Annotated in this window: 57 protein-coding genes, 2 pseudogenes and 1 riboswitch; of the genes and pseudogenes, 26 read left to right on the forward strand and 33 right to left on the reverse strand. The window is 69.1% G+C overall.

Annotated elements, in window-relative coordinates:
* Nucleotides 1–117 precede the first annotated feature (117 nt).
* The 4 genes from CRT60_RS32930 to CRT60_RS32945 all read right to left on the reverse strand — a co-directional run bounded on the left by CRT60_RS32930 (nt 118) and on the right by CRT60_RS32945 (nt 3,275).
* Nucleotides 118–546, reverse strand: a complete 429-nt coding sequence (locus CRT60_RS32930; protein ID WP_098740579.1) for a DUF1489 family protein — start codon at nt 544–546, stop codon at nt 118–120.
* 116 nt (nt 547–662) lie between these two features.
* Nucleotides 663–1,688, reverse strand: a complete 1,026-nt coding sequence (locus CRT60_RS32935) for an ion channel (protein ID WP_098740580.1) — start codon at nt 1,686–1,688, stop codon at nt 663–665.
* 134 nt (nt 1,689–1,822) lie between these two features.
* On the reverse strand, nt 1,823–2,437 hold the full coding sequence (locus CRT60_RS32940) for a 2-hydroxychromene-2-carboxylate isomerase (protein ID WP_098740581.1): 615 nt from the start codon (nt 2,435–2,437) through the stop codon (nt 1,823–1,825).
* 124 nt (nt 2,438–2,561) lie between these two features.
* Nucleotides 2,562–3,275, reverse strand: a complete 714-nt coding sequence (locus tag CRT60_RS32945; protein WP_098740582.1) for a response regulator — start codon at nt 3,273–3,275, stop codon at nt 2,562–2,564.
* A 248-nt stretch (nt 3,276–3,523) separates the two neighbouring features.
* On the opposite strand from CRT60_RS32945, the gene CRT60_RS32950 reads away from it, so the two are divergent.
* From CRT60_RS32950 to CRT60_RS32960, 3 genes are all read left to right on the forward strand, one after another.
* Nucleotides 3,524–3,709, forward strand: a complete 186-nt coding sequence (locus CRT60_RS32950; RefSeq protein ID WP_098741156.1) for a hypothetical protein — start codon at nt 3,524–3,526, stop codon at nt 3,707–3,709.
* Nucleotides 3,710–3,759: 50 nt separating this feature from the next.
* Entirely contained in the window at nt 3,760–3,999 is a 240-nt protein-coding gene (locus CRT60_RS32955; RefSeq protein ID WP_098740583.1) for a hypothetical protein, read from the forward strand.
* Between the two features lie 114 nt (nt 4,000–4,113).
* Nucleotides 4,114–6,285, forward strand: a complete 2,172-nt coding sequence (locus CRT60_RS32960) for a hypothetical protein (RefSeq protein WP_098740584.1) — start codon at nt 4,114–4,116, stop codon at nt 6,283–6,285.
* Between the two features lie 45 nt (nt 6,286–6,330).
* Here the strand turns inward: CRT60_RS32960 and CRT60_RS32965 are convergent, their stop codons facing one another.
* From CRT60_RS32965 to thiO, 5 genes are all read right to left on the reverse strand, one after another.
* A complete protein-coding gene (locus tag CRT60_RS32965) occupies nt 6,331–6,795 on the reverse strand; it encodes a hypothetical protein (protein ID WP_244592882.1) in 465 nt (154 codons plus the stop codon).
* A 29-nt stretch (nt 6,796–6,824) separates the two neighbouring features.
* On the reverse strand, nt 6,825–7,268 hold the full coding sequence (locus CRT60_RS32970; RefSeq protein WP_098740586.1) for a PaaI family thioesterase: 444 nt from the start codon (nt 7,266–7,268) through the stop codon (nt 6,825–6,827).
* 144 nt (nt 7,269–7,412) lie between these two features.
* Nucleotides 7,413–8,213, reverse strand: coding sequence for a thiazole synthase (gene thiG, locus CRT60_RS32975; protein ID WP_098740587.1), 801 nt, complete (start codon nt 8,211–8,213; stop codon nt 7,413–7,415).
* A gap of 183 nt (nt 8,214–8,396) precedes the next feature.
* Nucleotides 8,397–8,618 carry a sulfur carrier protein ThiS gene (thiS, locus tag CRT60_RS32980; protein WP_098740588.1) on the reverse strand — a complete coding sequence of 74 codons (222 nt, stop codon included), beginning with the start codon at nt 8,616–8,618 and terminating at the stop codon, nt 8,397–8,399.
* Nucleotides 8,615–9,811, reverse strand: a complete 1,197-nt coding sequence (thiO, locus tag CRT60_RS32985; RefSeq protein WP_193548473.1) for a glycine oxidase ThiO — start codon at nt 9,809–9,811, stop codon at nt 8,615–8,617. Before thiO ends, thiS begins: the two co-directional genes overlap by 4 nt.
* Nucleotides 9,803–9,902: riboswitch (TPP riboswitch) on the reverse strand. It overlaps the preceding gene by 9 nt.
* Before the next feature lie 236 nt (nt 9,903–10,138).
* Here thiO and CRT60_RS37850 point away from each other — a divergent pair.
* Nucleotides 10,139–11,377: pseudogene (locus tag CRT60_RS37850) on the forward strand (FIST signal transduction protein); the annotation flags it as partial.
* 393 nt (nt 11,378–11,770) lie between these two features.
* A pseudogene (locus tag CRT60_RS37855) lies at nt 11,771–12,202 on the forward strand (methyl-accepting chemotaxis protein); the annotation flags it as partial.
* A 20-nt stretch (nt 12,203–12,222) separates the two neighbouring features.
* Here the strand turns inward: CRT60_RS37855 and CRT60_RS32995 are convergent.
* Nucleotides 12,223–13,773: a Y-family DNA polymerase gene (locus CRT60_RS32995; protein WP_167421851.1), complete on the reverse strand. Its 1,551-nt coding sequence runs from the start codon at nt 13,771–13,773 to the stop codon at nt 12,223–12,225.
* A gap of 121 nt (nt 13,774–13,894) precedes the next feature.
* Between CRT60_RS32995 and CRT60_RS33000 the strand changes: the two genes are divergently transcribed.
* The 6 genes from CRT60_RS33000 (at nt 13,895) to CRT60_RS33025 (ending at nt 19,538) form a co-directional block, all read left to right on the forward strand.
* Nucleotides 13,895–14,446 carry a hypothetical protein gene (locus CRT60_RS33000; protein WP_098740590.1) on the forward strand — a complete coding sequence of 184 codons (552 nt, stop codon included), beginning with the start codon at nt 13,895–13,897 and terminating at the stop codon, nt 14,444–14,446.
* A gap of 118 nt (nt 14,447–14,564) precedes the next feature.
* Nucleotides 14,565–15,059, forward strand: a complete 495-nt coding sequence (locus CRT60_RS33005) for a HupE/UreJ family protein (RefSeq protein ID WP_098740591.1) — start codon at nt 14,565–14,567, stop codon at nt 15,057–15,059.
* 248 nt (nt 15,060–15,307) lie between these two features.
* Complete coding sequence (locus CRT60_RS33010) at nt 15,308–16,444, forward strand: TAXI family TRAP transporter solute-binding subunit (RefSeq protein ID WP_244592883.1); 1,137 nt, start codon at nt 15,308–15,310, stop codon at nt 16,442–16,444.
* Nucleotides 16,445–16,561: 117 nt separating this feature from the next.
* Nucleotides 16,562–17,023, forward strand: coding sequence for a GNAT family N-acetyltransferase (locus tag CRT60_RS33015; protein ID WP_098740593.1), 462 nt, complete (start codon nt 16,562–16,564; stop codon nt 17,021–17,023).
* A 114-nt stretch (nt 17,024–17,137) separates the two neighbouring features.
* A complete protein-coding gene (locus CRT60_RS33020) occupies nt 17,138–17,806 on the forward strand; it encodes a glutathione S-transferase family protein (RefSeq protein WP_098740594.1) in 669 nt (222 codons plus the stop codon).
* A 94-nt stretch (nt 17,807–17,900) separates the two neighbouring features.
* Nucleotides 17,901–19,538 carry a hypothetical protein gene (locus CRT60_RS33025; protein WP_098740595.1) on the forward strand — a complete coding sequence of 546 codons (1,638 nt, stop codon included), beginning with the start codon at nt 17,901–17,903 and terminating at the stop codon, nt 19,536–19,538.
* Between the two features lie 34 nt (nt 19,539–19,572).
* On the opposite strand, the gene CRT60_RS33030 is transcribed toward CRT60_RS33025, so the two are convergent.
* On the reverse strand, nt 19,573–20,271 hold the full coding sequence (locus CRT60_RS33030; RefSeq protein WP_098741159.1) for a TetR/AcrR family transcriptional regulator C-terminal domain-containing protein: 699 nt from the start codon (nt 20,269–20,271) through the stop codon (nt 19,573–19,575).
* A gap of 112 nt (nt 20,272–20,383) precedes the next feature.
* On the opposite strand from CRT60_RS33030, the gene CRT60_RS33035 reads away from it, so the two are divergent.
* Nucleotides 20,384–21,028 carry an MSMEG_1061 family FMN-dependent PPOX-type flavoprotein gene (locus CRT60_RS33035; protein ID WP_098740596.1) on the forward strand — a complete coding sequence of 215 codons (645 nt, stop codon included), beginning with the start codon at nt 20,384–20,386 and terminating at the stop codon, nt 21,026–21,028.
* 187 nt (nt 21,029–21,215) lie between these two features.
* Nucleotides 21,216–23,096 (forward strand): molecular chaperone HtpG, encoded by a 1,881-nt coding sequence (gene htpG, locus CRT60_RS33040; RefSeq protein ID WP_098740597.1) that lies wholly within the window; start codon nt 21,216–21,218, stop codon nt 23,094–23,096.
* 175 nt (nt 23,097–23,271) lie between these two features.
* Here htpG and CRT60_RS33045 read toward each other — a convergent pair whose 3' ends face one another.
* Nucleotides 23,272–24,429: a sensor histidine kinase gene (locus tag CRT60_RS33045; protein ID WP_098740598.1), complete on the reverse strand. Its 1,158-nt coding sequence runs from the start codon at nt 24,427–24,429 to the stop codon at nt 23,272–23,274.
* Nucleotides 24,430–24,889: 460 nt separating this feature from the next.
* Between CRT60_RS33045 and CRT60_RS33050 the strand changes: the two genes are divergently transcribed.
* From CRT60_RS33050 to CRT60_RS33065, 4 genes are all read left to right on the forward strand, one after another.
* Nucleotides 24,890–25,321, forward strand: coding sequence for a Fur family transcriptional regulator (locus CRT60_RS33050; RefSeq protein ID WP_042701979.1), 432 nt, complete (start codon nt 24,890–24,892; stop codon nt 25,319–25,321).
* A gap of 199 nt (nt 25,322–25,520) precedes the next feature.
* Nucleotides 25,521–25,904 (forward strand): hypothetical protein, encoded by a 384-nt coding sequence (locus CRT60_RS33055; protein ID WP_193548474.1) that lies wholly within the window; start codon nt 25,521–25,523, stop codon nt 25,902–25,904.
* A gap of 100 nt (nt 25,905–26,004) precedes the next feature.
* Nucleotides 26,005–26,751, forward strand: coding sequence for an HAD family hydrolase (locus CRT60_RS33060; RefSeq protein ID WP_098740599.1), 747 nt, complete (start codon nt 26,005–26,007; stop codon nt 26,749–26,751).
* 76 nt (nt 26,752–26,827) lie between these two features.
* A complete protein-coding gene (locus CRT60_RS33065; protein WP_098740600.1) occupies nt 26,828–27,202 on the forward strand; it encodes a response regulator in 375 nt (124 codons plus the stop codon).
* On the opposite strand, the gene sigJ is transcribed toward CRT60_RS33065, so the two are convergent.
* The 10 genes from sigJ to CRT60_RS33115 form a co-directional block, all read right to left on the reverse strand.
* Nucleotides 27,199–28,104: an RNA polymerase sigma factor SigJ gene (sigJ, locus tag CRT60_RS33070; RefSeq protein ID WP_098740601.1), complete on the reverse strand. Its 906-nt coding sequence runs from the start codon at nt 28,102–28,104 to the stop codon at nt 27,199–27,201. The genes CRT60_RS33065 and sigJ overlap by 4 nt on opposite strands.
* Nucleotides 28,101–28,553, reverse strand: a complete 453-nt coding sequence (locus CRT60_RS33075; RefSeq protein ID WP_098741160.1) for a carboxymuconolactone decarboxylase family protein — start codon at nt 28,551–28,553, stop codon at nt 28,101–28,103. Before CRT60_RS33075 ends, sigJ begins: the two co-directional genes overlap by 4 nt.
* Before the next feature lie 98 nt (nt 28,554–28,651).
* The gene (locus CRT60_RS33080; protein WP_098740602.1) at nt 28,652–28,909 is read right to left on the reverse strand and encodes a hypothetical protein; all 258 of its coding nucleotides are present in this window, start codon (nt 28,907–28,909) and stop codon (nt 28,652–28,654) included.
* A gap of 16 nt (nt 28,910–28,925) precedes the next feature.
* On the reverse strand, nt 28,926–29,426 hold the full coding sequence (locus CRT60_RS33085) for a DsrE family protein (protein WP_193548484.1): 501 nt from the start codon (nt 29,424–29,426) through the stop codon (nt 28,926–28,928).
* Nucleotides 29,427–29,483: 57 nt separating this feature from the next.
* A complete protein-coding gene (locus CRT60_RS33090; RefSeq protein WP_161958142.1) occupies nt 29,484–30,272 on the reverse strand; it encodes a HesA/MoeB/ThiF family protein in 789 nt (262 codons plus the stop codon).
* Between the two features lie 98 nt (nt 30,273–30,370).
* Complete coding sequence (locus CRT60_RS33095) at nt 30,371–31,165, reverse strand: hypothetical protein (RefSeq protein ID WP_098740605.1); 795 nt, start codon at nt 31,163–31,165, stop codon at nt 30,371–30,373.
* 166 nt (nt 31,166–31,331) lie between these two features.
* Entirely contained in the window at nt 31,332–32,291 is a 960-nt protein-coding gene (cysK, locus tag CRT60_RS33100) for a cysteine synthase A (RefSeq protein ID WP_098740606.1), read from the reverse strand.
* A 110-nt stretch (nt 32,292–32,401) separates the two neighbouring features.
* Nucleotides 32,402–32,857, reverse strand: coding sequence for an RrF2 family transcriptional regulator (locus CRT60_RS33105; RefSeq protein WP_012972993.1), 456 nt, complete (start codon nt 32,855–32,857; stop codon nt 32,402–32,404).
* Nucleotides 32,858–33,070: 213 nt separating this feature from the next.
* Nucleotides 33,071–33,364: a DUF2218 domain-containing protein gene (locus tag CRT60_RS33110; protein WP_098740607.1), complete on the reverse strand. Its 294-nt coding sequence runs from the start codon at nt 33,362–33,364 to the stop codon at nt 33,071–33,073.
* Nucleotides 33,365–33,384: 20 nt separating this feature from the next.
* Nucleotides 33,385–34,011: a PadR family transcriptional regulator gene (locus tag CRT60_RS33115; protein ID WP_098740608.1), complete on the reverse strand. Its 627-nt coding sequence runs from the start codon at nt 34,009–34,011 to the stop codon at nt 33,385–33,387.
* A gap of 206 nt (nt 34,012–34,217) precedes the next feature.
* Between CRT60_RS33115 and CRT60_RS33120 the strand changes: the two genes are divergently transcribed.
* From CRT60_RS33120 to CRT60_RS33145, 6 genes are all read left to right on the forward strand, one after another.
* The gene (locus CRT60_RS33120) at nt 34,218–36,158 is read left to right on the forward strand and encodes a hypothetical protein (protein ID WP_098740609.1); all 1,941 of its coding nucleotides are present in this window, start codon (nt 34,218–34,220) and stop codon (nt 36,156–36,158) included.
* A 50-nt stretch (nt 36,159–36,208) separates the two neighbouring features.
* Nucleotides 36,209–37,213, forward strand: a complete 1,005-nt coding sequence (gene trxB / locus CRT60_RS33125; protein WP_098740610.1) for a thioredoxin-disulfide reductase — start codon at nt 36,209–36,211, stop codon at nt 37,211–37,213.
* A gap of 121 nt (nt 37,214–37,334) precedes the next feature.
* Nucleotides 37,335–38,345: an ABC transporter permease gene (locus CRT60_RS33130; protein ID WP_098740611.1), complete on the forward strand. Its 1,011-nt coding sequence runs from the start codon at nt 37,335–37,337 to the stop codon at nt 38,343–38,345.
* Nucleotides 38,342–39,274: a nickel transporter permease gene (gene nikC / locus CRT60_RS33135; protein ID WP_098740612.1), complete on the forward strand. Its 933-nt coding sequence runs from the start codon at nt 38,342–38,344 to the stop codon at nt 39,272–39,274. The genes CRT60_RS33130 and nikC overlap by 4 nt, the downstream gene beginning before the upstream one ends.
* 4 nt (nt 39,275–39,278) lie before the next feature.
* The gene (locus CRT60_RS33140; RefSeq protein WP_098740613.1) at nt 39,279–40,139 is read left to right on the forward strand and encodes an ABC transporter ATP-binding protein; all 861 of its coding nucleotides are present in this window, start codon (nt 39,279–39,281) and stop codon (nt 40,137–40,139) included.
* 5 nt (nt 40,140–40,144) lie between these two features.
* Nucleotides 40,145–40,921 carry an ABC transporter ATP-binding protein gene (locus tag CRT60_RS33145; RefSeq protein WP_098740614.1) on the forward strand — a complete coding sequence of 259 codons (777 nt, stop codon included), beginning with the start codon at nt 40,145–40,147 and terminating at the stop codon, nt 40,919–40,921.
* Between the two features lie 22 nt (nt 40,922–40,943).
* On the opposite strand, the gene CRT60_RS33150 is transcribed toward CRT60_RS33145, so the two are convergent.
* From CRT60_RS33150 to CRT60_RS33160, 3 genes are all read right to left on the reverse strand, one after another.
* Entirely contained in the window at nt 40,944–41,189 is a 246-nt protein-coding gene (locus CRT60_RS33150; RefSeq protein WP_098740615.1) for a helix-turn-helix domain-containing protein, read from the reverse strand.
* Nucleotides 41,190–41,285: 96 nt separating this feature from the next.
* On the reverse strand, nt 41,286–41,495 hold the full coding sequence (locus CRT60_RS33155) for a BrnT family toxin (RefSeq protein ID WP_244592884.1): 210 nt from the start codon (nt 41,493–41,495) through the stop codon (nt 41,286–41,288).
* A gap of 50 nt (nt 41,496–41,545) precedes the next feature.
* Nucleotides 41,546–43,414 carry a GGDEF domain-containing protein gene (locus CRT60_RS33160; RefSeq protein ID WP_098740616.1) on the reverse strand — a complete coding sequence of 623 codons (1,869 nt, stop codon included), beginning with the start codon at nt 43,412–43,414 and terminating at the stop codon, nt 41,546–41,548.
* A 624-nt stretch (nt 43,415–44,038) separates the two neighbouring features.
* Between CRT60_RS33160 and CRT60_RS33165 the strand changes: the two genes are divergently transcribed.
* Entirely contained in the window at nt 44,039–45,601 is a 1,563-nt protein-coding gene (locus CRT60_RS33165) for an ATP-binding protein (RefSeq protein WP_098740617.1), read from the forward strand.
* Nucleotides 45,602–45,623: 22 nt separating this feature from the next.
* Here the strand turns inward: CRT60_RS33165 and CRT60_RS33170 are convergent, their stop codons facing one another.
* Nucleotides 45,624–46,160 carry a type 2 periplasmic-binding domain-containing protein gene (locus tag CRT60_RS33170; RefSeq protein WP_098740618.1) on the reverse strand — a complete coding sequence of 179 codons (537 nt, stop codon included), beginning with the start codon at nt 46,158–46,160 and terminating at the stop codon, nt 45,624–45,626.
* A gap of 197 nt (nt 46,161–46,357) precedes the next feature.
* Between CRT60_RS33170 and CRT60_RS33175 the strand changes: the two genes are divergently transcribed.
* Entirely contained in the window at nt 46,358–47,251 is an 894-nt protein-coding gene (locus CRT60_RS33175) for a LysR substrate-binding domain-containing protein (RefSeq protein ID WP_098740619.1), read from the forward strand.
* 23 nt (nt 47,252–47,274) lie between these two features.
* On the opposite strand, the gene CRT60_RS33180 is transcribed toward CRT60_RS33175, so the two are convergent.
* Nucleotides 47,275–48,300 (reverse strand): zinc-binding alcohol dehydrogenase family protein, encoded by a 1,026-nt coding sequence (locus tag CRT60_RS33180; RefSeq protein WP_098741161.1) that lies wholly within the window; start codon nt 48,298–48,300, stop codon nt 47,275–47,277.
* A 254-nt stretch (nt 48,301–48,554) separates the two neighbouring features.
* On the opposite strand from CRT60_RS33180, the gene CRT60_RS36575 reads away from it, so the two are divergent.
* On the forward strand, nt 48,555–48,824 hold the full coding sequence (locus CRT60_RS36575; RefSeq protein WP_098740620.1) for a hypothetical protein: 270 nt from the start codon (nt 48,555–48,557) through the stop codon (nt 48,822–48,824).
* Between the two features lie 20 nt (nt 48,825–48,844).
* Here the strand turns inward: CRT60_RS36575 and CRT60_RS33190 are convergent, their stop codons facing one another.
* The 6 genes from CRT60_RS33190 to groES all read right to left on the reverse strand — a co-directional run bounded on the left by CRT60_RS33190 (nt 48,845) and on the right by groES (nt 54,853).
* Nucleotides 48,845–50,011 (reverse strand): hypothetical protein, encoded by a 1,167-nt coding sequence (locus CRT60_RS33190; RefSeq protein WP_098740621.1) that lies wholly within the window; start codon nt 50,009–50,011, stop codon nt 48,845–48,847.
* 174 nt (nt 50,012–50,185) lie between these two features.
* The gene (locus tag CRT60_RS33195; protein WP_098740622.1) at nt 50,186–50,893 is read right to left on the reverse strand and encodes a response regulator transcription factor; all 708 of its coding nucleotides are present in this window, start codon (nt 50,891–50,893) and stop codon (nt 50,186–50,188) included.
* A 422-nt stretch (nt 50,894–51,315) separates the two neighbouring features.
* Nucleotides 51,316–52,233 (reverse strand): DMT family transporter, encoded by a 918-nt coding sequence (locus CRT60_RS33200; RefSeq protein ID WP_098740623.1) that lies wholly within the window; start codon nt 52,231–52,233, stop codon nt 51,316–51,318.
* Between the two features lie 17 nt (nt 52,234–52,250).
* Nucleotides 52,251–52,613, reverse strand: coding sequence for a hypothetical protein (locus CRT60_RS33205; protein ID WP_098740624.1), 363 nt, complete (start codon nt 52,611–52,613; stop codon nt 52,251–52,253).
* Between the two features lie 256 nt (nt 52,614–52,869).
* Nucleotides 52,870–54,513 (reverse strand): chaperonin GroEL, encoded by a 1,644-nt coding sequence (gene groL / locus CRT60_RS33210; protein ID WP_098740625.1) that lies wholly within the window; start codon nt 54,511–54,513, stop codon nt 52,870–52,872.
* A gap of 49 nt (nt 54,514–54,562) precedes the next feature.
* Nucleotides 54,563–54,853 (reverse strand): co-chaperone GroES, encoded by a 291-nt coding sequence (gene groES / locus CRT60_RS33215; protein ID WP_042702035.1) that lies wholly within the window; start codon nt 54,851–54,853, stop codon nt 54,563–54,565.
* Between the last annotated feature and the right edge of the window lie 340 nt (nt 54,854–55,193).

Raw genomic sequence — 55,193 nt, forward strand, 5'->3', positions numbered from 1 at the left:
CTCAATCAGCGCCCCGCCGTCGGTGGAGCGGTTTATAGGCGCCCTCCCCCAAACCGCGCAAGCGCTTTTTTCATCGCCTTCTGCTTTTTATGTTCGCTGAACCGACGGATGTTTTCTTTAGAGCAGACCGAGTTCACGCAGTTCCGCCGCCATGTCGGCCGGCAGTTCGTCCCCTGCCCCGCCGGCGGCGGAGAGATCCTGGGGGGCGGCTTCGGCGGTCAGATAGCGCCAGCCCTGGAAAGGTCGATGCGCGGTCGGCACCGTCTGCACCCGGTCGGAAGCGAGGTGCAGGGTGCAATAGCTCTCGCCTTCCTCGTCGGTATCGGTGTCGATGGCGAGAATGGGCTGGCGCACCAGGACGCTGCCCTTGATCACCCAATAGATCGATCCGCCGGCCAGCAGCTCGTCGCCGCGCTTGGGCAGGCGGCGGGTGTAGACGGGGATGCGGGTCTGGCCGCCGGCGGTTACGGCGCGGCGGTCCTGAAGCTCCGCCAGATGGTCGAGGTCACGGACGCCGACGGCGAGCTTGATCAGATGGAGAGGCATGGAGGCTGCAAGGTCTCTGACAGGAGGGACGGAACCGCGCCCAGCATAGCGCGCCTCCTGACATAGTGCGTTATGCCGGATTGTCCCGCAGTCCGGAGCGCGGGACGGATCTGTCCTCAGAGCGGATCGTTGCGGTCCGACCGGCCGCTCGGGCGGGCATGGCCGATGATGGCGCTGAAGCCGAACAGCAAAAGCAGCACGCCCATGACGATCTCGATGCCGCAGATCAGGCGGACCACCCCGGACACCGGGTGGATGTCGCCATAGCCGACGGTGGCGAAGGTCACGATGGAGAAATAGATCCCTTCGGCGAAGGTGATGTCGCGCCGGACGCCCTCGATCACGAAGTTCGGCTCCGCCATGAAGCGGTCCATGATGGTGTAGATGGCGCCGAACAGGATGATGCAGAGCGAATAGAAGGTCAGGAAGGCGAAGGCCGGCAGCACCAGACGGGCCGATTGCTGGAAGAAGCCTTCGAACAGCAGGCCGGCGTCGAGCAGGAAGATGGCGATGTCGCGTGACACCAGGGCGACGATGACGGCGATGGCCGACATGGCCAGCAGGAAGATCGCGCCGATGGCCTGGGTGTCCATGTCCTGTTCGGGGACCAGGAAGGTCAGGGCGCCGATGCCCCAGACCGGCGCCATCCACAGGAAGACGCGGTCGAAATGGCCGCCTTCCCGCAACCGCCTGGACATCACGATCCGCCGGATGTCCTCCGCCCGCCACCATGCGCCGCCGAGAAAAGCAACCAGCGGCAGGACGAAGGCAATCGCCTGGATCAGCGGGCTGATGTTGTGGAAGTTGCTTTCGACGAAAAAGACGAAGATGCAGGCATAGACGCCGATGAAGTTGGTCAAAGCCAGGGTGAAGAACTGGCTGCCCGGAAACAGATAGTGGAAGGCACCGACCACCAGACCGACCGACCCCAGCAGGACGAAGGTCAGGTCGCCCGACACCGACCGGATCGACAGGGCGATCAGGCCGAGCAGCAGCGCCGTCAGCAACGCCCCGCCCAGCCAGGACTTCGACGCCCCCCGGCCCCCATGCCCACCCCCATGGTTGCCGTGCGAACCGCCGGGCGGAACTGCCGGGGGCGGGCTGGAGGTCCGGGGACGGCGGTCGGGAACGATCTGATCCATGGGGCGGTAAACCGAAACGAGAGCAGGCACCGCGGCCGGCGCCCAACCGAAAGTCTTAGCCCATGGTTATAGCGGTTCGCCGGCCCCGACCGTCAGCACTTTCCGCCCCCTGCTGACGATCCGGATCGTTCCTCTTACCAGCCGCCGGTGGCGAGCCAGCGGTCGACCATGTCGAGCCGGTCCCAGCCCCAGAAGGGTTCGCCGTCGACGATGAAGAAGGGCGATCCGAAGACGCCGCGCTCCACCGCATCGTCGACCTCGCTGCGCAGCCGGTCCTTGACCGCCGGGTCCTGGATGGCGGCGGTCACCGCGGCGCGGTCGATGCCGAGACTGCCCAGCGTCTTCGCTGCGATCTCCGCCACCGTGTCGGCCGGGCCGATGTCCTGCCCCTCGCCGAAATGGGCATGATAGATCGCACGGGCCAGCAGCTTGGCCTGTTCCGGATGCTCGTCGGCCAGCCAGTAGAAGGCGCGCGAGGCGGCGACGCCATTGGCCGGGGCCGAATCGGGGAAGGTGAAGGGCGCGCCGGTCAGGCGGGCGATGCGTCCGACATCCTGGGTCAGATACTCGCCACGCAGGGGCTGCTCCAGGTTCGGCTTCATGCCCGTCACCTTGAAGATGGCGCCGAGCAGGACCGGGTGCCAGGTGACGGTGCGGCCATGCTTCGCCGCCAGCTCGTCGATGCGCAGGCTGGCGAAGTAACCGTAGGGCGAGCCGAAGTCGAAATAGAAATCGATGGGATCAGACACGCGCGTTTCCTCTCCGACAGGTTTTCAGGAAAGGCTAACGCGGGCGTGGGAAGGCGTCCAGGGGGCGTCCGGGGCAGCTGGGAGGAGGCCGGACGGGCACCGCAGACCTGTCGGTGCAGACCCGTCAGACGGTGCGGACCTTGGCGTCGAAGACGTAGCCGGCACCACGCTCGGTCTTGATGATGCGGGGTTCCTTCGGGTTCGCCTCGATCTTGCGGCGCAGGCGCAGGATCAGCACGTCGATGGAGCGGTCGAACACCTCCGCCCCGTCGACCCGGGTGAGGTCGAGCAGCTGGTCGCGGGTCAGCACCCGCTGCGGCCGCTTGACGAAGGCCGCCAGCAGGCCGAACTCCGCCTTGGTCAGCTCCACCTCGCGCCCCTCCTGGCCGCGCAGGCGCTGGGCGGTGAGGTCGAGTTCCCAGTTGGCGAACTGCACGACGGCGCGCAGCTCTTCCGGGCTGCGGGCCGGGCGGGCGTCGTTGGAAACGCGGCGCAGCACCGCCTTGATGTGGGCCAGCAGTTCACGCGGGTTGAAGGGCTTGGTCAGGTAATCGTCGGCGCCCAGCTCCAGCCCGACGATGCGGTCGACATCCTGGTCCTTGGAGGACAGGATGATGACGGGGATCTGCGATTCGGTGCGGATCTGGCGGACAAGCCCCAGCCCGTCGCCGTCGGGCAGACGCAGGTCGCAGACCACGAGATCGACAGGCTCGCCATCCAGGGCCTGCCGGGCCGATGCGGTATCCTGCGCCGTCGTGACCCGGTACCCCTCTCCCGCCAGATATGAGGCCAAAAGCTCCCGAATCGGCTCGTCGTCGTCGACCGCGAGAATATGCATGCCTGTTACCTCCCCAAACCTTCTTATCTCACGCGCGAGCGCCACGCAATGCGTTACAACCCCGTAACAGCCGCGGCTCTTTGGCCCACCGCATGAGTTGGTTGAAACCCCCTGCCGCTCCAGCGACATAAAAGTACCCTTGCGCAGACATTAACCAGAAACACGCTGCGGTTTAAATCCAGATCATCGAACAGGGGACGGCTGCCCGGCAAGGGGCGCCGGACCAATCCGTGATGGGGAAATCCGCCATGTCGACCATCGACCATTGCCTGGAACGTCTGGCCCTGCTCGACCGCGCCGACCGCCTGCTGAACGAGGTGCGGGTCTATGGGCAGCATGGCCCGATCCGCGAAACGCTGGCGCAGCACCGGCTGCTGCTGGGCGAGGCGAGGCGCCATCTCGATTCGGCGCGCTCGGTCGGACGGCCGGGCTGACGGCACGACCGAACGACTGGCCCCCGAAGGACTGGGACAAGACCACGATCATGTCCGGCTGCACCGCCCCGGCACTGCCGATGCCGCACCAGCGCACCGCATCGCATGCCCACTCCAGGACCGCGAGGCGCCTGCCCGCCGACGGCAACCGCCGTCCGGTGGCGGAGCGTTGCAGCCACCATCAGGGCTGCAATCCGGGCTGCACGCCGAACGCGGCACAGGTCACGGCCCATAACGGCGCGCCGCTGTGGCGCACGATGATGGAACGCTGGCTGACGGCGGCACCCTGACCACAGGCCCCCACCCTTCCGGCCTATCCGTCCCCTCCGGCAACGCTCTCCCTATTCCCGCCCGAATTCGCGCTTATGCCGACGGTCGGGAGCAACAGAACCGGAGAGACAATCATGACCCGTGCCATCCTTCTCGCCTCCACCGCCCTGCTGATGGCGGCCCCGGCCGCCTGGGCCGCGGCGGACGGGCCAACCGGCGGGCAACTGGCGCTGACGCGGGTTCTGCTGTCCACCGGCGGCGTCGGCTATTTCGAATATGAGGCGACGGTCAGCGGCGATGCCGACCTGTCGCTGGAGGTCCGGCGCGATCAGGTCGACGACGTGCTGAAAAGCATCGTCGTCTATGACGACAAGGGCGGCGTCGGCACCATCGGCCTGCCTGGCGCCGAACCGCTGGACACCGCCTTCCGCGAACTGCCCTTCTCGGCGGGCGACCTCACGTCGCCCGCCGCCCTGCTGAACGCGATGCGCGGGGCGGAAGTGACGTCCGGCGGCTCCCGCCAGCTGACCGGCCGGCTGATGTCGGTGACGGAGGAGACGGTGCGGCTGCCGGGCAGCGACGGCGCCACCGCCACGCGCCACCGGGTGACGCTGATGACCGCCGACGGGCTGCGCCAGCTGGTGCTGGAGGAGGCCGACGCGCTGCGCTTCACCGATCCGGCGGTGCAGGCCCAGATCGACCGGGCGCTGTCGGCGGTGGCGGACAATGCCCGGCGCGAGCGGCGGCAGCTGACCGTGCACAGCCGGGCGCCGCAGGATGGGCAGGCCGCCGGCGAACGGCGGGTCCGGGTCGGGTATGTCGCGGAGATGCCGCTGTGGAAGGCGACCTATCGGCTCAGCATGACGCAGGGCGGACAATCGCAGAATGGGCAGCCGCAAGCCGGAGCGGCGAAGGAGGGCAGCGGCGCGCTGCAAGGCTGGGCGGTGCTGGAGAATCTCAGCGGCGAGGATTGGAAGGGCGTCGATCTGACGGTGGTGTCGGGCAATCCGGTCACCCTGCGCCAGGCGCTCTACACCCCTTACTTCGTCGAGCGGCCCGAGGTGCCGGTGGAGGTGCTGGGCCGGGTGCTGCCCACGGCGGACGAGGGCACGGTGACGCTGAACGACGCCCATCCGGCGATGCGGGCGCAGTCCGAAGCCTCGCGCGCCGCGGTGCCGCCCGCCGCGGCGATGGCCGCCCCGCCGCCCCCCGCACCGGCCATGGCGCCGGCACCGATGGGCGAGCCGCTGGCGAAGGTGGCGCCCTATGGCAGCGCCGCCGGGACTCCGGCGATGGCCGCGGTGCGCGGCGCCGAAGCCGGGGCTGCGGAAGGCGCCCAGGTGCTGTTCCATTACCCGCAGCCGGTCAGCGTGCCGAACGGCGGGACCCTGATGATGCCGATCGCCGTCCGCAGCCTGCCGGTCGAGCGGGTGGCGCTCTACCAGCCGGGCACCGACGCCCGCCACCCGCTGGCGTCGCTGCGGCTGCGCAACGATGGCGACACCGCCCTGCCGCCGGGGCTGCTGACCTTCTATGACCGGACCGGCGGCGCCGGGGCGGAGACCAGCGCCTATGTCGGCGACGCGCGCATGGCGACCCTGCCGGCGGGCGACAGCCGCCTGCTGTCCTTCGCCGTCGATCAGGCGGTGACCATCGACCGCGAGGAGAAGCCGGGCCGCCGGCTGTCCCGCGCCGCCCTTGCCGATGGCGTGCTGACCCTGTCGGTCACCGACCGGCAGAGCACCACCTACACGGTGGCGGGCGCCCCGGACGCCGACCGCAGCGTGGTGATCGAGCATCCGCGCCGCCCCGGCTGGGACCTCGCCGAGCCGGCAAACGGCAAGCCGGAGGCGACCGCGGGCGCCTACCGCCTGCCGCTGGCGGTGCCGGCCGGCAAGACGGTGACGCTGACCGCGACGCTGGAACGGCCGCGGCAGGAGCGGATCGTGCTGACCGATCTGAGCGCCGACCAGATCGCCGCCCGCGCCTCCGCTCCCGAACTGCCGCCGGAGGTGCGTCAGGCGCTGACCACGCTGGCCGGCCTGCGGTCCGCCGTCGCCGAGAAGGAGCGCCGCATCGCCGAACTGGAGCGCGAGCGGACCGAGCGCATCGCCGACCAGGACCGGCTGCGCGAGAACCTGAAGGCCCTGCCGGCCGGCAGCGACCTGCACAAGCGCACGCTGGCGAAGATGGCGGAGGCGGAAAACCGCCTGGACGGTCTGGCCCGCGACCTGACCACCGCCCGCAGCGAGGCGGAAGCGGCGCGGCAGGCCTTGCGGGAGCGGGTGAAGGCTTTGGCGATCTGAGGAGATGAGGGGGGCGGGGGTCCGCCCCCCTTCAGGCTTCCGTCCTTACAGCGTCGTCGCGCTGCAATAGGCCCAATCCTCGCCCTGCAGGCCGAAGAAAGCGGCGACCGGCTTGCCGCTGGACCGGTCGACGACGACGCGGAAGCGGGTGCCGGTGCAGGTGCCCTGGGTTTGCTTGGCGACCGGCACCTTGACGTGCTTGGACTTCAGGCAGGCCTCCGACATCTTCGGCGGGTTGGCCGGGCCGTCCACCTTCTTGCCGTTCAGCACCATGTAGTAGGTGGTGGCCTGCCCGCCCTTGACGTCGGCCTTCACCTCGATCTTGCCGAAGCGCGACTTGTAGAGGCCGGCATCCTGTTCGCCGTCCGGCGCGCCGCTGGGCAGCGAGCGGAAGGAGATGGCGGCGCAGGAGGGCGGATCCTTGGCCTCGGCCGGGGCGGCGGCCAGAACGGCGATGCCGCCGGCCAGCAGCAGGGCGGCGGGCACGGACAACAGACGGGCAGACAGCATGGAAAAGCCCTTTCGAACCGGTTGAAACGTCATTTCGGCATCACGCAGAAGGTGGTCTGCTGCATCAGGGCGCAGTCCTTCTCGACACCGCCGTCCAGCATCGACACCTCGACCTGGGTGATGACCAGGGTGCGGCCCGGCTTCACCACGCGGGCGCGGGCGATCATGACATCGCCCTTGGCCGGCGACATCAGGTTGATCTTGAACTCCACCGCCAGCACTTCCGCCCCGGCCGGCATCAGGCTCAGCGCCGCATAGCCGCCGGCATTGTCGGCCAGCGTGCTGACCATGCCGGCATGGAAGAAGCCGTGCTGCTGCGTCAGGTCGGCACGGAACGGCAGGCGCATCTCGCAGAAGCCCGGCTCCATCGCCGCCAGTTCGATGCCGAGCGTCTTGCAGATCGGCTGCTGTTCGAAGGACGCGAAGCAGCGCGCCTTCCAGTCGGGAGTGCGGGGTTCGAAGGTGGCGGGCAAGGCAAGGGTCTCCGGCAGAGGGGCGCCAAGGGAGGCGGTGCGGCACAGCCTGCGTCAGCCGCCCCGCCGGATCAAGCGGCCGAACGGAGTGCGCGTCACCTTGCCCACCCTCTCGCCCTCCGGTTGCCCCGCAATTAGCCGGTATCAGCCGCCGATCAGGCCCATCTGCGGGCTGGACGGTTCGGCATGGGCGCGCATCGGCATGCGGCCGGCCAGATGGGCGGCGCGGCCGGCATTGACCGCATCGCGCATCGCCGCCGCCATCCGCACCGGGTCGCGCGCCTTCGACACCGCGGTGTTCAGCAGAACGGCGGCGCAACCGAGCTCCATCGCCAGCGCCGCGTCGGACGCGGTGCCGATGCCGGCATCCAGCACCACCGGCACCGGGCTGCGGGCGCAGATCGTCTCGATGGCGTGCGGGTTGCGGATGCCCATGCCCGACCCGATGAAGGCCCCCAGCGGCATCACCGCAGCGGCCCCCAGGTCGGCCAGCTTGCGGCAGGTCACCGGATCGTCGTTGCAATAGGGCAGCACGACGAAGCCGTCATTCACCAGCTCCTCGGTCGCGCGCAGCAGTTCCTCCACGTCGGGATAGAGCAGCTCGCGGTCGCCGATGACCTCCAGCTTGATCCAGGGGGTGTCCAGCGCCTCGCGCGACAGCTGGGCGGTCAGCACCGCTTCCTTGGCGGTCATGCAGCCGGCGGTGTTGGGCAACAGCCCGACCGGCCCGGCCGCCCGCCCGGCGGTGGCGCGGGCCAGCACGTCGACGAGGCTTTCCGAATAGCCGTCCAGGCTGATGCGGCGGATCGCCAGCGTGACCAGTTCGCTGCCGCTGGCCGCCAGCGCGTCGAGCATCACCTGCTGGTTCGGATAGCCGGCGGTGCCGAGGAACAGCCGCGAGCCGAGGCTGCGCCCGGCGATGGTGAGGGTGTCGGTCTGGGACATGGGGGGAGCCTTTTGCAAAGGCCCTCTCCCGCCCCGGGAGAGGGAGGGGACCCGCGCCGTAGGCGTGGGGAGGGTGAGGGGGTATCCGAACATGGATTCTGATCCTTGCCCCACCCCTCACCCTTCCCATGCTGCGCATGGGCCCCTTCCCTCTCCCGGGGCGGGAGAGGGAGGATCGGGGGGTCAGCCGCCCTGGATGGGGCGGACGATTTCCAGGCTGTCGCCGGGCTTAAGCGCGGTCTCCGGCCAGCGGCGGCGGGGGACCACGGCGCCGTTCAGGGCGACCGCGACGCCCTTCGCACCCTCGGCGATGCCGCGGCCGGCCAGGAACTCGGCGACGGAGGCGGCGGACAGCGGCTCTTCGCAGCCGTTGACGCGGATGGCTTCACGTGAAACGGCGGTCATGCGGCGGCTCCCGCAGCAACGAAGCGGTCGGCGGCGAAGGGGCGCAGCAGCGGATCGGTCTCGCCGGTCAGCACCAGACGGGCGATGCCGTCGGCGGTCACCGGGGTCAGCAGGATGCCGTTGCGGTGGTGGCCGGTGGCGTGGATCAGTCCGGGAATGCCGCTCTCGCCCAGGATCGGCGCATCGTCGCGGCTGCCGGGACGGAAACCCGCCCAGGCTTCCTCGATGGGCAGTTCGGCAATGCCCGGCAGCGCCCGCCACGCCCCCTCCAGCAGGGCGAACTGGCCGCCGGCGGTCAGACGGTCGTCGAAGCCGCGCTCCTCCGTCGTGGCGCCGATCAGCAGCCGGCCGTCCAGCCGCGGGATCAGGTAGGTGCCGGGCGTCCACACCACATGGCGCAGCAGCGGCAGACGGGGATCCATGCGCAGGCAGACCATCTGCCCCTTCACCGGACGCACCGGCGGCCGGGCGGCGGGCGGCAGCCCAGGCACCCCGGCCGACCACGCCCCGGCGGCCAGCACCACTTGGTCGGCCCGGTGCAGCGTCTCGGCCACCCGCACACCGACGGCGCGCCCGCCCTCCACCGCCAGCGCAACCTCGCCGCACCGCTCATGCAGATGGGCGCCAGCGAGTTCGGCGGCGCGGCGCAGGGCGGCTGCGACCTTGCGGTTGTCGACCTGATGGTCGCCGGCACAAAACAGGGCACCGGCGACACCCGGTTGCAGGAAGGGTTCGCGCCGCCGCACCTCGGCCCCGCCCAGCCACTCCACCGGCAATCCCAGATCGCGCTGGAACCCGTGCAGGAAGCGGACCTTCGCGGCATCGTCGGCGGTCAGCGCGATGACCATGGTGCCTTCGCGGCGCAGATCGACGGCGATGCCGCTCGCCGCTTCGAGATCGCGGGCGAAGTCCGGCCACAGGGCCTGCGACGCGCGGGTCAGCGGCAGCAGCCCCTCCTCGCCCGGCTCGGTTTCGACACAGGCGGCCAGCATGCCGCCGGCGGCATAGGTGGCGCCGCGCCCGGCCTCCCCCCGCTCGAAAACGTCGACGCGGCAGCCGGCCGACGCCAGCCTCCAGGCGATGGCGAGGCCGATGCAGCCGGCGCCGACGATGGCAACGGAAGGACGGGTGGCGGACGGGCGGAGTCCCGGCGCGGAAACGGAATATGGATGCGGTTCTGGCGCATGGATCATGCGGCGGCTCCCTTCGCTGGAATTACCCAGACAGGTTCGATGGGTGTGTTCTCAGCCGCGCGACCACCGCACGGCACCCCAGGCCTATGGATTGCCTTATGCCAATGTTCCGCTGGCCCCACAAGCGGAATCGACCGCCGCCCGGCCCCAACCTGCCGATGGATGCGGCGACAGGCCGCAGCCGGATACGGAGTCCCCCCGACAGGAAGCGCTACCGATCGGCAGCTAAAGTGTCGGCAAAATGAGCCATACCCGGGCACTCACAGCGGAAAACGGGCGCAGCCGGTGCGCGGGATGAACGACAAAGACGACCGAGGATTCGCCAGCATGCTGTCTTTCTTCCGCTCGGACTCCCCGACCTCCCCCGTCCCCGGCAGCCCGGTCGGCGCTCCTGCCGGCAGGTCCGAACCGGCAGCGCATGCCGCCGGACCGGCGGAACAGCCGATCCGCAGCCTGTGCCTGCCGGCAGGGCAGATCGGCGCCGCGGCGCTGGAGGGTCTGACTTTCGCCGACGGGGCACCGGCGCTGGTCGTCGGTTTCGTGTCGCCGCATGTCGATTTCGCCGCCACCGCGCGGGCGGTCCGCTCCGCCCTGCCGGCGGCGACCCAGCTGGTGCTGGTCTCCACCGCGGGCGAGCTGTGCGCGGCCGAGGGCCAGCCGCTCTACCGCAAGGCCGGCGACCGCTGGGACAGCGTGGTGCTGCAATCCTTCAGCCCGCGCCTGCTCGCCGGGGTCAGCATCCAGTCGGTCCCGCTGCATTGCGACGACCTGCGCGGCGGCCGCCCGACCCGCGACGTGCCGGCCCGGGTGGAGGCGATCCGCGGCGAGCTCGACCGCATCCGCGTCCCCTTCCCGGTCGACAGCCACGACACGGTGGCGCTGACCTTCATCGACGGGCTGTCGGCCAGCGAAAGCTGGTTCATGGAGGCGGTCTACCGCTCCGGCCATTTCCCCTGCCTGTTCATCGGCGGCTCGGCCGGCGGCAAGCTCGACTTCCGCAACACCCATCTGTTCGACGGCCAGCGCGTGCTGGAGAACGCGGCGGTGACGATCTTCCTGAAGATGGCGCCCGGCATCCGCTACGGCATCTTCAAGTCGCAGAATTTCCGGCCGACCCAGACCCGCTTCGCCGTGGTCGACGCCGACCCGATGCGCCGCATCGTGCGCAGCGTGATCGACCGCGACGGCTTCGAGGTCGTCGGCTTCATCGACGCGCTCGCCAAATCCCTGCGCTGCAAGCCGCAGGACCTGCCGGGCAAGCTGGCGAAGAACACCTTCGCCATCGAGATGGAGGGAGAGCTGTTCGTCCGCTCCATCTCCGGCTTCGATTTCGAAAAGGGGGAGGTCGCCTTCTACTGCGACGTCAATCCCGGCGATTCGCTGTGCCTTGTCGAGGCGACCGATTTCGTCCGCCAGACGGAGGACGACCTCTCGGCCTATCTGCGCAACAAGCCGCAACCGGTCGGCGCCATCCTGAACGACTGCATCCTGCGCCGGCTGAACAATCCCGACCAGCTGTCGCGGGTCCATGCCTTCGACGGGCTGGCCGCCGCCGGCTTCTCCACCTTCGGCGAGCTGCTGGGCATCAACATCAACCAGACCCTGTCGGCGCTGATGTTCTTCGAGGTGCCGCCCGGCGCCGCCTTCTCCGACGACATGGTCGACCGCTTCCCGGTGCATTACGCCCGGTTCCAGAGCTATTTCATCGCCACCCGCTACAACCGGCTGGAGCTGCTGAGCCGCATCCGCAACAGCGTGATCGAGCGGATGCACAGCTATCTCGACGCGCTGGTGACGCTGACCGGCGGCGTGCAGGAGACCGCCAGCTATGCCGCGCGCATCGGCGGCTCGATGTCGGCGATCGAGGCGACGCTGAACCGCCACGCCACCCTGTTCGACGGCCACGCCGACCGCAAGGAGGCTCTGGTCCGCGAATTCAACCAGCTGTCCACCGTGGTGAAGAGCATCGAGAAGGTGCTGGCGGTGATCGACGGCATCGCCAGCCAGACCAACCTGCTGGCGCTCAACGCCACCATCGAGGCCGCCCGCGCCGGAGAGGCCGGAAAGGGTTTCGCCGTGGTGGCGGCGGAGGTGCGCAAGCTGGCCAACGACACCAAGCAGACGCTGGCCGACACCCGCCGGGCCATCGACCAGGTGGTGACCTCCGTCCGCTCCGTCGGCGGCCAGCTCGACGACACCAGCACCCGCATGGACGAGGCCGCCACCGCCTCGCAGGAGTTGCAGACCGACATCCATGCGGTGATCGACGAGGTGGAGGGCGCCCAGAAGGCCATCGAAGGCCGCCTCTCGGACATGAACGACCATGCCCGCCGCATGGAGGACATCAACCGCTACATCGCCTTCCTGAAGCAGCTCGACCGGGCCGGGTGAGCGGGCGGGGGCCCGACACCTCACGCCAAAAACCCGTGCAGGAACCAGCGCGGGGTCTCGTCAGGGCGATACAGGCCGGCGCGGAACAGCCAGAACCGCCGGCCGCCGTCATCCTCGACCCGGTAGTAGTCGCGCAGCGCCAGTCCCAGCGACCCTTGCCCACGCCACCATTCGCATTCGATCCGCTCCGGCCCTTCGGCCCGCCGCACGGGATGGGGCACGCCGCGCCAGACGAACAGCAGCGGCGGGTCGTCGGGCAGCGGGGCGGTGGCCTCAACCGGCTCGGGCGGGGTCAGCAGGCGCAGGGGGCGCGGCTGCCCGGCTGGCCAGGGCTTCGGCGGCGGCAGGCGCTCCATCGGCGGATGCGGCGCCACGCAGCGCTCCGGCAGCCAGCTTTCCCGCGGCACCAGCCGCAGCACCGCCCGTTCCCCCAGCCGCAGCGTCAGCCGGTCGACCAGTTCGGCCAGCTGGTCGTCATTCCCCTGGTCGCCGGCCTCCTCCCCGTCGATTGCGGTCTGGACGGCGGACAGCGGTCCCGTCTCGGTCGCCGACAGCACCAGGGTTTCCAGCCCCGCCCCCGGCCCAAGTTCGATGCGTTCGAGCAGCGGGGCGAACAGCCGGGCAAGCGCCGCCGGGTCGCGCACCGGGCGGCTGGTGCCGAGCGTCAGGCTCTGCGGGTCATCGTCCACCCGCTGGTCGGTGCGATGGGCATCCAGACGCAGCCGGCGCGCCCCCTGCCCCGTCGCCTCCAGCCCCTTGCACAGCCTCCCCAGCAGATGGCGCAGCGCCCCGGCAATCGATTCGGGCGTGGCGATCGGTTCGGCGAAGGTCAGACGCTCGCGATGGTCCGGCACTGGCCGGCGCGGGGAGATCGGCTCGTCCAGCCGGCCGAAGGCCTGATCGTACCGTTGCATCAACCCGGCCCCGAACCGCGCCGCCAGCCCCGCCCGCGGCATGGCATGCAAATCGCCGATCCGGCGCAGGCCCAGCGCGTGCAATCCCTCCACCGTCTCCGCCGGCAGCCGCAGGGCGGCGAGCGGCAGGTCATCCAACGACTCGCGACGCCGCTGCTCCGGACTGCCGAACCGCACCAGCCCCCAGGCGGCGGCCGGGGTGTCGGCAATGGCGGCACGGGCGGCGAAGCCGGCGGCGCGCAGCCGGCCGGTCAGGTCGGCGGCCAGCGCCGGCTCGCCCCCAAAGAGATGGGCGCAGCCGGTGAGGTCGATCACCACCCCGTCCGGCTCGTCCGCCGCGGTCCAGGGGCTGTAGCGCCGCGCCCAGTCGGCGATGCGGCCGAGCAGGGCCGAATCGTCCTCCGGCGTCGCCTCCGCCGCCTCCAGCGTCGGTTCCAGCGCACGGGCATCGCTGAGGGTATTGCCGGGGGCGATGCCCAGCAGCGCCGCCGCCCGGTTGACCGCGACCACCACCCGCCGCTGGCGTTCCGTCCGCAGCAGGACGAAGGGGCGCGCCCGCAACTCCGGCGGCATGAGCCGCTCCCGCGCGTCGGTCGGCAGGCGCGGCAGCCACAGGGCAAGGATGCGGCGCTTGGTTCTCTCTGCTCCGCGGACCAATCCCTCTCCCCTCGACCGCTAAGAACAAACAAAGAACATTGTAGCGCTGGCTCGGCCGCAAGGGGAGTCCCTCCTTTGGGGTCATCTTGCCGAAACGTTCGGCAGTGCCGACATTCCGTACATGACCCCACATCCCCCGTCCTTCGCCCGCCATCCGGTCGTCAGCCGTCTGGCTCCGCTCCTTCTCCTGCTGGCGGCCGGCGCCTGCGCGCCGTCGGACCTGCGCGACGACACGCCCGGCCGCGCCCAGGCCTTTCCGCCCGTCTACAACCAGACGGTCGTTCCCGGCGGGGGCGAGCGACGAACCTGGAGCCAGATCCAGGCGGAGCAGTCGCGCGCCGACTCGAACCCCGCCCCCGCCCGGCAGAGCGGCGACCGCCAAATCCGCCGCGACCCGGACGGCACCGACCAGCCGCCGCCCAAGCGCCGCCGCGGCAGTTCGTCGCCGCCGCCCGACCCGGCCGCCCTGCCCCAGCCGCCGCGCCCGATCCCGGTGCCGCCCCCGCCCTCGTCGCAGAGCGCCACCGACGCCTTCAAGCGCGACCTGATCCGGCCGGAGGTCGACCGCATGCGCACCGACGACGCCATGGGCCGGCTCGACCCGCTGGGCCAGCGCGACCTGATGCGGCGGGAAAACGACCTGCGCCAGTTCGGCGACCCGCTGGCGCGGTAGCGTCAACCCCGCCTCCCCCCTTCGGCGCCGTGTCGGCGCCGGACTTGGCGGCTTGACCCCGCCCCCGCTCAGCCGCCATACCGGCAGCCGGAGCGGAACGGACGGGGGATGCGGGCGCATGACGACGGTGACGGGGGCCTTCGGCAACGGGCTGACCACGCCGGTGTGGGTGTTGCAGCATCTGCTGGGCATCCTCGGCATCGGCATGTGGGCCGGACAGGCCGGCGGCACCGCGGTGTGGCAGGTGCCGGCCGCCGCGGTGACCGCCGCGCTGGCGGCGGGCTTCGCCGCCCAGATGGGCGTACGGCTGCCCTATGCCGGGCCGGGGTTGGCCGCCTCGCTGGTGGTGGTCGGGTCGCTGGTGGCGCTGGGGGTGCGCGCCCCGGCGGCAGTGGCGGTGCTGGTCGCCGCGGTCGCCGCGGTGTTCCACGGCCATGCACACCAGGGACCGCCGCTCTATTGGGCCGGTTTCGCGTCAGGGTTGATGCTGGTGGCCTGCGGCGGGCTGGGTCTGTCGATCGCGGTGACACAGGCCGAGTCGGACCGTGCCGTGCGTCTGTGTGGCGGTGCGGTAGCAGTCGCCGGCGTTCTCGACCTCGTCGGCGTGATTTGACCGGATGCGCCTTGAAATGACCGGGTTGCGCGGAAATCTTTGAAGGCACGACCTTCCCCTCCCCGCCCTTCCCGCCCGGGACGCACGGGCCAGACGAACGGAACGATCCGGTGCCCCGCGCAGCCGCCAAAGCCTGCCCACCCCCGCCGGGGCTCCGCTCTCCGGGACCTGGGCCGCATTCCGATGCGGCTCCCCTTACCCAACCCGTTCCGACCCGCCGCCATCTGCTGGGCGGGCTGTTGGGAGGGGTGGCGCTGGCCCCGCTGCTGGGCGGCGGATTGCTGGGCACCGGACTTCTGGGCGGGCCGGCCGCTGCGCAGGATCTCCGCTATTTCCGCATCGGCACCGGCACCACCTCCGGCACCTATTTCCCGATCGGCGGGCTGATCGCCAACGCCATCTCCAACCCGCCGGGCTCCCGCCCCTGCGACAAGGGCGGGAGCTGCGGCATCCCCGGCCTGATCGTGGTGGCGCAGGCCAGCAACGGCTCGGTCGACAATGTCGAGATGCTGCGCGCCGGCACGGTGGAGGCCGGGTTCGCCCAGGCCGACGTCGCCTATTGGGCCTACAGCGGCACCGGCAGCTTCACCGGCAAGCGCCCCTTCACCGAGCTGCGCTCGCTCGGCATGCTCTATGCCGAGGCGATCCAGATCGTCGTCCGCTCCGACGGCTTCATCGACCGCATGGCCGACCTGAAGGGCCGCAGCATCTCGCTCGGCGAGGAGGGCTCCGGCACGCTGGTCGAGGCGCGGCTGATCCTGGACGCCTACGGCCTGTCGGAAAGCACGATCACGCCGCTCTACCTCAAGCCCGGCACCGCGGCCGACCGGCTGGCGAAGGGCGAGCTGGACGGCTTCTTCATGGTCGGCGGCTATCCGGTGGCGGCGGTCAGCGACGTGGCGGCACGGGTGCCCATCCGCCTGGTGCCGCTCGATGGCGAACCGGCCGACCGGCTGCGGCGCGGCCAGCGCTTCTACATCGAGCAGGAAATCCCGGCCAACGCCTATCCCGGCAGCGCCACCACCCCGACGCTGAGCCTGGGGGCGGAGCTGCTGACCCGCGCCGACCGCGATCCCGACCTGATCTACGGCGTCGTCCGCGCGCTGTGGCACGAGAACACCCGCCGCGTCCTGGCCGACGGGCATCCGCAGGGCCGCAACTTCGATCCCGCCCGCGCGGTCGCCAACGTCTCGGTTCCCCTGCATCCGGGGGCGGAGCGCTTTTACCGCGAGGCCGGCCTGCTCGGCAGCGCCGCCAACGAGCCTGCCCGTCCGCCGGGCGTTCCTGCCGACACGCCCGCCGCCGGAGACAAGGCGGGGAATGGGACTCCTCCCGCCGAAAAGAGCAGCTCCGGGAAAAGCGGCGAAGACAAGCCGCCCCGCTGATCGCCCGCAGGCCGGACAGGACGAAAGGACCGTTTCCGCACGCCCCGCCGGTGGAATAGTCTGAGCGGCATCCGGTCGATCCTCGCGATCGGGCGCAACGGACGGAAGGAGACAGGCATGCCGGCCGGCGAAGGGGTGCGCATCGCGATCCGTTCCGCCCGCGGCGCCGACGCCGCCCGCTGTGCCGAGATCTTCCTGCATGGCCGCCGCCAGGCCTTCTCCTGGCAGCCCGCCGAGCGGTTCGGGCTGGACGATTACTACGACTGCGTCCGCGGGGATTCGGTGCTGGTGGCCGAGACGGCGGGGACGGTGGTCGGCTTCGTCTCGCTCGATCCCAAGGCCGGCATCATCCACAACCTGTTCATCGACCCCGGCTGGCGCAAGCGCGGCATCGGATCGGCCCTGCTGCGCGAGGCGCTGGGCCTGTTGCAGGGCGGCGCCCGGCCGGCCGAGCTGGCCTGCGCCGCCCGCAACGCCGACGCCCGCGCCTTCTACGAACGCAACGGCTGGACGCCGGTCGGCGAAGCGTCGAACCAGCCCGACGCGCTGGTGCTCTACCGCCTGTCGCGGGCGGGGTAGATGGCCGCTCCCCCCGCCTTCCCGCTTGCCCCGCGGAACTTCCTCCAACGAGACGATTTGGCTCGGATGCGCAGGCTGTTTTCGCTTGCCGCGTTGCGGTAAAGTCCCGCCGCCATGCGAACCCTGTACCACCACCCGATCCACGCCCTGTCGCGCACCGCGCGCGTGATGCTCGCCGAGAAGGGCCTGCCCTTCGAACCCGTGGTCGAAAGGCCGTGGGAACGGCGGACCGACTTCCTGAAGCTGAACCCGGCCGCCGAGGTTCCGGTGCTGGTGGAGGAGGACGGAACGGTCGTCGCCGGCGGCCTCGCCGTCATCGAATATCTGGAGGAAGCCTATCCCGACACCCCCCTGCTGCCGCGCGAGATCGCGGCGCGGGCCGAGGTTCGGCGGGTCGCCGACTGGTTCCTCCACAAGTTCGAACGCGAGGTGGCGGAAAACCTCGTCGGCGAAAAGCTGATCAAGCGGCTGTCAGGACAGGGCCACCCCTTCGCGCCGGCGATCCGCGCCGGGCTGGCCAACGTCACCTACCACCTCGACTACATCGCCTTCCTGTCGGAGCGCCGGCCCTGGCTGGCCGGGTCGTCCTTCACCCTGGCCGACATCGCCGCCGCGGCGCAGCTGTCCTGCCTCGACTATATCGACAACGTGCCGTGGGACCGCAGCCCGGAGGCCAAGGACTGGTACGCCCGGATCAAGTCGCGCCCCAGCTTCCGCGCGCTGCTGGCCGACAACATCACCGGCTGCCCGCCGCCCAAGCACTATGCCGACCTGGATTTTTAATATCCTGTTTGGATTTCGCCCAAGAGGGGCATGGACCGGCCGAGCGTATCAAGATTAACGTGCTCCCTAAATCGTAGTTGGGAGTAGTTGCTCGATGCGTCTCCGCCGTTCTTCGCCCGCTCCGGCCCTGCCGGTCCGTTCCCTCAGGCCCGCCCTGATCGCCGGCGGCATGCTGGCTCTGGTGGCCGGCTGGTCGCCTGCCCAGGCCGCCCCGGCCGTCGACGACGCCGGCGCCAAGGCGCTCGCCGCGTCGCTGAAGAAGGATCTGCCCCGCTGGTTCCCGCCGCCCGCCGAGGATGGCGAGGGCATCGGCTTCGAATGGGAGGGCGAACCGACGGTCAAGCCGGCCGGCGACCATTACGACGTCGCGCTGCCGCGCCTGTCGGCCGAGGATGCGGAAGGCACCCTGTTCGACATCGGCACCATCCTGCTGGCGGTGACGCCGAAGGACGACAGCCAGTACGGCGTGTCGATCACGCTGCCCAGCGCCATGAAGGTGCAGAACCTCGACGACAACGACGAATATGTCGATGCCGCCACCATCACCATCGGCAAGCAGTCCTTCACCAGCACCTGGTCGGGTGCGCTGGAAACCCTGCTGACGGTCGACGGCGCCTTCAACGATCTGGCGGTCACCGCCGCCGGCGGCAAGGGCAAGCTGTCCATCGCCACCATGACCATGGTGCAGGACCTGAAGCCGGAGACCGCAACCGGCGGCGCCACCCTGTGGAGCGGCCCGGCCGCCTTCGCCTTCGGCGGCCTGTCGGTGCAGGACGACAAGAACAAGGAGCTGCTCAAGATCGGCGGCGTCACCACCGAGGCGACCTACAGCCGCGTCGACCTGACCAAGGTCAGCGCGCTGCAGAAGCTGTCCGAACAGACCGCCGCCAAGGGCGTGGCGCCGACTAGCTCCGAACTGCTGCCCAAGCTCCAGGGCATGTTCGGCGGCATCAGCGGCGCGATGCGCCTGTCCAACCTGTCCTTCGTCAATCCGGAGGACGGCACCGCGGTGGCTCTCGGCCATCTCGCCTTCCGCAGCGGCCTGACCGATCTCGACCAGGCGATGTCCACCGTCAGCATGGGCATCGAGGCGCGCGACTTCACCATGACGCCGTCGCCGGCCCCGGTCGCCTTCACCCCGCGCGCCTTCGAAATGAAGCTGTCGGTCGCCAAGCTGCCGAACAGCGCCCTGTGGAAGGCCTTCACCGAACTGGCCAAGAGCGCCGAGGCCGAAGAGGCCCCGCCGGCGAAGAAGGGCGCCAAGGCCAAGGCGGCCGCCCCCTCCTCGCCCTCGGCGGACGTGGTCATGCAGCAGGCGATGACCGCGATGGGCGAAGCCGGGACCGAGCTGCGCATCGACGCGCTGAACCTCGACACCCCGGCGACGGCCGGCACCGCCACCGGCGCGGTCAAGGTCGCGACCCAGGCCGCCTTCGGCGTCACCGGCGGCGCCACCGTCCTGCTGCGCGGCATCGACGCCGCGGTGAAGGCGATGCAGCCGGCCCCCGGCGCCAAGCCCGACAAGGAGACCCAGGATCTGCTCGCCGGTCTGGCGATGGTGCAGGCCCTGGGGCAGGCCGGCAAGGACGACACCGGCGCCGACACCCGCACCTACAAGATCGACATCACGGACGCAGGCCAGCTCCTGCTGAACGGCGCCGACATGACCGCCCTGCTGGCCGGCGGCAGCGAACCCGCCCCGGCCCCGGCGGAAAAGCCGAAGAAGAAGTAAGCCCGGCAGACGGCACGCCGAAGCTTCAGACCTGCTAGGCCCCCGATTCCGGCAAACCGGGATCGGGGGTTTTGTTTGGATTGGGGCTGGAAACGGGGACGGCAGCCCTCAACCCGTCGATCAGACGGTCCAGACCGAACCGGAAGCGGGCGTCGTCGTCATTGTCCGCGATCAGCAGCCTCACCGTGGCGGCGGCATGGGGATAGCGTGCCTCCTGCTCCGCCGTCAGCTGCTGCGCCACCCGTTTCAGGTCGATCCCCTCGCCGTTTCCACCGGGAGGCGGCAGGGTCGCCTGTTCCTCGATGGTGAAGCCGATCACGAAATACAGCACCGTGAACAGCATATGGGCCGCCGTGCGCTCGTCGGCGCCGGCGGCGCGCAGGGTCGCGATGGCGCGGTCGCTGACGTGCAGAACATTGTCCATGACCGGAAAGGTTCCGGCATAGACACGCGCCCCGTCGCGCCGGGACTTCAAGGCACGGCGGAACTCCGTCGCCATCTCCCGCAGCCACGCGTCCCAGGGCAGTCCCGCATCGGCAGGAAGCCTCATCTCCGCCAGCAGGGCGTCGGCCATCGCGTCGAGAAGCGCCTGCTTACCGGCGAAATGCCAATAGAGCGATGGCGCCTGGATCCGCAGCGCCCCGGCGAGGCGCCGCATCGTCAGCCCCTCGATCCCCACGTCATCCAGCAGGGTCATCGCGGCGTCGATGATGTCCTGTCGCTGCACACGCATGGCCATAAGTCCGCTTCTTCCTGCCGGGATTGACAAACTAACGCCGTTAGGTCAAATCTAACAACGTTAGTTTACCCGTCGCCGCGCACCGCGGCCCAGCAGAGGAACGCCCATGGATCCCCACCGCATCCACACGGTCGAGGCGCTGCGGCAGCTCTACGACATGCCGTCCGAGCGCATCGTGAAGATGAGCTTTCCCTTCCTCGACGATCACTGCCTGCGCTTCGTCGCCGAATCGCCGCTGGTCTTCGTCGCCACCATGGCGGAAAGCGGGATGGATTGTTCGCCGCGCGGCGGGCGTCCGGGATTCGTCCAGGCCGAAGACCGCCACACGCTGGCCCTGCCCGACTGGCCCGGCAACAACAAGCTCTCGTCGATCACCAACATCCTCACCTCCGACGGCGGCTGCGGACTGGTGTTCCTGGTGCCGGGGGTGGACATCTTCCTGCGGGTCAACGGCATCGCCACCGTGACCAAGGCCCCGCCCCTGCTCGAACGGCTGAGGGAAGAGGGACGCACCCCCAAGGCCGCCATCCGCCTGTCCGTGCGGGAAGCCTTCTTCCATTGCGGCAAGGCGCTGCGCCGCTCGCATCTGTGGCAACCGGATGCGTGGTCCGTGCCGCGCGACATGCCGTCTCCCGGCCAGGTGGTGAAGGACCAGGCGGGGCTGGCGGACCTGTCGGTCGAGCAGATCGACGCGATGTACCGGAAGGGACTGGCGGAACAGCTCTACAGCGAATCCCCGCATATGGAATGAAGACCGTCACTCCCGATGCGGCAAAGGAGAGGAGGCGGGACCTCCGGTTCAGCCCCCTCCACCGCGACACCCCGCCGCACACCTCCCGCGGTTGCACGGCACAAGCCTCTTGAACGGCCGGGACGCTTTCACATATCTCCGCCGTCTTGACGCCACCACCCGTGCAAAAACCAACGAAGGTGCCCCCATGACCGAGGAACGGCTCAGTTTTCAAGCCGAGGTCAGCCGTCTGCTCGACATCGTCGCCCACTCGCTCTACAGCGAGAAGGAAGTGTTCCTGCGCGAACTGGTCTCCAACGCGTCGGACGCCTGCGACCGCCTGCGCTACGCGGCGCTGACCCAGCCGGAACTCTCGGCCGACGATCCGAACCTCAAGGTCCGCCTGCTGGTCGACAAGGACGCGCGGACCCTGACCGTCGCCGACAACGGCATCGGCATGAACCGCGACGATCTGGTCGAGAATCTCGGCACCATCGCCCGCTCCGGCACCGCCGCCTTCATGAAGTCGCTGGACGGTGCCGAGAAGGGCGACGGCAAGAAGGACGTCAACCTGATCGGCCAGTTCGGCGTCGGCTTCTATTCCGCCTTCATGGCCGCCGATAAGGTGACGGTCCTGACCCGCAAGGCCGGCGAGCCCACCGGCTGGCGCTGGGAGTCCGACGGCAAGGGCGAGTTCACCGTCGCCGAGGCCGACGGCCTGCCGCGCGGCACGCAGATCGTCCTGCATCTGCGCGCGGGCGACGACGAGTATCTCGACGAGGCCCGTCTCGGCGGCATCGTCCGCAAATACTCCGACCACATCGCCATCCCGATCCTGTTCGGCGAGGGCGAGGACGCCAAGGCGCTGAACAGCGCGTCGGCCCTGTGGACCCGGTCGAAGTCGGAGATCACCGCCGACCAGTACAAGGAATTCTACCACCATGTCGGCCACGCCTTCGACGATCCGTGGCTGACCCTGCACTGGCGGGCCGAAGGGGCGCTGGAATACACCAACCTGCTCTATGTGCCCTCGACCAAGCCGTTCGACCTGTTCGACCCCAAGCGCGCCCACCGGGTGAAGCTGTACGTCAAGCGCGTCTTCATCACCGACTCGGCCGAAGGGCTGATCCCGCCCTACCTGCGCTTCCTGCGCGGCGTGGTCGACAGCGAGGATCTGCCGCTGAACATCAGCCGCGAGATGCTGCAGCACAACCCGATGCTGGCCAAGATCAAGGCCGGCATCACGCGGCGCGTCCTGTCGGAGCTGTCGAAAAAGGCCAAGGACAGCGAGAACGCCGCCGAATACGACAGCTTCTGGGAAAACTTCGGCGCGGTGCTGAAGGAAGGCCTCTACGAGGACTACGAGCACCGGGACGAGTTGCTGAAGCTGCTGCGCTTCCGCACCACCGCCGGCGACGAGCTGGTGTCGCTGGAGCAGTATGTCGCCCGCATGAAGGACGGCCAGGACGCCATCTACACCATCAGCGGCGACGACCTCGACACCCTGCTGCGCAGCCCGCAGCTGGAAGGCTTCAAGGCCAAGGGCGTCGAGGTGCTGCTGCTGACCGACCCGGTGGACGAGTTCTGGATGCCGTCGGTCGGTGTCTATGACGGCAAGCCGTTCAAGTCGGTGACCCGCGGCGGCGCCGATCTCGGCAAGATCAAGGGCGAGGAGTCCGAGAAGCCGGAGGAGAAGACGCCGGAGGGCGAGCTGACCGACCTCCTGGCCCTGCTGAAGCTGACCCTGTCCGACGCGGTGAAGGATGTCCGCAAGTCCGAACGCCTGACCGACAGCGCCGTCTGCCTGGTCGCCGACGACAACGACATGGACATGCATCTGGAACGCCTGCTGAAGCAGCACAAGCAGCTGAACGGCGAGGTCGGCAAGCGCATCCTGGAGATCAACCCGTCGCACGCCCTGATCAAGCGGCTGGCCGACCGGGCCAAGGGCAGCGGCGCCACCGACGCGCTGGAGGATGCGGCGTGGCTGCTGCTCGACCAGGCCCGCATCGTCGAGGGCGAACCCCTGCCCGACCCCGCCGCCTTCGCCCGCCGGCTGGCGAGCGCGATGGAGAAGGGCTTGGCGTAAACGCATCGGGATGACTTCCCTCTCCCGCCCCGGGAGAGGGAAGGGTGAGGGGTGATCCAAGAAACCATGCGGTTCGGGAGTCTTGGCCACCCCCTCACCCTCCCCACGCCTTCGGCGCGGGTCCCCTCCCTCTCCCGGGACGGGAGAGGGCAATTCAGGAGGGGCTTTTCCCGTTCTACCCCCGCCCCACCCGCCGGGGCGGGAAGACCAGCGAGATGGTGGTGCCCTCGTCGCGCCGGCTGACCACGTCGAGCCGGCCGCCATGCAGCTCGATCAGCCGCTTGGTCAGCGGCAGTCCCAGCCCGGTGCCGACCTGGCTGCGGGCCAGCGCACTGTCCACCTGTCCCCAGGGCTCCAGCGCCTTGGCCAGCTCCTCCCCGGTCATGCCGATGCCGGTGTCGTGCACCGACAGCCAGAGCGCACCGTCCACCGCCACGCGGCCGCGCAGCGTCACGATCCCGTCGGCCGGCGTGAACTTCACCGCGTTGGACAGCAGGTTCAGCAGCATCTGGCGCAGCTTGCGTTCGTCCGCCCGCAGCGGCGGCAGGTCCAGCGGCACCGCGGTGGCGATGCTGACGCCATGGCGCGCGGCCCGTTCGGCCAGCAGCCGCGCCGTGCCGATCGCCACCCGCACCACATCCACCGTCCCGTCCACCAGCTCCAGCCGGTCGGCATCGGCCTTCGACAGGTCGAGCAGGTCGTTGATCAATTCCATCAGGTGCCGGCCGCTTTCGGCGATGTCGCGGGCATATTCGCGATAGAGCGGAATGGCGTGCGGCCCCAGCACCTCCTGCTCCAGCAGTTCGGCGAAGCCCATCATCGCCGTCAGCGGCGTGCGGATCTCGTGGCTCATGTTGGCGAGGAAGGCGGTCTTGGCGCGGATCGCCTGCTCGGCCTGCCGGCGCGCCTCGTCCAGCTGGCGGGCGCGCAGTTCCGTCTGCTCGGCAGAGCGCGCCATCAGCCCGGTGACCGTGCCGACGCCCAGATAGCGGTCCTGCTCCACCACCAGGAAGCCGGTCACCAGCGCCGCCGGCTTCAGCCGCGCCAGCCGCCGCCCGATCTCCGCCAGCCGGGTCGCGCCGTCGATCAGCAGCGGATGCGGATCCATCAGGTCGGCGACCGTCCGCGTGCCGATCCCCTCTCCGCTGCCGTCCGGCAGCAGCCGGCCGCGCTCCAGCAGTCCGGCGACGCGGCCGTCGCCGTCGACCACCGGCAGGGCGGCAAGCTCCGGCTGGCGCTGGAAACGGGCAAGGGCGGCGGCGCAATCCTGCGAGGAGGAAAGCGGAGCGACCGGAACGGCCAAGCCGGCGGCGGTGAAGGCGGGTTCGTCCATATGCGGCTCCGCCGTGAACGAAGAGGTGGAAGGCGGGAAATCGAACGGCGTCACAGCGGCTTCCCTCCCTCCTGTCGGGCGTTGTCGGGCCCGGTGGATGTCCGGCAGGCGCGCCGCCCGGATCGGACGGCGCTTGCCCAAGGGGAAAACCTAGCAGCGGATTATGAGCAATTGGTTTCTACCCCGCTCCATGACGGCATCGCCCAATAGTCTGAAAGTATTATGTCCTTGGCGACGAAAGCCTCCTCCGCTCGGCCGTCCGGCGGGGACGTGGGTGTTTGAGAATGTCTCCGAAACACAGTATGATGGTCGGGTATTCGGGGTGCCGCGAACGGCCGGCCGGGGCGAACTGAACAACGCCTCCGTTGCCGGCTCTTTCCGCTGGCGTTCCGGGGCATCAGGGAGACCGGAGGGGCGAACCGCCGCCCGTCGAACGAAGACAGGATTACAGGGGATGTCCATGCCCTCGCGCCTCGAAGAACTGTGCGTGAAGAAGGGATTGAAGATGACCGACCAGCGCCGCGTGATCTCGCGCGTGCTGTCGGAGGCGACGGACCATCCCGATGTGGAGGAGGTGCATCGCCGTGCATCCGCCATCGACCCGCGCATTTCCATCGCCACCGTCTACCGGACGATGCGGCTGTTCGAGGAGGCGCACGTCATCGACCGGCTCGATTTCGGCGACGGCCGCGCCCGTTACGAAGAAACCAGGACCGATCATCACCATCATCTGATCGATGTCGACTCGGGCGAAGTGATCGAGTTCACCAACGATGAAATGGAACGGCTGAAGGAAAGCATAGCCCGCGAATTGGGCTATGACCTGATCGGCCATCGGTTGGAACTGTACGGCGTCCCGCGCAAACGCCGTGCCGATAAATCTGAGTCTTAACTATATGCGAAACCTGTTTTCGCTGCGCACAAGGGGTGGCGGCTGAGGTCGCCACCCTCCGGAATCGCCACCCGCATGACGGGTGGGTCAGGCGATCATCGCTTGCGGGGTGCATCGGGTGCCGGTCTGGACCTTGCGGGGCGCCGGCCCAAGGTTAGGCGAGGAGCAAACCTCAAAACAGACCGGAACCGGCCGCACCATGGATGACCGTCCCGACAACCGCCAGGGCCAGCCCCCCCACACCCTGCCCCCCCAAACCCGGCCCGAGAGCCCGCCGAGCACGGCCGGCCCCGCCTCCCCGACCCTCGTCGACCCCGTCCTGGAGCGGCTCGACCGCCTGTCGGATCTGCTGATGCGCCGCATCGACCGGCTGGAGGAACGGGTCCGCAGCCTGGAGCAGGACAATGGCGAGATCATCAACCTGCTGATCGCCGTCAAGGCCGGGCTGGAGGAAGCGTCAGGCGACCTGATCGCCCAGCTGGAGGAGGCCGACGACGGCACCGGGCAGGATGACGGCTCCGACGATGGCTCCGAAGACGGACCGCTGTTCGAGGTGCCCTGCGGCCCGAACATGCTGCATTGATCCGGACGCGCTTGTCCGCCTCCGCATCGGGTCAGGTCTTCCGCGATGTCGGCCTGAAACCCCTTGCCCGCCGCCCTGTGGCGGCCGGATAACTGCGGTCATGCAAACGACGTCATCCCCGCCGGCCGGCCTGGAGCCTCAGACCGGCATCGCGCCGCCCATGCCGCCGTCGGCGGCAACGCCGGAGCCGCTCCCGGGGGCAATGCCGGAGTCTCCGGTCTCCGGGCCGGCCGGCGTCGCCTTCTTCGACTTCGACGGGACGCTGATCCATGGCGACAGCCTGCCGATGTTCGTCGGCGAGGTGATCGGCCGGCGCCGCGCGGCCCTGGCGCTGGCCGACGCCATCCGTTCGGCCCTGCACCGCCATGTCCGCGGCCGCGGGCCGGGCTGCGACTTTCCGGGGTCGGTCAAGGCGATCTACCTGAAGCGCACGTTGCGCGGGCTGCCGGTGGCCGACGCGCTGGCCGCGGCCGAACGCATGGTGCCGCGTGTGCGCTGGCACCAGCCGATGCTGGACGTGCTGAAGGAGCATCGCCGCCAGGGCCGCCGCGTGGTGATCGCCACCGGCGCGCTCGACCTCTACATGCCGGCGCTGCTGCGCGGGCTGGAGGTGGACGATCTGCTGGCGACCGGCATGGAGGTGGTGGACGGCAGGCTGACCGGACGGCTCAGCACCGCCAACTGCGTGCGGCTGGACAAGGCGGACCGGGTGACCGGCTGGATCGCCGGCCATGGCCCGGTCGCCGCCACCTGGGGCTATGGCAACCATCCCAGCGACCTGCCGATGCTGGCGCTGATGCACAAGGGCGAAGTGGTCCGTATTCGACGAAGGTCGAACCGCAGGTAGCAAGCGTTTACAACCCCGCCGCCCGCCCGCATACTCCGTCTGTCCATAACAAAAACATGATGGACGGAGGGGAACCGTGGCTTTCAGCATCGATGCCGACATCCGGATGCCGGGCTATGGCGGACGCCGTGCGGTGATCGCCGATGCCGACCTCGTCCAGCGCGAGGCGCTGGCCGGCCATCTGTCCGGCCGCGGCTTCCAGGTCTCGCAGACCGACGACGCGCTGGAGGCGTTGACCATCATCGGTGCGGAGGCGCCGGCCGTGGCCCTGCTTCCGCTCGACCATGAGGGCGACGACGGCGACCGTGCCGCGGCGCTGGCGGCCATGCTCTATCCGCAGACGCGCATCCTGATGACCGGCCCGCGCATGCCGAACCTGCCCTTCCCCATCCTGCCCCGCCCGGTCGATCTGGCCGCGCTCGACCGCTGGCTGGACGAGGCCACCGCTTAAAAGAGGGCGACGCGCTCCAGCTTTTCCGGGTTGGCGATCTGATAGACCCGCAGGATCCTGCTCCCGGTGTCGCCGCAGGGGGCGATGTCGAAGGCCCACACGCTGCGGAACGCCCCGCCCAGATCGGCCAGCAGCCCCGGCCCGCCATTCACCCGCACCGGAATGAAGCCGAAGCTGACGCCGCGCTTGCGCTGGACGCCGATCAGGAAGCGGGCGATGCGGTCGGCGCCGAACAGCGTGTTGACCGCCGTCCGCACCATCCCGCCGCCGTCGCTCAGCCATTGCGCGTCGTCGGACAGCAGGGCGACGATGGCGGCATAGTCGCGCCGGACGCTGGCCTCGGCGAAGGCATCGGCCAGACGCCGCCCGGCATCCGCGGAGTCGGCCGGCTGGCCCCAGGCGGCAGGCTCGGCCAGCCTGGCGCGGGCGCGCCGCATGATCTGGCGGCAGGCCTCCACTGACTTGCCGAGCATCGCCGCGATCTCCGCATAATCGAGGTCCATCGCCTCGCGCAGGACGAAGACCGCCCGCTGGTCCGGCGCCAGCCGTTCCAGCAGCAGCAACATCGCCAACGGCACCGACTCGGGGCCCATGCCGTCCTCCGGCTCGGAGTCCCAGCCGGCGACCTCCGGTTCGGGCAGCCACAGACCGTAATAGCGCTCCCGCGCCACCCGGGCGGACCGCAGCCGGTCGAGCGCCAGCCGCGTCACCAGGGTGGTGAGATAGGCGGGGGCCGACCCGACGCTGCCGGGCGCCACGGCCGACCAGCGCAGCCAGGCGTCCTGCAGCGTGTCTTCCGCCTCGGCCACCGAGCCGAGCAGCCGGTAGGCCAGGGCGCGCAGCCGCGCCCGCTCGCCCGCGAAGGCGGCGAGCGCGGTGTCCGGGTCGGCCAGCGCCGTCACGCCGCCATCCCGACGGCGGTGCCCTCGATATGCTGGGCGATGCCGATGCGGTTCCAGGCGTTGATCTGCGCTGCCGTCACCGTCAGCTGGGCGATCTGCTCGGCGTCGAAATGGCGTTGCAGCTCCCGGTACGCTTCGTCGATGCGGTCATGCTGGGTGCGGGTCAGCACCTCGGCCCAGGCGAAGGCGGCACGCTCGTCCGGCAGGAACAGGTCCGACCGCTCCCACCCGGCAAGGGCGGCGATGCGCTCCTCCGACTGGCCGTCGTGGCGGGCTTCCTTGCTGTGCAGGTCGATGCAATAGGTGCAGCCATTGATCTGCGACACGCGCAGGTCGATCAGGTGGATCAGCCCGGTCGGCAGGCCGCTGCTGCGGATCGCCTTGGAAGCGCCGTAGAGCGTGGCGAACAGGGACGGCGCGTCGGCGGCGACGGTGAAACGGAATGCCATGGTGTTCATCCTCATCTGGAGTGTCATCGCCCCCATGACGGGACAGACCGCTCCGGCGTGACGCATGGCTGACTTGCGCTCCACTCAAGCCCTGGTTTTCAGGCGTCGCTGAGCATGCCCACCGCCTCGCGCAGGATGGCGGTCTTGGCGGCGAACCGCCCCTCCGGATCGCTCTCGCCGATCAGCTGGATCATGATCCCGAGGGCATGGGCGACGCGCGGTGCCATCCCCGGCCGTTCCCGCACGCGGGTGGCGAGGTCGGCCAACGCCGGCCGGTAGGGTCGTCCCTCGAATCCGTCGGTGGCAATCGACTCGAACCGGTTGGCGAGGTCGAGGATCTCGCGGTTGTCGCTCATGCGCGTTCCAGTACTGTCAGACGAACAGCATGCCGCCGCCGCCGGGCGCCCCGCTGGACGCATGGTTCAGGAAGGTGACGACGCCGCCGGTGGCGACCGGCACGTCCGCGCGCAGAGAGACGCCGGGCGGCAGCCCCAGCGCCCGCAGCCCCATCTCGCAGGCCATCACCGTGACGCCCATGGCGACGCAGGCCTCCAGCAATTCCTCGAAGGTGGCGAGGCCGTGGGTGGCGAAATAGCGGTCGCGCGCCACCGGCGTGCTGCCGTCGTCGGCCGGGTCCAGGTCGTGCCAGCCCAGCACGCCCGGCTCCGTCTCGTGCACCAGGGCGCGCAGCGCGCGGCCGGTGAAGAACAGCGTGACCTTGCGGTTGGTGGCCGCAGCGGCGCTGGCCATCACCAGCGCGTAATGGACCCGGTCGAAGCCGCCGGCGAACAGCACGATGGACAGGGCCGATGTCCCGCCGGCTCCGGCAGCCGGCACAGGACTGGGCACAGGACTCGGCCCAGGATTCGGCATGGTCTCAGGCAGGGCAGTGGACATGATGGCCGCCTCCCATGTTTGCCACGGCGCCCGTCAGTGGGCGGAGAGGTCGTGGATCGTCCGATGATCGCCGCAAAGCGCGCAGTCGGGATCCCGCTTGATGGCGATGCGCTGATAGGACGCATAGAGCGTGTCCATCAGCAGCAGGCTGCCCGACAGGCTTTCGCCCAGCCCCAGCAGCTCCTTCAGCACCTCCGTCGCCTGCAGCGAGCCGACGGAACCGGCCAGCGCCCCCAGCACGCCGCCTTCCGAACAGGACGGCACGGTGCCGCGCGGCGGCGGTTCGGGGAACAGGCAGCGATAGCAGGGGTGCGGCGCGCCCAGATGCGCCTTGAAGGTGCTCAGCTGCCCGTCGAAGCGCAGGATCGCCGCCGACACCAGCGTCTTGCCGGCCAGGAAGCAGGCGTCGTTCAGCAGGAAGCGCGTGGCGAAATTGTCCGACCCGTCGGCGACGAGATCGTAGCCGGCGATCAGATCCATCGCGTTGTCGCGGTTGATCCGCGTGCGGTGCGCCTCGACCCGGACATCGGGGTTCAGCGCCTGGATGCGGGCGGCGGCGCTCTCCACCTTCGCAAGGCCCAGCGTCGATTCGTCGTGGATCACCTGCCGTTGCAGGTTCGACAGATCGACCGTGTCGTCGTCGACGATGCCGATGGTGCCGACGCCGGCCGCCGCCAGATAGAGCAGCAAGGGTGCGCCCAGGCCGCCGGCACCGACGACCAGCACCTTGGATTGCAGCAGCTTTTCCTGGCCGATGCCGCCGACTTCCGGCAGCACGATGTGGCGGGAATAGCGGTGAAGCTGGGTGTCCGTGAAGTCCATGGCCCGCAGCATAGCGCAAGGACGGGCCGTTGCAGCAACATTCGATGCCGCGATTTCCGAGAAGCCGGCAGCGCGCAATCGCCGCGATGGAAAAACCGTCAGGCCTTGGTCGAGGTTTTGGTCGTCCCCTGGGACGCCCATTGCTGCAGGCGGGACTGCCGCTCGCGCAGCGTCTTCTGGATGGCGCTTTCCTGATTGGTGCCCGATTCCGTCAGGTCCGGATTGCGCGGGACCAGTCCCAGCCGGAAATCGGTCGGCGACTTCAGGTCGGACGGCGGCACCACCACCATGGTGTATTGGCCGGGTTGCAGCTTGTAGGTCGGCTTCTGCAGGAAGTTCTGCTGGGCGTCGGGCTTGCTCGAGTCGCTGGCGGCGACCACCTTGCCGTCCTTGTCCATCATCGCCCAGCGCGTGTTGGGCAGCGAGATGTCGGCGGTGAAGGTGCCGCCCTGCACGACGTTGAAGGTGTGCTTCTGGACGCCGGTGTCGCCGTTCCCCGGCGGCTGGGCGGTGCCCTTCAAGCTCGCGCCGCCGGCCGTCACCAGGATGTTCTGCTTCTCGGTGACATCCATCGAATAGTCGCGCACGCCCGCCGCGCGGTTGCCCTGGGAAAAGGTCGCCGTGTAGGTGCCGGGACCGAGCCGCGCGCTGGCATCCGCCGTCGATTCGTTCGACCGGAGGCTGGTCACCACCTCGTTGCGGTCGTTGCGGATTTCGACGTTGGTGAAGCTGTTGTTGATCTTGAAGTTGTATTCGCCGGCCTTGCTGACCGTGAAGGTCTGGCTGTCGGCGTTCGCTCCGTCGGCACCGACACCCGTCGTCCTCCCCTTGAACTGGGAGAAGGCGCTGCTCGACAGGTTCGGAACATAGGTGGACGTGGAAATATCCGTCATGGCGGTCACTCCCCGGCGTCGGCACGGACGGAAACGACGTTGCTGATGCCGGGGAGTTTAGCCGAATTCGCAAAATCCGTCAAATTTCGGACCGGAATTTCATCTTCAGGCTGCGGAGCGGGGGCGGAGCACGCCCCCACCCGCCCCTATCGGCGACAACCCCTTCTTATTCCAGCCCTTCGAACAGGGCGGTCGACAGGTAGCGCTCGGCGAAGGACGGCAGGATCACGACGATCTGCTTGCCCTCGTTTTCCGGACGGGCACCGATTTCCAGCGCGGCGGCCAGCGCCGCACCCGACGAGATGCCGACCGGCACGCCTTCCAGACGGGCGACCGAACGGGCGGTTTCGAAGGCGCGCTGGTTGGAGATGCGCACCACCTCGTCGATCAGCTCCTTCTTCAGGATGTCGGGCACGAAGCCGGCGCCGATGCCCTGGATCTTGTGCGGACCGGGCATGCCGCCGGACAGGACGGGGCTGTCCTCCGGCTCCACCGCCACCGCCTTGAAGGAGGGCTTGCGCGACTTCAGGACCTCGGCGGTGCCGGTCAGCGTGCCGCCGGTGCCGACGCCGGAGATCAGGAAATCGACCTGGCCGTCGGTGTCCTTCCAAATCTCCTCCGCCGTGGTGGCGCGGTGGACGGCCGGATTGGCGGTGTTCTTGAACTGCTGCAACAGATAGGCGTTCGGGTCGGCGGACAGGATCTCCTCCGCCTTGCGGATGGCGCCCTTCATGCCTTCCGCCGCCGGGGTCAGCACCAGCTCGGCACCCAGCAGCTTCAGCATCTTGCGCCGTTCCACCGACATGCTTTCCGGCATGGTCAGGATCAGCTTGTAGCCCTTGGCGGCGGCGACGAAGGCCAGCGCGATGCCGGTGTTGCCGGAGGTGGGCTCGACCAGCGTGGTGCGGCCGGGGGCGATGGTGCCGGCGGCCTCGGCGGCCTCGATCATGGCGCGGCCGATGCGGTCCTTGACGCTGGCCAGCGGGTTGAAGAACTCCAGCTTGCCGATGATCTGGGCCTTCACCCCCGACTCTGCGGCCAGACGGTCCAGCCGCACCAGCGGCGTGGCGCCGACCGTGTCGAGGATGCTGTCGTAGATCTTGCCGCGGAACTCCGGTGCAGCCATGATTCCACCTCTGAGATTTGTGTTATATGTGATTTCAACACCCCAGGCGGAGCATTATCCAGCACAGGGAGCCTGTCAAACGGGAAGTGGCGCCACCCAAGTCCCCGACATCAGATGGTGAAGTCGATGCGGTCCTCGGTCTCGCTCTCCACCCCGGCGCGCCGCGCGCGCATGCACAGATCCTCGATGGTGATGGTGTCGAGCTTGGCCATGCATTCGTCCTGGAGTTCGCCCCACAGCGGGCGCACCACCTGATGGCCCAGCACCGAACCCGCCGGCTCCTCGATGGGATCGGTGGCGGTTTCCATCGCGCGGACGACCTTCACGATCTCGCCCAGCGTGATCCGCCGCCGCTCGCGCGCCAGCCGGTAGCCGCCGCGAGGGCCCCGCACGCCGGCCAGCACGCCTTCGCGCACCAGCTGTTGCAGCACCTGTTCCAGATAGCGCTTCGGAATGCCCTGGCGCCGGGTGATCTCGCCGGACTGCACCGGCTCGGTGCCCGCGTTGTAGGCGATGTCGAGGACCGCCTCGATGGCGAACATCAGCTTCTTGGAGATGCGGAGCATCACGAACGACTCCCGGTATTCTGACCGTGGGCGGCCGACGGTGGAACCACCATCCCCTCCCCCACTTCCGCCTGTTGGTTAAGAACCGTTTTACACCGTCAATGCGGTAATTCTCAACAGGATTTGTCGCAGACAGACTCGGGAAAATGTGCCGCCTCGTCCGGGCGGGGTGCGTCACCCCGTCCCATCAGCCCGCCCCATCACCCCACCCCATCACCCCACCGGCGTCCAGGCCACCTCCCCCAAATCCTCGCGGAAGGCGAAGCGCTTCAGGTGGTCTATCACCACCTCCTGCATGCGCTCCATCTGTCCGGCATCCTCGATTTCAATCGTCAGGGTCAGCCCCGCATCGTCGGCCGCCATCCGGCAGCGGCGGTCGGCGGCGAAGGGGACGAGTCCCTGGGTCTCGTCATAGACGACTTCGAACTTATGCGCCCAGTGCTTGCACAGCTGGGTCATGTAGCGGCGCCCGTTCGGGGTGGCGATGCGTGCGGTCGATACAGCCATGGTCCTGATCTCCTGTCCGGTCAGATGCGTTCGACGCGGCGGGCGGCGTCATCGATGATGTCGGCGATGGCCTGGGTCTGCTCCCCCGTGAGCTCGCCGCGCGACAGGCGCAGCCGCAGGGCCAGCTTGAAATTCTCGATGGCGCGGTGGATCTGCGGCGAGGATTCGCGCTGCTGCCGGGCGCGGGCATGGGCGATGCGCTCGCGCACCGCGGCGACCGACGGCTCCGCCGCCTTCAACGCCTCCGAGCCTTCCGGCGTGATCTCGTAGAGCTTCTTGTTGCCCTCGGTCGCGCCGACGCGGATGTGGCCCTGCTCTTCCAGCAGGGTCAGGGTCGGGTAGACGACGCCGGGGCTGGGGCTGTAGGCGCCGCCGACCATCTCCTCGACCGTCTTGATCAGGTCGTAGCCGGAGCGCGGCTTCTCCGCGATCAGCCACAAGAGGACGAGGCGCAGGTCGCCATGGTCGAAGACCCGCCGCTCGCCGCGGCCGCCGCGGCCGTGACCGCCCCAACCGTGACCGCCCCAGCCTTCCCAGCCGCCGCGATGCCCAGGACGCCCGTGACGGCCGCGCCCGTCCGGAGCCTCGTCCTCGAAGTCGGGACGCGAGAAGCGGCGGCCATGTTTGTGAAACAGATGCCGAAGCATGAAACCCTCATCTGATGCAGTTTCGATATAACGAAAACTTAGATATATCGAAACACGCTCTTTGACAAGGGGAGGCCTTCGCCGCGATGCGCTGCGGGCGTCCGCGGGCCGCGACAAATCACGTTCGCCTGCAAATCGCTGTCGCCCGCCCGGCCGAAGCGGCTATAACCGACGCCCCGGCTTTGCTTTCGCGCGTGTGTGCCCTGATGTCCCTTCGGATCGAGACCTTTTCCAACGTCACCGGCGGTTCCAGCTTCTTCAAGGCGGTGGGCCACCCGCTGGCGGCACCCAAGGCGGCGATCCTGATCGCGCGACTGGCCTCCTTCGGCCCGGTGGCGGTCTACGACCCGCTGGGCCTGCTGTCGGGGCTGGCGGAGTTCTACGACCTGTCGTCGGTCGATTTCTGCGGCATCTACGTCCAGGACATCGAGAAGGTCGGACAGGAGGTGTTCGGCCATGCCGCCCGCCCGGTCACCGACCTGCCGTCCAGCGGCGCCCGCACCGTCTTCGTCGTCGCCTTCGATTCGCAGCGCTTGGAAGGCCACATCGCCCACCTGATCCCGAAGCAGGCCGGCGTCGTCTCGCTCGACGCCATGCGCGTGCCGGAAGACATGCTGAACGACCCCGGCCACTACCTGTCGAAGTTCAACTGGGCGACCAACTTCGCCTGGTTCCGCGACGGCGACGGCCACCACACCCGCGTGGTGTCGGCCAACTACTGGCCACGCTACGGCGCCAAGGGCACCCGGCTGTGGGCCTGCCTGTTCGACGGCGAGGGCCGCCCGATCGCCGACTGGACGGAGCCGATGCCGCCGACCGACGGCACCGTGGTGATCGACAGCCGGCAGGTGCGCGAGCGCTTCGGCCTGTCGCCCTTCTGCGGGTCGCTGTTCCTGCACATCATCGGCGCCGCCGGGCATGACGTGGTGAAATACGCGCTCGACACCTATGGCGACGACGGCACGGTGCTGTCCTGCACCCACGACGCCAACGCCTGGCCGGCCGACCTCTATGCCGGCCTGCCCGCCCCGCGCGAGGGAGAGCGCGTGTCGTTGTGGATCCAGAACAGTCACCCGACCCCGATTCCGGCCGGCGCCGTCGGCCTGAACCCGATGGGCTCGACCGACATCCGCACGCTCGACCGGGCGGTCCCGGCCTTCGCCACCCTTGAACTGGACGTCGCCAGCCTGTTCCCCGAGGCGCGCTGGCCCCAGCAGTTCGAGGTGCAGGCCGGCAAGCATTTCGTCCGCCCGCGCTACGAGATCGCCGCCGCCGACGGCCGCCGCCGCATGGCCCACGCCAATGTCGAGCGCACCGACCTGAAGCCGGACCCCAAGCTGCCGCTGCTGACCGGCGGCGCGGTGGACAAGGGCATGGTGGGCAAGGGCCACATCCTGCCGGCGCCGCTGCTGCCGATGGGCCGCTGGCGCACCATTCTGCTGCCGACGCCGATGAGCACGGCGCAGACCGAACTGCCGGTGAAGGCGGTGGTTTACGACCGCAACGGCGCCGCCGTGGCCGAACACCGCTTCGGCAACCTGAAGCGCTCCGACAGCGTGGCACTGGACGTCACCGGGCTGGTCGCCGACAAGACCGCCGACAAGACTGTTGTGGATGGCTGGGGCCACGTCGAACTGGTCTATGATTTCGAAGCCGGAACGATTGCCGACGGCTGGCTCCACGCGCTGGTCCGTTACGAGGACGTAACGACCGGCCATGTGGCGGAGACCAGCTTCGGCAGCCACATGTTCAACATGGCGATGGTCTACCGCGACGAGCCGCAGAGCTACCATGGCCGGCCGCCCGGCCTGTCGACCCGCCTGTTCCTGCGGCTGGGCACCGATCCGTGGGACACGCTCTGCCACCTCGTCTACCCTGCCTCGACCCAGTGGCATGCCACCTCGGACACCGGCCTCGTGCTGGTGCGGCGCGACGGGGTGGAAGTGGCGCGCAAACGGCTGGCGATCCCCTGCGGCGGCTCGCATTTCTGGCGTTATCGCGAGATGTTTACCGAAGCGGAACGGTTGGCGGCGGGCGACCACGCCTATGTGCTGATCCGCGATACCACCTGCCGCCTGTTCGGCTACCATGGCTGCCTTGCGGCCGGTGACACCGCCTTCAGCCTCGACCATATGTTCGGCTTCTAGAACCGTTTTAATCACGACTCCGTTCGCGGGGAATTTGCGGGATCAGACCCATGGCCACCACGCACCACACCAAGGTCCTCATCATCGGCGCCGGCCCGGCCGGCTACACCGCCGCCATCTATGCCGCGCGCGCCAACCTGGAGCCGCTGATGGTCCAGGGCATGCAGCCGGGCGGCCAGCTGACGATCACCACCGATGTGGAGAATTTCCCCGGCTTCGCCGATCCGATCCAGGGCCCCTGGCTGATGGAGCAGATGCAGAAGCAGGCGGAGCATGTCGGCACCAAAATGGTGTTCGACCTGATCACCGACGTCGACTTCACCAAGCGCCCCTTCGTCTGCAAGGGCGACAGCGGCGACACCTACACCGCCGACAGCGTCATCATCGCCACCGGCGCCCAGGCGCGCTGGCTCGGCATCTCGACCGAGGAGATCTATCGCGGCTTCGGCGTGTCGGCCTGCGCCACCTGCGACGGCTTCTTCTTCCGCGGCAAGGAGATTGCGGTCATCGGCGGCGGCAACTCGGCGGTCGAGGAGGCGCTGTACCTGACCAACCACGCCAGCAAGGTCACGGTCATCCACCGCCGCGACAGCTTCCGCGCCGAGCGCATCATGCAGGACCGCCTGTTCCGCCACCCGAAGATCGAGGTGGTGTGGGACAGCACGGTCGAGGAGATCGTCGGCGAGGGCGACGGCACCATGGGCAACCCGCGCGCCGTCACCGGCGTCCGCATCAAGAACGTCAAGTCGGGTGACGAGCGCGTCATCCCGGTGGCCGGCGTCTTCGTCGCCATCGGCCATGTGCCGGCGACCGGCATCTTCCAGGGCAAGGTGGAGATGGACGATTCGGGCTACATCGTCACGGTGCCCGATTCGACCGCCACCAACATCCCCGGCGTCTTCGCCGCCGGCGACGTGAAGGACAAGGTCTACCGCCAAGCCGTCACCGCCGCCGGCATGGGCTGCATGGCCGCGCTGGAGGCCGAGCGCTGGCTCGCCCACCACGAGCCGGCCGCCGGCGCGCATGGCGATCCCAGCCCGGCCGGGACCTGGTGAGCTGAAGCGGTCCGCCCCCTCCCCCCGTCCGGGAGAGGGGGCGCCCCCTTATGCCCTTGACGGTCTTTGCACAAAGCCCCGACTGTGATTCCCTGATGCGTCCAATCGCGAGGGAGTCCTCTTGCCTACGCTGAAACGCGGCCTGACCCTGCTGGTCACGGTGGCCGCCACCCTGCTGGGCCTGCTGCTGGTCACGTTCCTGATCGGCCGCGTCGTGCCGATCGACCCGGTGCTGTCGGCGCTCGGCGACCGCGCGAATGCCGACAGCTATGCGCAGATGCGCACGCAGCTCGGCCTCGACCTGCCGCTGTGGCAGCAGTTCCTCCGCTATGTCGGCGACGTGGCTCAAGGCGACCTCGGCACCTCGGTGCTGACCTCCCGCCCTGTGCTGGAGGATGTGCTGCGCGTCTTCCCGGCGACGCTGGAGCTGGCGACGGTCGCCGCCATCGTCGGGGCGGTGCTCGGCATCCCCGCCGGGGTGTTCGCGGCGGTCAACCGCGGGCGCTGGCCCGACCATGCCATCCGCCTGCTCGGTCTGCTCGGCCATTCGGTGCCGATCTTCTGGCTCGGGCTAATGGCGCTGCTGCTGTTCTACGCCAAGCTGGACTGGGCGCCGGGGCCCGGACGGGTCGACGTCTTCTACGAGGGGATGGTCGATCCGGTGACCGGCCTCGTCACGGTGGACGCCCTGCTGGCCGGCGAGACCGAGATCTTCTGGAACGCGGTCGGGCATCTGGTCCTGCCTTCGGCGATCCTCGGCCTCTACTGCGTCGCCTACATCGCGCGGATGACCCGCGGCTTCATGCTCGACCAGCTGCGCCAGGAATACATCACCACCGCCAGGGTGAAGGGCCTGTCCGAGACCCGCGTGGTCTGGGGCCATGCGCTGCGCAACATCACCGTGCCGCTGATCACCGTCATCGCCCTGTCCTATGCCAGCCTGTTGGAGGGATCGGTGCTGACCGAGATGGTGTTCGCCTGGCCCGGCCTCGGCCTCTACATCACCAATTCGCTGCTCAGCGCCGACATGAACGCGGTGCTGGGCGGGACGCTGGTGGTCGGCACGGTCTTCATCGCGCTGAACCTGCTATCCGACCTGCTCTACCGCCTTTTGGATCCGCGAGCCCGATGACCGCGCGCACCGATACCCCATCCGCCCCCCGGCCCGCCGGCTGGCGGGACTGGCTGACCACCGACACGCCGCAGTCGCGGGCGCAAGCCCGGCTGGGCCGCGCCTGGGCCGGCTGGACCGCCTTCCGCCGCAACCGGCTGGCCGTCGCCGGGTTGCTGATCGTGCTGGCCCTGGTCGTCGTCGCCGCACTGGCGCCGGTGCTGGCGCCCTATCACCCCTATGCACAGGATCTGAACAACCGGCTGCTGCCGCCCAGTGCGGCCCATTGGCTGGGGACCGACGCCTTCGGCCGCGACATCCTGTCCCGCCTGATCCACGGCGCGCGGCTGACGCTGATGATCGTGGCGCTGGTGGCGGCGACGGCGCCGCTGGCCGGTCTGGTGATCGGCACGGCCGCCGGCTATTTCGGCGGCTGGGTCGACACCATGCTGATGCGCATCACCGACATCGCTCTCGCCTTCCCCAAGCTGATCCTGGCGCTGGCCTTCGTCGCCGCACTCGGGCCCGGCATCGAGAATGCGGTGATCGCCATCGCCATCACCTCCTGGCCGCCCTATGCCCGCATCGCGCGGGCGGAGACGCTGACCGTCCGCCGCGCCGACTTCATCAGCGCCGCCCGGCTGCAAGGGGCGTCCAGCCTGCGCATCATCCTCGGCCACATCATGCCGCTCTGCATCGCCTCGCTGATCGTGCGGACGACGCTGGACATGGCCGGCGTCATCCTGACCGCCGCCGGCCTCGGTTTCCTCGGCCTCGGCGCCCAGCCGCCGCTGCCGGAATGGGGGGCGATGATCGCCAGCGGCCGGCAATATGTGCTGGAGCAATGGTGGGTCGCCGCCATGCCCGGCCTTGCCATCTTCATCGTCAGCCTGGGCTTCAACCTGCTGGGCGATGGCTTGCGCGACGTGCTGGACCCGAAGGGGGACTGAAGCCATGGCGAACAACAAGACGGCGGACGACACTCCCCTGCTGGAGGTTTCCAACCTGCGCGTCGCCTTCCCCACCCGCACCGGCATGGCCGAGGCGGTGCGCGGCGTCTCCTTCACGCTCGGCCGGGAGAAGCTGGGCATCGTCGGCGAGTCGGGCTCCGGCAAGTCGATGACCGGCCGCTCCATCCTGCGCCTCGTGCCCTCGCCAGGCCAGGTGACTGCCGACCGGCTGGCCTTCAACGGCGAGGATCTGCTGGCGGCGTCGCCCAGGCGCATGCGCGAGATCCGCGGCCGGCGCATCGCCATGGTGATGCAGGACCCGAAATACTCGCTGAACCCGGTGATGACCGTCGGCCGCCAGATCGCCGAGGCCTACCGCGTCCACAGCAAGGCCGGTGCCGCCGAGGCGAAGCGCCGCGCGCTGGAGATGCTGGCCGCCGTGCGCATCCGCGACCCGGAGCGGGTCTATGACCGCTACCCGCACGAGGTGTCGGGCGGCATGGGCCAGCGCATCATGATCGCCATGATGCTGATCCCCGACCCCGACCTGCTGATCGCCGACGAGCCGACCTCGGCGCTCGACGTCACCGTGCAGATGCAGGTGCTGGCGATCCTCGACGACCTCTGCTCCCAGCGCGGCATGGGCATGATCTTCGTCAGCCACGATCTGAACCTCGTCGCCTCCTTCTGCGACCGCATCCTGATCATGTATGCCGGCCGGGTGGTGGAGAGCTGCCGCGCGTCGGAGCTGCACGCGGCGCAGCACCCCTACACCCGCGGCCTGCTGGCCAGCCTGCCCAGGATCGACGAGCCGCCGGGCGACCTGCCGGTGCTGAGCCGCGATCCGATGTGGTTGGAGGCGTAAGGACGATGATCGACATCCAGGATTTGCGGGTCCGCTTCGGCCAGGGCGCCGATGCCATCACGGCGGTGGACAGCGTCACCCTGTCGGTGCGCGAGGGCGAGAGCTTCGGCCTCGTCGGCGAATCCGGCTCCGGAAAATCGACGGTCCTGCGCGCGGTCAGCGGCCTGAACGACGAGTGGACCGGCCGCATCGCCGTCGCCGGCGCGGAGCAGGGACCGGTGCGGCAGAAGGGCTTCTACAAGCTCTGCCAGATGGTGTTCCAGGATCCCTACGGCTCGCTGCACCCGCGCCACACGGTGGACCGCATCCTGGCGGAACCCATTGCCATCCATGGGCTGGGCGATGCCGACGCCCGCATCGGCCGGGTGCTGCGCGATGTCGGGCTCGGCCCCGCCTTCCGCTTCCGCTACCCGCACCAGCTGTCGGGCGGTCAGCGCCAGCGCGTCGCCATCGCCCGCGCCCTGGTGCTGGAACCGCGGGTCCTGCTGCTCGACGAGCCGACCTCGGCTCTCGACGTGTCGGTGCAGGCGGAGATCCTGAACCTGCTGCGCCGGCTGCGGGCGGAGCATGGCCTGACGCTGGTGCTGGTCACCCACAACCTCGCCGTCGTCGCCAACCTGTGCGACCGGCTGGCGGTGATGAACCGCGGCCGTCTGGTCGAGGAGATGAGCGTGGAGGAGTTGCGCCGCGGTGCCGCGCGCCAGCCCTACACGTTGCAGCTCCTGCGCGCCAGCCAGGGCTATGACCGCGCCACGGCGGAGAGCTTCCAGGATTATGCGTGAGGGGGCGCCCTCCGCTTCGCACTCACTCGGCCGCCAGAACCTGGGCGACCATATCCGGCTGTTTTTCGATGACGCGCAGGTAGGACGCGACGGCGGCATCAGGCTCCCGCCGCCCCTGCTCCCACTCCTGCAAGGTGCGCAGCGGAATGCCGAAGCGCTCGGCGAAGGCTTCCTGCGACAGACCGGTCGAACGACGGACCCGCTTCGCCAGAGGCGGATGCCTCATGGCGGAAAGTTGCTCGTCGGTGAAAGTTTCGTGGTCGCTCATCGGGATCACCTTGGGTCTGGGATGCCGTTGCTCAAGCGTTGGCCTTGAAATAGTGGGCTGCTTCGCGTTTGTCGGCCTCCCGCACGGAAATGAATCTTACCCCTCCGCACGTTCAGTATAGGTGACGGCGTAGACCTTGCCTTTGACCATGCCCAGCGCGTTGAAGCGCTCCTCGCCATAATCCATGGACAGATCGAGAGCTTCGATCAGATCGCGGTCACGAAGGACCTCGGCCCCAAAGGACAGGTCCAAGCCGTGCTTGCGGCGATTGAGCAGATTCTTGACTGGATCGAAAGGCTCGCCCATGGAAACCAATACTACGTCATTGACGGAGTTTGTACCAGGGGGATGTCACTTCACCCCAGCCGCACCACGAACAGCTTGTCCTCCGCCCCCTTGGCGGCGGTCTTGTGATCGGCGATGGCGGCGTTGATGGCGTCGGGCGTCAGCCCATGGCTGCCGGGCGGGATCACCACGGCAACCCCGCTGGCCGCCAGCAGCGGGAAGCGCCGCACGGCGCCATAGCGGTCCTTCGCCAGGAAGCCGCCGCTGACCCTGGTTTCGGCGTCGTACAGGCTTTCGGCGTCGGAGCGGAACAGGGCCAGCAATTCCGCCAGCCGGGCAAGCACCTCGCCCTCCCCGCCGCCGCTGACGCCCAGGAAGAAGTCGTCGCCGCCGATATGGCCGGCGAAGGCGTCGGCGTCGATGGCCGCCCCGGCGCTGCCGGCCCAGGCCTTCAGCCGCTCGCTGAACATCAGGATGGCGCGGTCGCCCTGGCGGAAGCCGAAATTGTCGTTGAAGGGCTTGAAGTTGTCGAAATCCAGATAGGCCAGCACATGGCCGCGGCCCGGATCGGCCAGCGCCCCTTCGATGTGGCGCAGGATCGCCGCATTGCCCGGCAGCCGGGTCAGCGGGTTCTGGTCGGTCGCCATCGCCAGGTTGCGCTCATGCACCAGCCGCAGCAAGGCACCGCTCGACAGCACGCCGGCATAGGCGCCGCCCTCGACGATGACGATGCCGTCGGCGGCCGACTCGGTGGAGAAGGCCTCGATCACCCGGTCCAGCGGGGTGGAGATGTCGCAGACCGGCGAGCGGATCACCAGATCGTCCAGCCGGTCGCCCAGGCCGCGGTTGCGCAGCAGCTCGCCGCCGAATCGCGAATAGACGAAGCGCTTCAGGTCGCGTTCGCGGATCAGGCCGAGCGGCCGCTCATGCTCGTCGATGATCGGCGCGATGGCGGCGCTGCCGTCGCGGCGGAAATAGTCCAGCAGCTCGGTCTTGCGCGAATCGACCCGCAGCGGCGGCAGCCGTTCGATCACCTCCGACAGGCGGCGGTGCGACTCGCTGGGCTGGCGGCGATCCTTGCGGTTCAGATCCTCGACCACCGGATAGCGGTTCGGCAAAGCGGTCAGATCGACGCGCGGGCGGGCGATCAGGAAGCCCTGGGCGAAGTCGCAGCCGAGATCCCGGCAGGTGTAGAACTCGGTGACGGTCTCCACCCCCTCCGCCACGATCTGGATGCCCAGCGCATGGGCATGGCCGGCCAGCGCCGCCACCAGCGCCCGCTTGCGCGCGTCCGCGTCGATGCCGGCGATGAAGAAGCGGTCGATCTTCACATAGTCCGGCCGCGCCTCGTACAGCGTGCGCAGACCGGAATGGCCGACGCCGAAATCGTCGATGGCGATGCCGGCCCCGCTCTGGCGGAAACGGTCGACCGCCGCATCCACCGCGACGCCGCTGGGCACCGGGCGGCTTTCCGACAGCTCCAGCACGATGCCGCTGTTGCGCGAGGCGGCAGGGTCGCGGGCAAGCCAGGGCGAGTCGGGCCGGCCGATCAGCCGGGCGTCGAGGTTCAGGAACAGCTTCGCCTCGTTCCAGCCCGCCAGCGCGCGGTAGGCGGCGACCGCCTTGGCATGCAGCGCGGTCTCCACCGTCGCCAGCAGGCCGGCGGCCTCGGCGGCGTCCAGCAGTTCGCCCGCGTTGGCGAAGCCGGTGCGCTCGAACCCGCGCAGCAGCGCCTCATAGCCGTGGCAGCGGCCTGAGCGCAACTGCACGATGGGCTGGAAGGCGTAGCGCAGGGCACCGACCGCCGAGGCCCAATCGAACGATGCCGCATCACCGTCAGCGGAGCGGACGGCGTCCCATGCCGCGCCATAGGAGTCGGCGCGGTCGGTTTCCGGCCTTGCGGTTTTGGCTCCGGCTTTTGTGGTGGTCAGCACAGTCATCGCTCGGTCCGCCAGCGCCGATCGCGCATGGGGTCGGCATCCGCTTGTAACAGAGCTTGTTTGCGGTTTCATGACCGTGGGGTCAGGTTGTTGCGCAGCGCGATCATCCGCCTGGGAGCCAGGAACCGGCTCGGCCCCAAAAATCAGGTTGACTGGAAATGGAGACGCACACGGTACGGTGGAATGAACGTTGCCCGCTCCACCCACTGTCGCTATGCATGCAATGGTGGGAACCGGGCGGCGGAGTGACCACCGCCCGCGTCCCACCTACCGGGGAGCACGGAGTGGAAAAAGCACTCGTCCTCCTGGTCCTGGTGCTTCAGCTGATCAAGGCGATCCTCGATCTGCTGAAGTAACCGGACCGGACGGGGGGTGCGGTGCCAGCCGCACCCTCCTGTCCGCCAGAATATGGGCAAAATCTCCCTCCGCCGCAAGACCCAGCCCACCACCGGAACGCTCATCCGCACCGCTCCGGCTCAATCGACCCGAGAGTGATCTCCCGGTCCCGGCCGGCTTGTCCCGAATCGAATCCTCGTATCGCCGCGGCCGCCTGCGCTATAGGAAGGCCCTCCCTCGCAAAGAGGTGGTTCGGGGGGCGGTTCGGGTGAGCGGGAGGCGAGCGGGATGAAGGTCGGCATCGACATGGGGGCGACGAACGCGGGCAGCGGCGCGACGCTCGACCTGGAGGAGCTGCTGGCGACCCGTCTGCTGGTCCAGGGCAATTCCGGGTCCGGCAAGTCGCACCTGCTGCGCCGGCTGATCGAACAGAGCGCCCCATGGGTGCAGCAGGCGGTGATCGATCCGGAGGGCGACTTCGTCACGCTGGCCGAACGCTTCGGCCATGTGGTGGTGGAGGCGGACGCGCACAGCGAGGCAGCATTGCAGTCCGTCGCCGCCCGCGTGCGCCAGCACCGCGTCTCCGTCGTCCTGAACCTGGAGGGGCTGGACGCGGAAATGCAGATGCGCCACGCCGCCGCCTTCCTAGGCGGGCTGTTCGATGCCGACCGCGATTTCTGGTATCCGATGCTGGTGGTGGTCGACGAGGCGCAGCTGTTCGCCCCGTCGGCGGCCGGCGAGGTGTCGGACGAGGCGCGCAAGGTCTCGCTCGGCGCCATGACCAACCTGATGTGCCGCGGACGCAAGCGCGGTCTGGCCGGGGTGATCGCCACCCAGCGTCTGGCGAAGCTGGCGAAGAACGTCGCGGCCGAGGCGTCGAACTTCCTGATGGGCCGCACCTTCCTCGACATCGACATGGCGCGCGCCGCCGACCTCCTGGGCATGGAGCGCCGGCAGGCGGAGATGTTCCGCGATCTGGAGCGCGGCCATTTCATCGCGCTCGGCCCCGCCTTGTCGCGCCGGCCGCTGCCGCTGCGCATCGGCGCGGTGGAAACGCAAGGCCGCACCGGCAGCCCGACGCTGATGCCGCCGCCCGCCACCCCGGTGGAGGACGCCCGCGACCTGATCTTCACCACGACCGAGCCGGAACCGCCGCGCTACGTGCGCCGCCCCTCCACCTCGGCCAGCGCCGATCTGATGGCGCAGCTGGCGCGCGGCCGCGCCGCCGCCCCGCCGCCGTCCGCCGGCAGCAGCGCCGAAGCCGAGGCCGAGCAGCCCGCCCTGCTGCCGCTGGAGCCCGTGGAAACGCCGGAGCAGGCCGCCGAGCGAGAAGCCCAGTATGGCGAGGTGCTGGCCGAGGTGCTGGCCGACCCGGAGGCGCCCTACCGCTCGCTCGCCGTCCTGTACCAGGATTTCCTGGTGCGCTGCCGGGGCCGCGGGGTCGATGGCGACCGGCTGGCCCTGCCCGCCTTCCGCCGCCGTCTGGCGACCGCCCGCGCCGGGGCCGGCAACGGCGACGATCCCGCCTGGCAACGGGCGACGGAGGTCGCCGCGACGCTGGCGGAGGACATCCAGCCGGTCTTCCTGCTGCTGGCCCGCGCCGCCCTCGACCACGCCCCCTGCCCGTCCGACGCCGACGTGGCGCGTGCCTGCGGCAGCCGGTCGAAGGGGCGCGGCCGCCGCCTGCTGACCTACATGGAACAGCGCGGCTTCATCGCCAGCCGCAGCGGCCTGGGCAATACCCGCGCCATAACCCTGCCGGCGCTGGGCTGGGAAACCGCGCTGGGAGATCCCAACGCTGACGACGCGGCGGATGCATCCGACGAGGGCGGGCTGTTCGCGGCGGGGTGAACCCTCCTCAGCTCCCCGCCGGTCAGCTCCCTGTCGTCGGCGCGCTCACCGGCTTGCCGGGCTGGCCCCAGCTGGCGACGAAATCGTTCACGCCGGGGACCGCCATCATGTGCGAGTCCTTGACGTAGACGAAGCGCTTCGGCCCGAAGCCGTATTCGGTCATCGTGATGCCGGCGGAGCGGCAGCGCTGATACTCGGCCGCGCCGATCGGGCGGTCGGAGGCCACCATGTCGGGATGGTCCAGCCCGACGCCGCCGCAGAAGGCACGGAAGCCGGTGGCGGTGCCGCGGGCGTCGAGATGCGGCTTGGTGTCGGGACCGCCGGTGTATTTGGCGGCTGCCTGATCGATGGTGCCGCGCAGGGCCGGGCTGCCGACGATCCAGATGCCACGGGCCTCCGGCGGCGGCTTGGGAACGGCCGGCGGCGGCAGGGCGGCGGTCTGTTGCGGCGGCGGCGTGAGGCCCGGCATCTGGCAGCCGGCGAGCGACGCCGCAGCGGCAAGTGCGAGGGCCAGATGTTTGAAAGCCACTCTGCCGGCCGGAGCGGGAAAACGGGTCATCGGGCGTCTCTCTCCTCAAGGATCGTCATGCCGCCGGGCGGCAAGGCCCGGAGGGCTCTGACAATGAGAACGCCCCCGGCCCGCTTCAACGGCACGCCCGCCATAGGCCGATTGCCGTGTCCCGATGCGCCGCTCGCCATCCATGAACAATCGCGATAGAATAACAGGGAACAATCACCATACGGAATGTATCGCCGATGTCCCTTTCCGACCTGGAGATCGACGCGCTGCGCGCCTTCGTCACCGTGGCGGAGGCCGGTGGCTTTACCGCGGCGGCGGAGCGGCTGGGCCGCACCCAGTCGGCGATCAGCGTCAAGATCAAGAAGCTGGAGGACATGCTCGGCCGCCGGGTGTTCGAGCGCACCAGCCGGTCGCTGGCGCTGACCCATGACGGCGAAGTGCTGATGGGCTATGCCCGCCGCCTGCTGGACCTGAACGACGAGACGGTGCGCCGCTTCGCCGAACCGGCGGCGGAGGGCGAACTGCGGCTGGGCGTGGCCGAATATTTCCTGTCCGATCATCTGCCCCATGTGCTGCGCCGCTTCGCCAAGCTGCATCCGCGGCTGCACATCGACGTGCGGGTGGGCATGTGCAGCGATCTGGTCTCGGCCCTGGATGGCGGCGAACTGGACCTCGTCATCTCCCGCCGCGATGCCGGCGACACCCGCGGCCGGGCCATCTGGACCGAGCCGATGCGCTGGATCGCCGCCCCCGGGCTGGAGATCCCGGCCGACGGCCCGCTGCCCTTCTGCGCCCTGCCGGCGCCCTGCGTCTTCCGCAACCGCGGACTGGCGGCGCTGGGCGAAACCGGACGGTCCTGGCGGGTGGTCTATACCAGCGCCAGCGTCATGGGGGTGCAGGCCGCCGTCCGCGCCGGGCTGGGGGTGGCGGTGCTCAGCGAATCCTCGGTGCCCGACGGCGTGCGCCGGCTGGGGGTTGAGGACGGACTGCCCGAACTGGGCGATGTCGAGATGGCGATTTTCGGCGAGACGCCGCGCAACCGCCGCCTCGCCGAACCGCTGGTCGGCTTCATCGTGGAAAGCCTGGCGGCGATGCGCCCGGCCCGCCCGCCGCTCGCCCTGGCCGGCTGAAAGGGCGGGCCGGAAGACGCGGATCAGAAGCCTTCCAGCACCACCTTGCCGCGGGCCTTGCCGGATTCGATCAGGGCATGGGCCTTGCGCAGGGTGGCGGCGTCGATGCGGCCCAGCGTCTCGGTCAGGGTGGTGCGCAGCGTGCCGGCATCGACCAGCCGCGACACTTCGGTCAGCAGCGCGTGCTGGGCGATCATGTCGTCGGTCTGGAACAGCGGCCGGGTGAACATCAGCTCCCAGTGCAGCGAGACGCTCTTGCGCTTCAGCAGGCGGACGTCGATGGGCTCCGGATCGTCGATCAGGCCGATATGACCCTGCGGCGCCACCAGCTCGACCAGATCCTGGAAATGGCGGTCGGTCGCGTTGGTGGAAAAGACGTAATCGACACCGGCCAGCCCCAGAGCCTTCACCTGTTCCGCCATCGGCCGGCTGTGGTCGATCACGTCATGGGCGCCCAGGTCGCGCACCCAGTCGGCGGTCTCGGGACGCGACGCGGTGGCCAGCACCCGGACCTTGCTCAGCCGGCGGGCCAGCTGGATGGCGATGGAGCCGACGCCGCCGGCCCCGCCGACGATCAGCAGCGACTTGCCTTCGCCCGCATTTTTCCCGTCGCCATCCCGCGGCAGGCCCAGCCGGTGGAACAGCATCTCCCAGGCGGTGATGGCGGTCAGCGGCAGGGCGGCGGCCTCGGCGACGCTCAGGCTGGCCGGACGGGCGCCGACGATGCGCTCGTCGACCAGATGATATTCGCTGTTGGTGCCGGGCCGGTCGATGGAGCCGGCATAGAACACCGCGTCGCCGGGACGGAACAGCGTCACGTCCGGCCCGACCGCCTCGACGATGCCGGCGGCATCGAAGCCCAGGACGCGCAGGTCGCCCTCGGTCGGCAAGGCGTTGCGGCGGACCTTGGTGTCCACCGGGTTGACCGACACCGCCTCCACCCGGACCAGCAGGTCGCGGCCGGTGGGGGCCGGGCGGTCGATCTCGACGTCGATCAGCGCGCCGGCATCGGCGATGGGCAGGGACTTGCGGAAACCAACGGCTTTCATGATCGCCTCGTCTTCTGAATGGGTCTTCTGAAGGGGGATGAAGTCGAGACACAGGATGGCGGCGCCGCTCCGATATGTGAAATTCATAGTTCTTGTTTCACCCATCGGATTCCGGGATGGACGCAGCCTCGGCCGAACGGCTTCGAGACTCATGACGCCAAAGAGGTATGGAATAGCCGGGCGGGCTGCGGTGTTCGTACAGATGATCGGCCTCACCGTCGAAGCCGGTCCGTCGTCAGACAGGAAGCACGGCCATGCCAACCAATCGTCTCCGGATCCTGACCGCCCTGCTCCTGGCTGCGGGGGGTGCCGCCCTGACCGGCTGCGTCGCCTACGATCCCTATTATCCCGCCTACCGCGAGCCAGTGGTGGTCCCGCCGCCGACCGTCTATGCCGTGCCGCCGCCGGTGGTGGTCGGGCCGGGCTATTACCGCCGCCCCTGGAACGACCACTGGCACGGCGACCGCGGCTGGGGCCCGGGACGCGGCTGGGGCCCCGGCAGGGGACCGCGCGGCTGGCGCTGATCGGGGGAAGCCGACGGACCTCAGACGGCTTTGGCCGGCACACCGTCGCTGCAGTTGCGCAGCACCAGCACGGTGTGGTCGTCGTCGCTCACCGCACCGTCGCGCAGCAGAACCAGCGCCGCCAGCGCCGGCTCGACCCCGTGCAGGTCGCGGTGGATGAACAGGGCGGGCAGCCGGGCGCACCCGCCGGTGTAGAGCACGACATGCTCCCCCGGTGCCCAGCGCAGATGGACCGAGGCGGGGGCCAGCGGGTTGAAACCGATCATCGCCCAGCGGGCGCCGAGCGCCGTGATCTCCTGCCGGCGCACCACCGCCCCGGCCAGGGTGCCGAGCGCCGTATAATCCACCGCACCGGCATCGAAGCGCAGGACCGCGACGGCCGACCGCCCGATCCGCGTCAGGGTCCGGTCGTGGGACAGCCCCAGTTCGGGCCGCCCCTTCAGGTCGCGCCGGATGGCGTTGACCACGACGGGAGCCGGCAGCCCCGGCACCGTGGCGGCGACCACCGCCTCCATCTGCCGCACCACGGCGGGCGTCATCATTGTGGGGGGTTGCGCGCCGAGAATTTGCGGGGCGCCGCTTTGACCCTTGCCGTCCTCCGCAGCGGAAGCGGCGGCCGTATCGCCGTCGACCATCAAGGCGAGGCCGCAGGGGCCGTCCCCGCCACGGGCGGGGGCACAACTGACGAACCAATGGTCGATGAAGGGACCGCCGCGCGCGACTTCGCCGCCGCTCCGCTCGACCGTCACCGCCCCGGCCTGGGCCAGGGCGCCGGCCGGCGGCGCATCGTCCGCGCCCGGCCGCAAAACACGGGCCAGCAGCGCGAGCCCGATGCCCGGCGTGGCATGAAGATGGAACCGGTCGGCCTCGCCGCGAACGGAGTCCAGCACCGCGTCGAGCGCGGGGAGAACACCATCCGGCAGTGACGGCTTCAGCGCGACGGTGGCGGGATCGCGGTCATAGGCCAGGCATTCGACGCCGGCCCCGCTGCGCATCCGCGCAATCAGAATGGTCCCGTCCGGCCGGCCAAGAGCATAGTCGGCCACCATGGCCACCAGCCGGTCCAGCCGGGCCGCCTCGTCCACCGGCAGCACCCCGTCGGCCCGTTCCGCCGCGATCCGACGCGCCGTGGCGATGTCGTCGGGCGACGCCACGGCAATGCGACGGTGACCATGATCGGGGAACATAGAACCGCTCCTGTCAGCGCTCTGGTTGCTCTTCCCCGGAACTTTACAATCCTCTTCCGGTCAAGCCCACGGAAAGCACTCGCCGGCCTGCAATTTTCGACCGGCCGTGTCCGACGGAGCCGCAATCCGGCAAGGACGGCGGCCCGCAAAAGACGGCCCCCGGGGATGGCGGCATCAGGATGCCGCCACCTCCATCAATGCGACCGGCTGGCGGATGGACATGGGATGCGGCAGGTCGCGGGCGCGCAGCAGCTCCGCCGACTCCCAGAGGCGGCCCAGGCCGACGATGGAGCGGCAGGCGGTCTTTTCCATGATGCGGGCGCGGTGGACCTCCACCGTCTTGATGCTGATGCCCAGTTCCCAGGCAATGGTCTTGCTCTGCTTGCCCTCGACGATCAATTCCAGAACCTCCGACTCGCGGCGGCTCAGCAGGGCGAGCCGGCGGACGGCGTCGCGGCTGCGGTCGCGCTGCTGGGCATGCGGGCTGCCGGACGCCAGGCAGGCGCGCAGCCGCTCCAGGAAGGCCGGGATGGCGAAGGGGCGGGCGATGCAGTCGACCGCGCCGGCCTTCATCGCGGCGACGGCGGCGTCGACATCGCCCTGTTCGGTCATCACCAGGACCGGCAGGTCGTGGCCATGCAGCGAGGCCTCGGCCATGAACTCCATGGCGGTCATGTCCGGCAGATCGCTGCGCAGGACGATGCAGGAGGACCCGGTGCCCAGCACGGCCAGCGCATCGGCGGCGGTGCTGTGGACACGGCAGGCGATGCCGACCGCGCCCAGCGCCCGCGAAAGCGTGCTGCGCGACATCAGGTCGCCGTCGACGATATGAACGAGGCAAGTGGTTTGCGAATAAACGGGCGCGGAAATTTGCAGGGGCATCTTGGGACCTCCACCACATCGGGCCGGCGAACAGCGCCGGCTCTCCAGACGGGCGCTCCGTTTCCGAACCGCCGCCATGACCGACATTTTAGCGGTCATCCCTTATTGACCGCTGCAATCGCGAGGGATAGCGGACATGTCTAAAAGGATACCAGGGATACTACACCGGCGAAAACCCCAACAAGAACGCCGATCAATGCGCTATCCCACGGGACACCCCGAAACCAAACGGCGAAGACCGCAAGTATTTTCGCCAACTCTGCACCCAGACAACCTATCCGCCGACAGGTGGCGCTGGCCAAACTTTATCACAAGACAAGCAAAGCCATCCCGTTCGTTTGTTATGATCGCCGGGTTCAAAAATTATCTTCGCAGGGGTTTAACGTTCCGCGCAGCCTTCCCGGCTGCAACCCTGTTGCCACTCAGGCGCGGCGGCGGGTCGCCAGGAGGATGCCGGCGGCGATCAGGGCAATGCCGATCCCATGGTAGAGGTGCGGCTGCTCGCCCAGGAACAGGATGGCCAGCAGGCTGCCGAAGACCGGCACCAGATGGATGGCGAGGCCGGCGGTGTTGGGACCGAGAAGCTCCACCGCCCGGTTGAAGCAGAGATAGGCGGCGATGGACGGGAACAGCACGGTGTAGCCGACCGCCAGCAGCGTGATGCCGCTGGCCTGGACCGGATGGCCGCCCAGGCTCTCCCAGACATAGAAAGGCAGCAGCTCCACCGCGCCGATGGCGAAGGTGACGACGACGAAGCTCAGCCCGTGGATCGCCGGCCGGCGGCGCAGCAGCGTGGTGTAGGCGGCATAGATCACCACCGCCGCCAGCATCCAGACGTCGCCGGCATTCAGCTCCAGCCCCAGCAGGGTTCCCGGATCGCCGTGCGAGATCAGGGTCATCGCGCCGACCAGCGAGACGGCGATCCCCACCCCCTGCATCGCCCCGATCCGGTCGCGGAACAGGACAAGGCTCATCAGCACGATCATCACCGGCATCGACGACTGCAGCATCACGCAGTTCAGCGCGGTCGTCGTGTTGAGCGCGATGTATTGGAGAGTGTTGTAGATGCCGATGCCGAGCGTGCCCAGCAGCAGCACGCTCTTCCACCGCGCCAGGATCGGCGTGATGTCGTGGCGCAGATGCGGCCAGGCGAAGGGCAGCACCACCAGCATGCCCAGGAACCAGCGCCAGAAGGCCAGCCCGATGGGCGGCACCGACCCGGCGACCGCACGCCCCAGGACCGCGTTGCCCGCCCAGAACAGGGGCGGCAGCATCATCAGCAGCCAGGCCTGATCGGCGAGACGGGATCCCTTGACGGAGGCGGTGCGGTCGGCGGGCATGGCGCTGTCCCGTGCGTTCAGCTGCGGCGGCGGGGCGAGGCGAAGACGCTCGCCGCGGTCACGGCGGCGCTGCGGTCGTTGCTGTCCTCGGCGCGGAAGACGCTTGCGCGGGCTTCGCGGCGGGGATGGCGCGGCGCGTCCTCGCGGCCTTCACCCCGGCCTTCGCGGCCTTCGCGGCCCTCGCGGGCAGGCTTGACGGGCTGGCGCAGCTCGGCGTCGAGTTCGGCGATGCGCTTGACCAACGCTTCACGGATGGCGGGGGCCGCGTGGGCTTTCAGCGTCGCCACCTGCTCCTTGAGCTGAACCAGCTGGCGCTGCTTCTGCTCGCGGGTGCGCTTGATGGCGACGTTGTCGGAATGCTGGCCCTCGAAGGAGCGCATGGAACAGGCCCTCGTTTAAAAATACGGAAGTCAGGAGGCCGGCGCCCCACGCTGGGGTGCCCGGCAAGAGAGGGGCGGATTATTGGGAGGCGACCGCGGCAAAGCAAGGCGGACTTGGCCTTGACTTTTCAGGGTTGGGGCGTTTCGGGAACAAGGTGGCACTCCGCCTCCCTCCCCGCCATCCGGGCAAAGGAAAAGGGCGCCCCCTTGCGGAGGCGCCCCTTTCCGAACCGAAGGACGGTCGGACGTCAGGCTATCAGAAGCCCATGTCGTCCATGCCGCCCATGCCGCCCGGCATGCCGCCCGGAGCAGCCTTCTTCTCCGGCTTCTCGGCGATCATCGCCTCGGTGGTGATCAGCAGGCCGGCGATCGAGGCCGCATCCTGCAGGGCGGTGCGAACCACCTTCACCGGGTCGATGATGCCGGCGGCGACCAGATCGGTGAACTCACCCTTCTGGGCGTCGTAGCCGAAGTTGGCGTCGGACTGGTCGAGCAGCTTGCCGACCACGATCGAACCGTCGGTGCCGGCGTTGTAGGCGATCTGACGGACCGGGGCCTGCAGGGCGCGACGGATGATGTCGATGCCGACGCGCTGCTCGTCGTTGATCGGGGTCAGGGCGTCCAGGGCCTTGGTGGCGTACAGCAGGGCGGTGCCGCCGCCGGCGACCACACCCTCTTCCACCGCGGCGCGGGTGGCGTGCATCGCGTCGTCAACGCGATCCTTGCGCTCCTTCACCTCGACCTCGGTCGCACCGCCGACGCGGATGACGGCGACGCCACCGGCCAGCTTGGCCAGACGCTCCTGCAGCTTCTCGCGGTCGTAGTCCGAGGTGGTCTCCTCGGCCTGGGCGCGGATCTGGCCGCAACGGGCTTCGATGTCGGCCTTCTCGCCGGCGCCGTCGACGATGGTGGTGGTCTCCTTGGAGATCACGACCTTCTTGGCGGTGCCCAGCATGTCGAGCGTGACGTTCTCAAGCTTGATGCCGAGGTCTTCGGAGATGACCTGGCCGCCGGTCAGGATGGCCATGTCCTCCAGCATCGCCTTGCGGCGGTCGCCGAAGCCCGGAGCCTTGACGGCGGCGATCTTCAGGCCGCCGCGCAGCTTGTTCACGACGAGCGTGGCCAGCGCCTCGCCCTCGATGTCCTCGGCGATGATCAGCAGCGGACGCGAGGACTGGACGACGGCTTCCAGAACCGGCAGCAGCGGCTGCAGGCCCGACAGCTTCTTCTCGTGCAGCAGGATGAAGGGGTTTTCGAGGTCCGCGACCATCTTGTCGGCGTTGGTCACGAAGTACGGCGACAGGTAGCCGCGGTCGAACTGCATGCCCTCGACGACGTCCAGCTCGGTGTCCAGGCTCTTGGCCTCTTCAACCGTGATGACGCCTTCGTTGCCGACGCGCTCCATCGCCTGGGCGATCATCTTGCCGATCTCGGCTTCGCCGTTGGCGGAGATGGTGCCGACCTGGGCGATCTCGTCGTTGGTCGTGACCTTCTTGGCGCGGCCCTGGATGTCGGCGACGACGGCGGCGACGGCGATGTCGATGCCGCGCTTCAGGTCCATCGGGTTCAGGCCGGCGGCGACCTTGGTCACGCCTTCGCGGACGATGGCCTGGGCCAGGACGGTGGCGGTGGTGGTGCCGTCACCGGCCAGATCGTTGGTCTTCGAGGCGACCTCGCGGACCATCTGGGCGCCCATGTTCTCGAACTTGTCGGCCAGCTCGATTTCCTTGGCGACCGACACGCCGTCCTTGGTGATGCGCGGAGCGCCGAAGGACTTCTCGATCACGACGTTGCGGCCCTTCGGGCCCAGCGTGACCTTCACGGCGTCGGCGAGGATGTCAACGCCACGCAGCAGCTTTTCGCGCGCGGAGGGGCCGAACTTGACGTCTTTGGCAGCCATGTCTCGATTCCTTGTAACGTGTAAATTTCGAAGGGTACGGGCGGAGGACTTAGGCCTCGATGACGCCCATGATGTCGGATTCCTTCATGATCAGGTAATCGACGCCTTCGATCTTCACTTCGGTGCCCGACCACTTGCCGAACAGGATGCGGTCGCCGGCCTTGACGTCCAGCGCCACGACCTTGCCCGACTCGTCACGGGCGCCCGGGCCGACGGCGATGATCTCGCCTTCCTGCGGCTTTTCCTTGGCCGTGTCGGGGATGATGATCCCACCCTTGGTCTTGGTGTCGGACTCCAGACGCTTGACGACGACGCGGTCGTGCAGCGGGCGGAACTTCATGGAATGCCTCCTTGGATCAAGGCTTGTTTCTGACTGACGGGAATTGGCGCGGGCGGCGGCTGTTAGCACTCCAGCCCGGCGAGTGCCAGACAGCTAATCGAAGCGGATTGTGGATTCAAGAGGCTCGTTTCGGAATTTGCCGCAAATGCCTGCAACCCGCATTCGTGGATGGCAATATCTCATTGATTCCAAATCATATTTCCTCATTGCGCCACACAGCCGGCGCGGGCAAATTTCTTCGAACGGTCACAGAAGAAGCCGACCCTTCCGACAGCGGACGCATCGCCCGGACAGCGAAAGGACGGAACCGACCACCGGCAGCCCCACCCGCTCCTCCCAA

The organism is Azospirillum palustre (assembly GCF_002573965.1).
GTDB lineage: Bacteria > Pseudomonadota > Alphaproteobacteria > Azospirillales > Azospirillaceae > Azospirillum > Azospirillum palustre.

Coding starts and splice junctions, on each gene's coding strand:
- CRT60_RS32930 (WP_098740579.1), bottom strand. CDS start 546: ATGCCTCTCCATCTGATCAAGCTCGCCGTCGGCGTCCGTGACCTCGAC.
- CRT60_RS32935 (WP_098740580.1), bottom strand. CDS start 1,688: ATGGATCAGATCGTTCCCGACCGCCGTCCCCGGACCTCCAGCCCGCCC.
- CRT60_RS32945 (WP_098740582.1), bottom strand. CDS start 3,275: ATGCATATTCTCGCGGTCGACGACGACGAGCCGATTCGGGAGCTTTTG.
- CRT60_RS32950 (WP_098741156.1), top strand. CDS start 3,524: ATGTCGACCATCGACCATTGCCTGGAACGTCTGGCCCTGCTCGACCGC.
- CRT60_RS32955 (WP_098740583.1), top strand. CDS start 3,760: ATGTCCGGCTGCACCGCCCCGGCACTGCCGATGCCGCACCAGCGCACC.
- CRT60_RS32960 (WP_098740584.1), top strand. CDS start 4,114: ATGACCCGTGCCATCCTTCTCGCCTCCACCGCCCTGCTGATGGCGGCC.
- CRT60_RS32965 (WP_244592882.1), bottom strand. CDS start 6,795: ATGCTGTCTGCCCGTCTGTTGTCCGTGCCCGCCGCCCTGCTGCTGGCC.
- thiG (WP_098740587.1), bottom strand. CDS start 8,213: ATGTCCCAGACCGACACCCTCACCATCGCCGGGCGCAGCCTCGGCTCG.
- thiS (WP_098740588.1), bottom strand. CDS start 8,618: ATGACCGCCGTTTCACGTGAAGCCATCCGCGTCAACGGCTGCGAAGAG.
- thiO (WP_193548473.1), bottom strand. CDS start 9,811: ATGATCCATGCGCCAGAACCGCATCCATATTCCGTTTCCGCGCCGGGA.
- CRT60_RS33000 (WP_098740590.1), top strand. CDS start 13,895: ATGACCCCACATCCCCCGTCCTTCGCCCGCCATCCGGTCGTCAGCCGT.
- CRT60_RS33005 (WP_098740591.1), top strand. CDS start 14,565: ATGACGACGGTGACGGGGGCCTTCGGCAACGGGCTGACCACGCCGGTG.
- CRT60_RS33015 (WP_098740593.1), top strand. CDS start 16,562: ATGCCGGCCGGCGAAGGGGTGCGCATCGCGATCCGTTCCGCCCGCGGC.
- CRT60_RS33020 (WP_098740594.1), top strand. CDS start 17,138: ATGCGAACCCTGTACCACCACCCGATCCACGCCCTGTCGCGCACCGCG.
- CRT60_RS33025 (WP_098740595.1), top strand. CDS start 17,901: ATGCGTCTCCGCCGTTCTTCGCCCGCTCCGGCCCTGCCGGTCCGTTCC.
- CRT60_RS33030 (WP_098741159.1), bottom strand. CDS start 20,271: ATGCGTGTGCAGCGACAGGACATCATCGACGCCGCGATGACCCTGCTG.
- CRT60_RS33035 (WP_098740596.1), top strand. CDS start 20,384: ATGGATCCCCACCGCATCCACACGGTCGAGGCGCTGCGGCAGCTCTAC.
- htpG (WP_098740597.1), top strand. CDS start 21,216: ATGACCGAGGAACGGCTCAGTTTTCAAGCCGAGGTCAGCCGTCTGCTC.
- CRT60_RS33045 (WP_098740598.1), bottom strand. CDS start 24,429: ATGGACGAACCCGCCTTCACCGCCGCCGGCTTGGCCGTTCCGGTCGCT.
- CRT60_RS33050 (WP_042701979.1), top strand. CDS start 24,890: ATGCCCTCGCGCCTCGAAGAACTGTGCGTGAAGAAGGGATTGAAGATG.
- CRT60_RS33055 (WP_193548474.1), top strand. CDS start 25,521: ATGGATGACCGTCCCGACAACCGCCAGGGCCAGCCCCCCCACACCCTG.
- CRT60_RS33060 (WP_098740599.1), top strand. CDS start 26,005: ATGCAAACGACGTCATCCCCGCCGGCCGGCCTGGAGCCTCAGACCGGC.
- CRT60_RS33075 (WP_098741160.1), bottom strand. CDS start 28,553: ATGGCATTCCGTTTCACCGTCGCCGCCGACGCGCCGTCCCTGTTCGCC.
- CRT60_RS33080 (WP_098740602.1), bottom strand. CDS start 28,909: ATGAGCGACAACCGCGAGATCCTCGACCTCGCCAACCGGTTCGAGTCG.
- CRT60_RS33085 (WP_193548484.1), bottom strand. CDS start 29,426: ATGCCGAATCCTGGGCCGAGTCCTGTGCCCAGTCCTGTGCCGGCTGCC.
- CRT60_RS33090 (WP_161958142.1), bottom strand. CDS start 30,272: ATGGACTTCACGGACACCCAGCTTCACCGCTATTCCCGCCACATCGTG.
- CRT60_RS33095 (WP_098740605.1), bottom strand. CDS start 31,165: ATGACGGATATTTCCACGTCCACCTATGTTCCGAACCTGTCGAGCAGC.
- cysK (WP_098740606.1), bottom strand. CDS start 32,291: ATGGCTGCACCGGAGTTCCGCGGCAAGATCTACGACAGCATCCTCGAC.
- CRT60_RS33105 (WP_012972993.1), bottom strand. CDS start 32,857: ATGCTCCGCATCTCCAAGAAGCTGATGTTCGCCATCGAGGCGGTCCTC.
- CRT60_RS33110 (WP_098740607.1), bottom strand. CDS start 33,364: ATGGCTGTATCGACCGCACGCATCGCCACCCCGAACGGGCGCCGCTAC.
- CRT60_RS33115 (WP_098740608.1), bottom strand. CDS start 34,011: ATGCTTCGGCATCTGTTTCACAAACATGGCCGCCGCTTCTCGCGTCCC.
- CRT60_RS33120 (WP_098740609.1), top strand. CDS start 34,218: ATGTCCCTTCGGATCGAGACCTTTTCCAACGTCACCGGCGGTTCCAGC.
- trxB (WP_098740610.1), top strand. CDS start 36,209: ATGGCCACCACGCACCACACCAAGGTCCTCATCATCGGCGCCGGCCCG.
- nikC (WP_098740612.1), top strand. CDS start 38,342: ATGACCGCGCGCACCGATACCCCATCCGCCCCCCGGCCCGCCGGCTGG.
- CRT60_RS33140 (WP_098740613.1), top strand. CDS start 39,279: ATGGCGAACAACAAGACGGCGGACGACACTCCCCTGCTGGAGGTTTCC.
- CRT60_RS33145 (WP_098740614.1), top strand. CDS start 40,145: ATGATCGACATCCAGGATTTGCGGGTCCGCTTCGGCCAGGGCGCCGAT.
- CRT60_RS33150 (WP_098740615.1), bottom strand. CDS start 41,189: ATGAGCGACCACGAAACTTTCACCGACGAGCAACTTTCCGCCATGAGG.
- CRT60_RS33155 (WP_244592884.1), bottom strand. CDS start 41,495: ATGGGCGAGCCTTTCGATCCAGTCAAGAATCTGCTCAATCGCCGCAAG.
- CRT60_RS33160 (WP_098740616.1), bottom strand. CDS start 43,414: ATGACTGTGCTGACCACCACAAAAGCCGGAGCCAAAACCGCAAGGCCG.
- CRT60_RS33165 (WP_098740617.1), top strand. CDS start 44,039: ATGAAGGTCGGCATCGACATGGGGGCGACGAACGCGGGCAGCGGCGCG.
- CRT60_RS33170 (WP_098740618.1), bottom strand. CDS start 46,160: ATGACCCGTTTTCCCGCTCCGGCCGGCAGAGTGGCTTTCAAACATCTG.
- CRT60_RS33175 (WP_098740619.1), top strand. CDS start 46,358: ATGTCCCTTTCCGACCTGGAGATCGACGCGCTGCGCGCCTTCGTCACC.
- CRT60_RS33180 (WP_098741161.1), bottom strand. CDS start 48,300: ATGAAAGCCGTTGGTTTCCGCAAGTCCCTGCCCATCGCCGATGCCGGC.
- CRT60_RS36575 (WP_098740620.1), top strand. CDS start 48,555: ATGCCAACCAATCGTCTCCGGATCCTGACCGCCCTGCTCCTGGCTGCG.
- CRT60_RS33190 (WP_098740621.1), bottom strand. CDS start 50,011: ATGTTCCCCGATCATGGTCACCGTCGCATTGCCGTGGCGTCGCCCGAC.
- CRT60_RS33195 (WP_098740622.1), bottom strand. CDS start 50,893: ATGCCCCTGCAAATTTCCGCGCCCGTTTATTCGCAAACCACTTGCCTC.
- CRT60_RS33200 (WP_098740623.1), bottom strand. CDS start 52,233: ATGCCCGCCGACCGCACCGCCTCCGTCAAGGGATCCCGTCTCGCCGAT.
- CRT60_RS33205 (WP_098740624.1), bottom strand. CDS start 52,613: ATGCGCTCCTTCGAGGGCCAGCATTCCGACAACGTCGCCATCAAGCGC.
- groL (WP_098740625.1), bottom strand. CDS start 54,513: ATGGCTGCCAAAGACGTCAAGTTCGGCCCCTCCGCGCGCGAAAAGCTG.
- groES (WP_042702035.1), bottom strand. CDS start 54,853: ATGAAGTTCCGCCCGCTGCACGACCGCGTCGTCGTCAAGCGTCTGGAG.